This window comes from Sphingomonas sp. BLCC-B65, assembly GCF_028550675.1.
GTDB lineage: Bacteria > Actinomycetota > Actinomycetes > Actinomycetales > Microbacteriaceae > Microbacterium.
The window spans coordinates 339848-397008 of the sequence record NZ_JAQQGL010000001.1 but is presented as its reverse complement, the minus strand read 5'-3'; the positions used below and the strand labels follow the sequence as shown (position 1 = coordinate 397008).

Below are 57161 nucleotides of genomic sequence, written 5' to 3'. Positions count from 1 at the left end.
CCTTGGTCAGCTGCGGGAACCGGTCGAAGATGCGCTCGGCGGTCACGCCCATGTTCAGCGCACCCGGATCGACCATCTTCTCGGCCACGAACCGGGGATTCGGGTCGGCGTTCCCGCCGATGGGGTAGTGGCCCATGTGCTCGACGCCGCCGGCGAGGGCGACGTCGTACATGCCGGCGCTGATCGAGGCTCCCATCATGGCGACACTCGTCATGGCACCGGCGCACATCCGATCGATCGCGAACCCGGGCACGGTCTGCGGCAGGCCGGCGAGGATGGCCACCGAGCGCCCGAGCGTCAGGCCCTGCTCTCCGGTCTGGCTGGTCGCGGCGATGGCGACGTCGTCGACGCGAGCGGCGGGAACAGCGGTGTTCCGGGCCATGAGTCCGATCGTCGCCTTGACCGCGAGGTCATCCGCGCGGGTGTTCCAGTACATGCCCTTCTCGCCGGCGCGACCGAACGGGGTGCGCATTCCATCGACGAAGTAGACGTCCGAGAGCTCGGCCACACTGCCTCCAAGGGTTGAGATTGAGTCCAGCGTACGATGAAACTCAGTCTCACAGAAACGCTTGGATCGATTCTACGACGCGAGGTCGGACGCAGCCTCGGCTGTCTGCACGGATTCGACAAAGGCGCCGGCGATCACCGCCGCCGTGGCCTCGATCTGCCAGGGCCGGGCGCCGTGGGCCGCGAGCGCGTCACCGATGGATGCCGGGTCGATCTCGGCCGGGGGAGCCCATGCGACACGACGCAACGTGTCGGGGGTCAGGAGATTCTCGGTCGGCATCCGCAGCTCGACAGCGAGCTGTTCGACGAGCGGGCGCGCCGCCTTCAGTCGGAGGTCGGCTGCCGGGTTGCGCTCCGCCCACGCGCGCGGGGGCGGCATCCCGTCGCCGGACGCGCGCTCGGCGGGCAGTGCGGGATCGGCACGGCCCGCCTCGATCGCGGCCCACCAACGATCGAGCTGACTGCGGCTCGCACGGCCGGTGAAGTCCTTGACGCGAGCGAGGTCCTGCTTGGTCTTGGGATCGGCGATGACGACCGCCACCAGCGCCCGATCGGGGACGAGCCGACCGGGCGAGGTGTCCTGCTCGCGTGCGTACTCCTCGCGCGCGATCCACAGGGCCCGGGCGACGGCGAGGGCGCGACGACCGCGCACGGTGTGCAGACCGCTGAGGCGCCGCCAGGGCTCCTCGCGAGCGGGCTTGACGGGCCGCGTGCGCACCGTCTCGAACTCCTGAGCCGCGATATCGGTCTTTCCCTGCTCCTCGAGCTCGTCGCGCAGCACGTCGAAGACGTCGACCAGATGCAGCACGTCCAGCGCGGCGTACTCGAGCCAGGGCTGCGGAAGCGGACGGGTCGACCAGTCCGCCGCCGAATGCGCCTTCGCGAGGGTGATCCCCAGGGTGTCCTCGACGACGGCGCCCAGGCCGACCCGCTCATGCCCGAGCAGACGTGCAGCGAGTTCGGTGTCGAAGATCTGCGGCGGCTCGAGGTGCTCTTCGCGCAGCGACGGGAGGTCTTGGCTCGCGGCGTGGAGGATCCAGGTGATGCCACCGATCGCATCCTGCAACGGCGACAGATCGCCCACCGCCGGCGGGTCGATGAGGAAGACGCCGGCATCGCGCCGGTACACCTGGATGAGGTACGCCCGCTGGGAGTATCGGAAGCCGGATGCACGCTCCACGTCGACGGCGACGGGGCCGGTGCCCGCGGCGAGCGCGGTGGCGGCGGCGGCGAGCCCGGCGGCATCCGTGATGACGTCGTACTCAGCCACGCGTTCCCCTTCCTGATGCACCCCGCTGCGAACCGAACACGGCGATGCCCTCTGATCCCGGCGGCAGACCCGCCAGCATGCACACGAGCTCCGCCCACGCCTCCACGTGGGCGCTCAGGTCGCCCGCGGGCGTCCAGGACGACCGCAACTCGATCTGCGCCCCGTCACCCTCCTCGGCGAGCGAGCCGAACCCCTTCGACAGGGTCTTGGTCGCCGTTCCGGACTCTGCATGGAAGGCCGCCCCGCGCGTCTGAAGCGCATCGACGAGCCATGACCAGGCGACGTCCGCGAGCAACGGGTCGACGCCGATCTCGGGTTCGAGCGGAGCTTGCGCAAAACACACGATACGCCACGGACCACCCCAGGAGTCCGGTTCGGCCGGGTCGTGCATGAGCACGAAACGCCCGGTTCCATACGGCGAGTCCAGCCCGTCCGCATCCGGACGGACGTCTCCCGCGAAGGCGATCGCCTCCGGGGCGAGGCTCGTCGGGGCGGCGATCTCACGCACGGAGAAGTCGGACCGGAAGGTCAGGGACCGCAGCTGTTCTGCGGCGCGCGCGAAGGCCGGTGTCTCAGCGGCGGGACGGGTGTCATCCACGGTCACAGACTAGGATGGGCCCACGATGAAGGCACCCAGGCGCGCCGCCCTCGGCGCCTCACGAATCGGCGCTCCGGCCACCCTGCGGATGCTTGCCCTCTCCCTTGCGGCGGCGTTGTTGGCAACGGCCGCGATGGCATTCGCCGTCGCCCTTCGCATGGCCCGACGCGTGGTCACGCCGTCACGGCGCGTGCCCGACACGCGCATCGTCGACATCGACGTGCCCGCCCAGACCATCACGCTGGCGCGCACGCCCGACACGGTACTGCCGGGGCGCTACGGCCTGTTCACGACCGGCTCGGCCGACTATCTCAAAGTGGGCTCTGTGCTGGCGAGCGACGGCGAGACCGTCAAGCGGAAGCTCCTCACGCAGGTCGGCGGCGAATCGAGCCTCGCCGCCGATGCGGCGTTCAGCGGCTGGTATTACGAGCGGCCGGAAGAGCTCCATCTGTCTTTCACGCACGAGCACGTGCCTGCCGCGATCGGCGCCTGTCCGGCCTGGCTGTTCCCGGCCGAGCCGCGGAGCGACGCGGACCACGAGACCTGGGTCATCCAGATTCACGGTCGTGGCACGACGCGAGCCGAATGCCTGCGCGCAGTGCCGGTGTTCCACGCCCTGGGCATCACGTCGCTCGTCGTGTCGTACCGCAACGACGGTGAGGCTCCGCGCAGCCGTGCCGGAGCCTACGCGCTCGGCGCCACCGAGTGGCGCGACGTCGATGCCGCCGTCAGCTGGGCCCTGCGCCATGGTGCCCGCCGCATCGTGCTGATGGGCTGGTCGATGGGGGGTGCGATCGCCCTGCAGACGTCGCTCGGCTCCGCGCATCGCGAGCAGATCGAAGGGGTCATCCTCGATTCACCCGTCGTCGACTGGCGCACCGTCCTCACCTACCAGGCCCGGGCGCTGCACGTGCCCACGCCGGTGACCGATCTGGCGATGGGGGCCCTCCGCACCGGATGGGCGGCTCCCGCCATCGGCGCCGACGGACCCATTCCGCTCGACCGGCTCGACATCGTGGCGCGCGCCGCCGAACTGCGCCATCCCGTCCTGATCCTGCACAGCGACGATGACGGATTCGTTCCGTCGAGCGCATCGCATCGTCTGGCCGATGCGCGACCCGATCTCGTCGAGTTGCAGGTGTTCCGCACCGCCAGACACACCAAGCTCTGGAACTACGACCAGCAGCGCTGGACCGACGCGATCGGCGATTGGCTGCGCGCACACGACCTGGTGAGCGCACCGGCGGTCGATGAGGGAGAACGATGACATCCACCGACTCCGGCACGATTCGCCTCGTCGATCGTCAGCCGGCGGTGTCCGGCGCAGAAATGGTCGCCGCACTCGTGCCGCCGCCGCAGTTCGACGGTGCGACCTTCGACACGTATCGCGCCGATCCGTCTTTTCCTTCGCAGCAGGAGGCCAAGGAACGGCTCATCGCGTTCAGCCTCGGCGGGGGCCCGGCTGAGCGCGGCGGACTGTTCCGCCGCGCGAAGAAGGTGCCGGAGATGAAGCCGGGAGTGTATCTCGACGGCGGGTTCGGCGTCGGCAAGACCCATCTGCTCGCGGCCATCTATCACGCGATGCCGGCGCGACGGAAGTACTTCGGATCGTTCATCGAGTACACCGCGTTGGTCGGAGCACTCGGGTATCAGAAGACGGTCGAGCTCTTCCGCGGAGCGGACCTGCTGTGCATCGACGAGTTCGAGCTCGACGACCCGGGTGACACCATGGTGATGACCCGGCTGCTGGGGGAGCTGGTCCCCACCGGCACGCGGCTGGCGGCGACATCGAACACCCCGCCCAATGCGCTCGGCGAAGGGAGATTCGCCGCGCAGGACTTCCTCCGCGAGATCCACGCCATGGCATCGAGCTTCGAGACCATTCGCATCGACGGCACCGACTACCGTCAGCGCGCCCTCGATGGGCACGCCGAGGTGTGCGACGACGACGCCTACCGCGCGGCGATCGATGGCGCCGCGGCATCCGGTGTCGTCTCGGACGACGCGTTCGCCGAACTGATCCGCCATCTCGCGACCGTGCACCCTTCGCGCTACGTGCGCCTGATCGAGAACCTGTCGATGATCGGCCTGCGTGACGTGATCACTCTTCAGGACCAGTCCGCCGCGCTGCGCTTCGTCGCCTTCGTGGACCGGGCATACGACGCGCAGATCCCGGTGCGCGCGACCGGTCGCCCCCTCGACGAGGTCTTCGGCGAAGAGATGCTCGCGGGCGGCTATCGCAAGAAATACCTGCGCGCGATCTCGCGCCTCAACGCGCTCACGCATTCCTGATCGCCCTCAGCGGCGATGCCCGCCACCCCGAAACGTGATGTTTACCTGGACGCGGCGCGCGTAACCAACGCGAAACACGACGCGGATACCGGCGGTAACCGCGTACCGCAACACTGAGTGCGCTGGGACGTCCCGACCCCGAAACCGCGGCGACCCGGTCCGAGTTACACAACACATCAGTGAGGACCTTCATGGACAGCGGAAATCTCGCTTGGTATATCGCCGCTACGGCTCTCGTGCTCTTTATGACGCCGGGCGTGGCTTTCTTCTACGGCGGCCTCGTCAAGGCGAAGAGCGTCATCAGCATGATGATGATGAGCTTCGGCGCGATGGGTCTCGTCGCGGTGCTCTGGATCCTCTACGGATACAACATGCAGACCGCCGACTGGTGGGGCGGCATCCTGGGCAACCCCTTCTCCGACTTCGGCCTCGGCGCGATGGCAACCGGTGAGAACGCGACCGTGAACCTCACGGCCGTCGCCTACGGCGCCACCTTCGCGATCATCACCGTGGCCCTCATCTCCGGCGCCATCGCCGACCGCGCCCGCTTCGGCTCGTGGATGATCTTCGCGTTCTTCTTCGCGACGATCGACTACTTCGCCGTCGCCGGCTGGGTGTGGAACACCAACGGCTGGATCTTCAACCTCGGAACCACCCTGGGCTTCTCGACCGAGGTGATCGACTACGCCGGCGGAACCGCTGTCCACATCAACGCCGGTGCAGCCGCCCTCGCTCTCGCCCTGGTGCTCGGCAAGCGCGTCGGCTTCCAGAAGGGCATCCACAAGCCGCACAACGTGCCGCTCGTGATGCTGGGAGCAGCGATCCTGTGGTTCGGCTGGTTCGGCTTCAACGCCGGCGCCGCGGCCTTCTACGCCGCCCCCGAGGGCACGAGCGGTGACATCCTCTCCGGCATCGCCGGCGTCGGCTCGCCCGCCGGCCTCATCGTGCTGAACACGCTGGGCGCCACCGCGGCGGCCATCCTCGGTTGGGCGATCGTCGAGAAGCTCAAGGACGGCAAGCCGACCGCCGTCGGCGCCGCCTCGGGTGCCGTCGCCGGCCTCGTCGCCATCACGCCCTCCTGCGCCAACCTGGCGCCGGGCTGGTCGCTGCTGCTCGGCATCATCGCCGGTGCGGTCTGCGCCCTCGCGGTCGAGCTCAAGTGGCGTCTCGGCTTCGACGACTCGCTCGACGTCGTGGGTGTCCACCTCGTCGGCGGTCTGATCGGAACGCTCTACCTCGGCTTCTTCGCCACGGGCACGGGCCTGTTCCTCGGCGGCAACGCCGAGCAGCTGATCCTCCAGGCGATCGCCGCCGTCACGGTGCTGGTGTTCTCCTTCGTGGTCGCCTACGTGCTGGGCTTCATCATCGAGAAGACGATCGGCTTCCGCGTGAAGAACGAGGACGAGATCGCCGGCATCGACACCGTCGTGCACGGTGAAGAGGGCTACGCGCTCGTCGACTGACTCGCACCCATCGAAGGGGCGTCGGATCTCACGGTCCGGCGCCCCTTCGCCGTGCGCAGACGCGCGACAGCGGTTGGTAGCGTGAAGCCATGGCATCTCGCGACGGCCGCGGCCCCCTGACGTCCCTCGTTCGGGGGATCCTCGGCCTCCTCGGTGGCCGCTCACGCCCCTCGGCGCCGGCGAAGAGTCCCCGGTCGCGCCCCACCACCACACCCACGCTCAGTCCCGGTCAGGGCGGGCAGACGGCGACCCGCGAGGTCCGCCCACCGGCGCGGGGCAGGCTGACGATCACATACGCCCCGCAGCGCGACGGCGCTCCCGATGCCGGCGAGATCGTGTGGACCTGGGTGCCATACGAGGAGAACGACGGGCGCGGCAAGGACCGCCCCGTACTGGTGATCGGCCACGACGGGGCCGACCGTGTGTTCGCGGTTCGTTTGACCAGCAAGGCGCACGACGGCGACCGCGACTATCTCTCCATCGGCACCGGGCCGTGGGACTCGCAGGGGCGCACCTCGTGGGTCGACATCGAGCAGCTGTACAGCGTGCACGTGCGAGGAATGCGGCGCGAGGCCGCAGCACTGGATCGCCGACGGTTCGCCGCCGTCGCTGCGGCTCTGCAAGGGCGCTACGGCTGGCTGAACGAGGTCTGAGGCGGCGGGGGCTTCGGAGCCTACTCCGAAGCACGCTGGAGCGCAGGGGCGAAGATGATGATCGCGGCGCCGAGCAGGGCCACAGCCGAGCCCACATAGTCCCACAGCGTGGGTTTGAAGCCGTCGATCACGATTCCCCATGCGAGCGAGCCCGCGACGAAGACTCCGCCGTACGCGGCCAGCACGCGCCCGAAGTGCGCGTCGGGCTGGAAGGCCGCGACGAACCCGTAGCAGCCGAGGGCGATCACGCCGAGGACGGCGAAGAGCCAGCCCCGATTCTCGCGCACCGATTGCCAGATGAGCCAGGCGCCGCCGATCTCGGCGATCGCCGCGAGGACGAACAGAACGATGATCCGGGCGGTGTTCATCAGGCCAGTGTGTCAGGACGGCGTGTCGGTCGTGTTTCCCACTCCCGTGCGCGATCGCCTCGGCATCCGCGCGAAGAAGGGCTACGGCCACGCACCGAGCGCCAGCACGGCGAGCACCGTCTGCACCAGCCCGGTGAGGAAGTACACGCCGTGCAGCGGCGACCACACCAGCAGCAGGGCGATCTCGACGAAGATCCAGATCATCATCACGAGACCGGATGCCGCGTGCAGCCCCCACGCGAGCACGTACCGTCCTCGCTGCGCGATGAGCGCCACCAGCTGAGTGCCGCCGACGACGACGCCCAGGATGAGTCCCGGCCACGCCCAGGAGGGAAAAGGCGTGCGCGCGAGCCATTCGTTTGGCATTCCGACACTGTCGCCGCCCGCGACCACGAGGAGCACACAACCGGCGAGAGCCGAGACCAGGTTGAAGAGGGCGACGACCACCAGCGTCACGCGGATGCCGGGGGAGACGCTCATGACCGCGACGCTACGCGGCGTGCGGTGCCGGGCGTCCGGCGGTACGCCGTGAAGAGAAAACCCCCGGCTGAGCCGGGGGTTTGATGGTGGGCGATACCAGACTCGAACTGATGACCTCTTCCGTGTGAAGGAAGCGCGCTACCAACTGCGCCAATCGCCCAAGACCCGTGCGGGCCGAGACTCGATGTTACCGGATGCCGGGCTCCGGCACGAATCGTCCGGCATCCGACACACCGGGACACGCGCGGGGCGCGCTCAGTTTTGCGATGGCGAAATAGTCGGCTAAAGTCGATCAAGTTCCCGGGGCAACCAGGGAGCACGCGGATGTAGCGCAGTTGGTAGCGCATCACCTTGCCAAGGTGAGGGTCGCGAGTTCGAGTCTCGTCATCCGCTCAAGTGCAGGGATCGTTTTTCGAAGCGATCACGGCACGTGGGGTCAAACCACACGGTTAATCCACACGGTGGCGTGGCCGAGCGGCTAGGCACCGGCCTGCAAAGCCGTTTACACGGGTTCGAATCCCGTCGCCACCTCGCCTCATAACTGAATAAGCCTGTATAGGCGCGATTGGCGCAGCGGTAGCGCGCTTCCCTGACACGGAAGAGGTCACTGGTTCGATCCCAGTATCGCGCACAAGAACAACCCCGGTCAGCCGGGGTTTTTTTGTGCCCGAATGCGGGCCGTGCAACATGCGGGTTCGACGCTGGAAACGCAGAGAGGCGGGACGCGGCACTGCGACCCGCCTCTCCATAGCTCGCATCAGCTATCGAAAGTGGAACTCGATGACCCCCAGGCCATCACGATCACCATAGAGCTTGCCGAGGCCGGGAGGCAACGAAAAAGGCGGGACGTTTGCATCTGACGTCCCGCCTTGCGCAGGTCGTCTCGGGAGACGGCTCTGCGATGTGATGGTCCCCAGACCGTTCACCTTCTCACCGTAGCCACCTGCCATCGCCCGGCGCCGCAGGTCGCTCGGCGTGCCGTTCCCCGTCTCGGTGCGCTTTCTTGGCGCCGTCTTGGAGCGATGCCGACATCATCGGAGAGTGCCTGACCTGCGCGACCTGCCCGATCAGCTTCCCCCGCCGGCTGCACAGTCGCGCGTACCCGAGCCGACCCTGATCTTCTGGGTCACGAAGGCCACGTCGACCGCTCTGGGTGAAGCCGTCTCCGACTACTCCATTCGCATCATGGCTCCCGAGCTCGCGGTTCTTCTCGGCTTCGCCTTCTTCGTCGGCGCCGTCGGCTTCCAGCTCACGCGCCGGCGATACGGCCCAACCGCGTACTGGATGGCCGTCGCCGCCGTCGGTGTGTTCGGCACGATGGCCGCGGATGTGATGCATGTCGCCCTGGGCGTGCCGTACATCCTCACCGCGGCAATCGGCGCCGCCGGCCTGGCGGTCGTCTTCGCGGCGTGGCGCCGCTCGGAGGGGACCCTGTCCGTGCACGCGATCACGACGACACGCCGTGAGCTCTTCTACTGGGCGGCCGTCGTCGGAACCTTTGCGCTCGGCACCGCCGTCGGAGACCTGACGGCGGTGGGCCTCGGCATCGGGTACGTCGGCTCCATCGCCCTGTTCACGCTGGCGATCGCAGCGATCGCCGCGGGTTTCCGGTGGGCCCGCTGGCCCTCGGTGCCGGCGTTCTGGGCCGCGTACGTCCTCACACGACCGTGGGGCGCCTCCGTCGCCGACGCCCTCGCGAAGCCGGCCGCCGACGGCGGCGCGGGCATCGGATCCGGCTGGGTGGCGCTTGCTCTGGCCCTTCTGATGGTCGTTCTCGTGGCGATGATGGGGCGGCGTGCGGCGAGCCTCGCACCCGCCGCAGCCTGAGCGTTAGGCTCGCCGCATGGCCCACCTCGTGCTCACCGTCGTCGGCGACGATCGTGCCGGACTCGTCAGCGCTCTCGCCCGCACCATCGCCGATCACGGCGGCAACTGGGAGCAGAGCGAACTCGCCGAGCTGGCTGGCGCCTTCGCGGGCATCGTGCTCGTCGCGGTGCCCGACGACCAGCAGCGGGCCCTCACGAGCGCCCTCAGCGGCCTCGACGGATTGCTGCGTGTGACGACGCACGACGCGCCGGCCGCGGCATCCGCCGACGCGCCTCACACCGTCTCGTTCACGGTCCTGGGCAACGACCGCCCGGGCATCGTCCGCGACGTCACCGCCGCCATCGCCGCGCACGCGCTCAGCATCGACACGTTCCGCAGCCGCACCCTCGACGCGCCGATGTCCGGGGGCACACTGTTCGAGGCGACCGTCACCGTCAGCCTGCCGGCCGCAGCGGATGCCGAGACGCTCACCTCGGCACTCGAAGCCCTCGCGGGGGAGATCCAGGTCGATCTCACCGTCGCCTGAGCCGAGAGGGTATCTCCGTGAGCGGTCGTCAGTGCAACGCGAGTGGGATGACGGCGAGCGCGACGGTGACCGGCGCGACGACGAGGCCCCACAGGATGTAGCGCTTCCACGGGACGTCCACGCCGACGGCATGCAGACGCTCGTGCCACAGGAGTGTGGCCAGCGAGGCCCACGGGGTGATCAAAGGTCCCGCGTTGACGCCGATGAGCAGAGCGGCGAGGCGCACGGGGGAGCCGGCCGCCGACTCCAGGGCGAGATAGGCCGGCAGGTTGTTGACGACGTTCGCCCCCAGCATGCCGACGCCCGCGACTTGCCAGAGCGAGAGGAGATCTTCGCCCGAACCGGTCGCGGCGGCCAGGAGCGCGCCCGAGCCGAGCGCCTCGGCCGCACCGACCGCGAGGAAAAGGCCGGACGCGAAGACGACGAGCTGCCACGGCACGAGCTCCCAGCGCAGGGCGGTCGGCGAGCGCCACGCGAAGACGATCCTGAGCACGACGGCGGCGCCCAATGCCGGCATCCACGGTGCAATGCCGATGACCAGCAGCGGCATCATGACGACGAGGACGACGGCCGAGATCCGCAGGAGCACGGGGTCGGACACCCGGGGCGGACGGGCGGGTGTGAAACGACCCCGCAGATCGCGCCGGTTCGTAAGCCACAGCAGGATCACCGTGACGACGGTTGCGATGATCGCCGACGGTCCCAGCAGACCGAGGAAGCCGAGCGCGTCGAGGTCGCCGAGACGATGGGCGGCGAGCAGGTTGGTGAGGTTGGACACCGGCAGGAACAGCGACGCGGTGTTGGCCAGCCACACCGTCGCGAACGCGAAGGGCATCGGCGACAGGCCGTTGGCGCGCGCGACGGCGACGACCACCGGTGTCAGCAGGACGGCGGTGGTGTCCAGCGACAGGAAGGCGGTCACGACGGCGGCGAACGCGACCACCATGAGCCACAGCACGATCACCCGGCCGCGCGAGAGGCGCGCCAGGCGCGCTGCGGCGGCGTCGAACACACCGGCGCGCGCCGCGAGCTCCGCGACGATCGTCACGGCGACGACGAACAGAAGGATCGGCCACACGCGGTCGCCGATCTCCAGCGCCGCGTCCACCGGCAGAACTCCGAACACGACGGCTGCGCCGCCCAGGAGCAGCAGCACCGCTCCGATCACGGCAAGCATCACGGCATCCATCATGGACCCTCATCGACCAGTCCCGGGCGGCGATAGACTGCACACATGGAACTGAGCCGGATCACCGCCTTCGCGACCGGCGCGCGCACGCCCGGCGTACGAACGATCTGGGCCTGAGCGGGCGGGGCGCACGGCGCCCGAAGCTGAGCATCCCATCCGATCCCTCTTCTGGAGACCTTCCCTTGACCGATGTCTCACCCGCGGCGGACGTGACCTATCCCGCCGACGGCTTCGCCCTGTTCCCCGACCGTTCCGTCGTCGCTCTGCGCGTCAACGGCGACCTGAAGGACCTCTCCACCGTCGTCACGGCCGATGACGCGGTCGAGCCCGTGCTGGTCGACAGCGCCGACGGTCTGTCGATCCTGCGCCACTCGACCGCGCACGTCATGGCCCAGGCCGTGCAGCGCATCAAGCCGCAGTCGAACCTCGGCATCGGCCCGCCGATCACCGACGGCTTCTACTTCGACTTCGGCAACGTCGACCCGTTCACGCCCGAAGACCTGAAGGCCATCAAGAAGGAGATGGAGCGCATCGTCCGCGAGAACCAGCGCTTCGTCCGCCGCGTCGTCGACGAGACCGAGGCACGCGAGCTCATGGCCGGCGAGCCGTTCAAGCTCGAGCTCATCTCGCTCGCCGGTGGTCCGGGCTCGGGGGCCAACGCCGCCGAGGGCGCGTCCGCCGAGATCGGCGCCGGCGAGCTCACGGTCTACGAGAACGTGAACCGCGAGGGCGAGGTGGTCTGGCGCGACCTCTGCCGCGGGCCCCACGTTCCCGGCACCCGCTACGTCGCGAACGGATGGGACCTCACCCGAGTGGCCGGCGCGTACTGGCGCGGCAGCGAGAAGAACCCGCAGCTGCAGCGCATCTACGGCACCGCGTGGCCCACCAAGGACGAGCTGCGCGCCTACCAGCAGCGCCTCGAGGAGGCCGCCAAGCGCGACCACCGCAAGCTGGGCAAGGAACTCGATCTCTTCTCGTTCCCCGACGAGATCGGCCCCGGCCTCAGCGTGTTCCACCCCAAGGGCGGCATCATCCGCTACGAGATCGAGCGCTACATGCGCGAGCGCCTGCTCGCCAGCGGCTACGAGGTCGTGAACACCCCGCACATCACCAAGGGCGACCTGTTCATGACCAGCGGTCACCTGCAGTGGTACGCCGACGGCATGTACCCGCCCATGGTGCTCGACGAGGTCGTGGATGCCGACGGTCACGTCAGCCGCGAGGGCCAGGAGTACTACCTGAAGCCCATGAACTGCCCGTTCCACAACCTCATCTTCCGTTCGCGCGGACGCTCCTACCGTGAGCTGCCGCTGCGCCTGAGCGAGTTCGGATCCGTCTACCGCTACGAGAAGAGCGGCACCCTCTCCGGCCTCACGCGCGTGCGCGGGATGACCCAGGACGACACCCACATCTACGTCACGGCCGACCAGGTCAAGGGCGAGCTCACCCACAGCCTCGACTTCGTGCTGCAGACGCTGCGCGACTACGGCCTCAACGACTTCTACCTCGAGCTCTCGACGAAGGAAGACGGCAACCCGAAGTTCATCGGGGCCGACGAGCTCTGGACCGAGGCGACCGAGACGCTGCGCGAGGTGGCCGAGGCCTCCGGTCTCGAACTCGTGCCCGACCCGGGCGGCGCGGCCTTCTACGGACCGAAGATCTCGGTGCAGGCGCGCGACGCGATCGGGCGCACCTGGCAGATGTCGACCATCCAGCTCGACTTCAACCAGCCCGAGCGCTTCGAGCTCGAGTACACCGGCCCCGACGGCGAGAAGCACCGCCCGGTGATGATCCACCGCGCACTGTTCGGCTCGGTCGAGCGGTTCTTCGCGATCCTGCTGGAGCACTACGCCGGGGCCTTCCCCGTGTGGCTCGCACCCGTGCAGGTCGTCGGCATACCCGTCGCGGACGACTTCGCGCCCTACCTCGACGAGATCGTCGCGCGGCTGCGCGCCGCCGGCGTGCGGGCCGAGGTGGACCACTCCGACGATCGGATGCCGAAGAAGATCCGCACCCACACCACGCAGAAGGTGCCGCTGCAGCTCATCGCGGGGGAGCAGGACCGCTCCGGTGGCACCGTCTCGTTCCGTTTCCGCGACGGGTCGCAGACCAACGGCATTCCGGTGGATGAGGCGATCGACAAGATCGTCGCCGCGATCTCGGGCAAGCTGCTCGTCAACACTGCGGAGGACCTGGCGTGAGCGCGGAGGACGCCGACGGTGATGCCCGCCTCGAGCAGGCGAGCGCTTTCGCCGGCGTCCCCGACGGCTTCCAGCGGCTCTGGACGCCGCATCGCATGGCCTACATCAACACCGGCGCCGAGGCGCTGCGCGGATCGGGGTGCCCGTTCTGCGCCGCCCCGCAGAAGTCGGATGCCGACGGCCTCATCGTCCACCGCGGCGTCACCTCGTACGTCCTGCTCAACCTGTTCCCGTACAACTCGGGACACATGCTCGTATGCCCCTACCGCCACATCGCGACGTACGACCAGGCGACCCCCGAAGAGGTTGCCGAGATCGGTGAGCTGACCCAGGTCGGCATGCGGGTGCTGCGCGCCGTGTCGCGCTGCGACGGCTTCAACATCGGGATGAACCAGGGGGCGGTCGCGGGCGCGGGCGTCGACGAGCACCTGCATCAGCACATCGTTCCGCGGTGGAGCTCCGACGCGAACTTCTTCCCGATCATCGCCCGCACCAAGGCCCTGCCCCAGCTTCTCGGCGAGGTGCGCGAGGCCGTCGCGGCGGCCTGGCCGGCGTGAGCGCGGGCGGTCCCGACGACGGCGCGGAGCCGTTCGCGGTCGACGCCGGCAGATTGAGCGCGCTCCCGGCATCCACTGCCGAGCTGTGCGGCGACATCACCGCCTTCGACTCCCGCCGAGCCGAGGCAGAGACGAGCGAGCGTCAGGACCCGCTGTACTGGGTGGATCTTGAGGTGGCCCGAGGGTGGGTGCTCATCGGCGACAATGGGCAGGGCGATGAGTGGTGGCTCGGGCCGCACAGCGACGTGTGGTTCTTCGATCACACCGACGGCGAGCGTGCCGTGTCGCGCTTCACGCCGATGCATCTCTCGATCACGGAGTGGCTGATGGTGGGGCACGTGCTGCACGCGCTCGAGCGGAGCGACGAGCCGGCCGCTCGTGACCACGACCGCATCCGTGCCGCGCTCGACGCGATCTCGCCCGAGCTCAGTGTGCGCTGGCCGTACGAGCTGTTCTGACCGCGCGCGGCGTTTCGACTCGCTGCGAACCTCAGCGCACCCGCGTGACGGGGAACTGCAGCCGCGGGTGGGCGTAGAACTCCTGCGCCTCGACAAGCTGCAGCTCGCGCTGCCCGGAATCGAACGTCGTCTGCAGCAGGTCGTAGACGCTCGAGACGGTCTTCGCCAGCGCGTCGGCGGCGTCACCGCTCGCACGATAGTGGGCCGTGAACAACGCCGCCGTGACATCGCCCGACCCGTTCGCCTTCATCGGGATGCGGGGCGTCTGCACGATCCATGCGCCATCGTCGGTGACGGCCAGCATCTCGATGGTGCCCTCGGGTGCGTCCGGGCGCTCGACCGAGGTGACGAGCACGGTGCGCGGTCCCATCGCACGCGCGGCATCCGCCGACGAGAGCGTGGAGTCGAGATCACCGGGATCCGTCTCGGTGAGAAAACCCAGTTCGAACTGGTTCGGCGTGATGATGTCGGCCGCGGGGACCACGCGATCGCGCAGCAGGATCGGGATGGCCGGCGCCACGAAGCAACCGCTCTTAGCATTGCCCATCACCGGGTCACAGGCATAGATCGCCGCGGGGTTGGCCGCTTTGACGCGGGCGACGGCGTCGAGGATCACATCGGCGATCCCTTCCCCGCCCTGGTAGCCGCTGAGGACGACGTCGATCTCACCGAAGACACCGCGCTCCTCGATACCCGTGATGACGTCGCGCACGTCGTCGGGCGCGATGAGCGGACCGCGCCACGCGCCGTAGCCGGTGTGATTGGAGAAGTTGACCGTGTAGACGGGCAGCACCTCGACACCGATGCGCTGCAGCGGAAACACCGCGGCGGAGTTGCCGACGTGACCGTACGCGACGGCGGACTGGATGGAGAGGATCTTCATCGGGTGATCATCCTGCTTTCGAGGTCGCGGCCGCCGCGGGGATCGCCGCGGCCAGGTCGGAGGCCAGACGCTCGAGCTCGGCGTCGGACAGGTCGTGGACGGTGACTCGCAGGTGGCGCGCAGCGCGATCGCTGTCGAGCACGAACTCGTCGCCGGGACGTGCGAGCCAGCCGCGACGCATGAGCTGCTCGGATGCCGCGCGCGCCGGCACCGGCAGCGGAACCCACAGGCTCAGGCCGTCGCCGGCGACCACCGGAACGCCTGCCGCGGTGAACGCCGCGGCGGCCGCCCGGTTGCGCGCGGCGTAGTGCGCGGCCGCCGCAGCCACCGCCGCGACGGCGTCCGGATCGGTGAGCTGTTCGAGCGCGACGCGCTGGAGCAGGTGGCTCACCCACGTCGCCCCGGGGTTGAGGCGCTCCGCCAGCCGCTCGGCCGTGTCGGGATCGGAGGCGACCACAGCGAGACACATGTCGGGCCCCAGGAACTTCGACACCGACCGGATGAGCGCCCAGCGCCGATGCGATGCGGGGATCACGGAGTGGAAGGGCTGCGCCGACAAGAGCGAGAAGTGATCGTCTTCGACGACGAGGACGTACGGATGATCGGCCAGAAGTGCTCGCAGGGCCGCGGCCCGTTCGGCGCTCAGACTCGCCCCCGTGGGATTCTGGGCGCGAGGGGTGAGCAGCACGGCGCGCACTCCGGCATCCAGCGCCGCCTGGAGCCCGGCGACGGTCATGCCCTCATCGTCGACGGGCACGGCGATGGGCCGGTACCCGCCGAGGCGGACCGTGTTCAGGCTCGCGAGGAAGCACGGATCTTCGAGGGCCACGGCGTCGTCGCGCGTGAGCGTCAGCGCGAGCAGGCGCTCGATCGCGTCGGACGCACCTCCGGTGATCGTCAGACGCAGCGCACGGTCGTCTCCGACGGCGGTGCGCATCCACTCCTCGGCCCAGGCGGCCAGGTCGCGGTCGATGACGGGCTCCCCGTACAGCACCGGGCGACCCGCGATGCGGCTGAGCGCCGGCCGCAGATCGGGGATGAGTGCCGGGTCGGGGTTTCCTGCCGCGAGGTCGCGCAGCACCGTGCCGTGAGCGAAACCCTCCTGGGCCAGGGGAGCGCGTTCGACGACACGCGTACCGGCGCGACCGCGCGCTTCCACGAGCCCGGCCTGCGTCAGCAGCCGGTAGGCGGACACGACGGTGTTGCGATTCACGCCCAGATCGTCGGCAAGGTTTCGCACCGGGGGCAGTGCGGCGCCCGGCGCCAACTCGCCACGCTCGATTCTCTGTCGCACGCTGTCCGCGATGTGGGTCGCGGTGGACCCGACGATGCGCGGCACCGCGGAGGCATCAGGGGCGGCGTTCACGTCGATCAGTCTATGTGACAGAACATGCTACGTTTTGGCCTAGGCCAATGTCCGCACCGCCCTCCGCGGCGATGACCGACATCCACACCCGAAGGAGAACGCCCGTGTCCACTCCCCTCACCGGATCATCGCGCGTCAAGCGCGGCCTCGCCGAGATGCTCAAGGGCGGCGTCATCATGGACGTCGTCACGCCCGACCAGGCGAAGATCGCCGAGGATGCCGGGGCCGTCGCCGTCATGGCCCTCGAGCGCGTGCCCGCCGATATCCGCGCCCAGGGGGGAGTGTCGCGGATGAGCGATCCGGACATGATCGACGGCATCATCGAGGCCGTGTCGATCCCCGTCATGGCGAAGGCCCGCATCGGGCACTTCGTCGAGGCGCAGGTGCTCCAGGAGCTCGGCGTCGACTACATCGACGAGTCCGAGGTGCTCTCACCCGCCGACTACGTGAACCACATCGACAAGTGGAACTTCACGATCCCGTTCGTCTGCGGGGCGACCAACCTCGGCGAGGCGCTGCGGCGCATCACCGAGGGCGCGGCGATGATCCGCTCCAAGGGCGAGGCGGGCACCGGCGATGTGTCGGAGGCCATGAAGCACATCCGCAAGATCCGCGGCGAGATCGCCGCGCTCGGTGCGCTGTCCCGCGATGAGCTGTATGTCGCCGCCAAGGAGCTCCAGGCCCCCTACGAGCTGGTCGCCGAGATCGCCGAGACCGGAACGCTCCCGGTCGTCCTGTTCGTCGCCGGCGGGGTCGCCACACCCGCCGACGCCGCGATGATGATGCAGCTGGGCGCCGACGGCGTGTTCGTCGGCTCCGGCATCTTCAAGAGCGGCGACCCGGCGGCCCGTGCCGCCGCGATCGTGAAGGCGACCACGTTCTTCGACGACCCGAAGGTCATCGCCGACGTCTCGCGCGGCCTCGGCGAGGCCATGGTCGGCATCAACGTCGCCGACCTGCCGGCCCCGCACCGGCTCGCCGAGCGCGGATGGTGACGTCCGGGATGCCGCGCGTCGGGGTCCTCGCCCTCCAGGGAGACGTTCGCGAGCACGTCCGGAGCCTGGAGGCGCTGGGCGCGGAGGCCGTCGCGGTGCGCCGGCCCGCCGAGCTGGCCACCGTCTCCGGCCTGGTCATCCCGGGGGGCGAGTCCAGCGTGATCGACAAGCTGGCGCGCACGTTCGGCCTGCAGCAGCCGATCCGCGCTGCGATCGCCGATGGGATGCCGGTGTACGGCACGTGTGCAGGGCTCATCCTGCTGGCGGACCGCATCGCCGATGGTATCCGTGGACAGGAGAGCGTCGGCGGGCTCGACATCACCGTGCAGCGAAACGCCTTCGGCTCACAGATCGACTCGTTCGAAACGCAGCTCGAGGTCGCCGGATTCGACACCCCCGTGTCGGCGACGTTCATCCGAGCGCCGCGGGTGGTGCAGACCGGACCGGAGGTCGACGTGCTGGCCTCGCTGCCGGACGGCGCGATCGTCGCCGTGCGCCAGGGTGCACTGCTCGGCACCGCCTTTCATCCCGAGATGGCGGGGGAGACGCGGTTCCACCAGCTGTTACTCGACCTCATCGCCGCGCGCGCGAGCTGAGCGGGTGCCGCGATGTCGGTGCGGCGGGCTAGCGTGGCGACATGACCACCTGGGTGGCGCTCCTTCGCGGAGTCAACGTCAACGGCATCACCATCCGCGGCGCCGATCTCGCCGACCTGATGCGCGCGCTCGGCTTCGGCGAGGTGAAGACGATACTGGCCAGCGGCAACGTGCGCTTCACCGCCGACGTCGACGTGTCGGACCGCGCGAAGCTGAAGAAGCGGATCGAAGACGCCCTGCGCGAACGATTCGACTATGACGCCTGGATCGTTCTCGTCACCCTGGCCGAGCTGGACGCGACCGTCTCGACGTTCCCCTTCGACGCCGACGACGACGCCCGCCAGCCCTACGTCGTCTTCTGCAGCGAGATGGCGGTGCGCGACGCGCTGGCGGACGCCGCAGCCTCCTTCGACCCGCGGGAGGATCCGACGCAACCGGGGTTCGGCGTCGTCTACTGGAGCCCGCCGAAGGGGCGCACCCTCGACACCGCATTCGGAAAGCTGCTCGGACGCGCCGAGTACAAGCCGACGACCACGACACGAAACCTCCGCACGCTCGTCAAGATCCTCCGCTGAGAAGCAGCGGTGTCGCCTGAGTAAACTGGAGATCATGTCCGGACACTCCAAATGGGCCACGACCAAGCACAAGAAGGCGGTCATCGACTCCCGCCGCGCGAAGTCGTGGGCGAAGCTCATCAAGAACATCGAAGTCGCCGCCAAGCTCGGCGGCCCGGACCTGCAGGGAAACCCGACCCTGTTCGACGCGGTCCTCAAGGCCAAGAAGACTTCGGTCCCGAAGGACAACATCGACCGCGCCATCAAGCGCGGTGCCGGTATCGGCGGCGAGTCGGTCGAGTACTCGTCCATCATGTACGAGGGATACGGCCCCAACGGCGTCGCCCTCATGATCGAGTGTCTGACCGACAACAAGAACCGCGCCGCCGCCGAGGTGCGCACCGCCCTCAGCCGCAACGGCGGAACCCTCGCCGACCCGGGATCGGTCGCCTACAACTTCTCCCGCAAGGGCGTCATCGTCGTCTCCGAAGACAACGCGAGCGAGGACGACATCATGCTCGCTGCCCTTGAGGCCGGCGCCGAGGAGATCGAGCCGCACGCGCAGGGCTTCGAAGTCATCACCGAGGCATCCGACCTCGTCGCCGTGCGCTCCGCGCTGACCGAGGCCGGCATCGAGTACGAGTCGGCCGACGTCGAGTTCGTGCCGAACCTCAAGGTCGAGATCGACGCCGAAACGGCCCGCAAGATCTTCCGCCTGATCGACGCGCTCGAAGACAGCGACGACGTGCAGAACGTCTTCAGCAACTTCGACTTGAGCGCCGAGGTGCAGGCCGAACTCGAAGACGACGAGTAAGCCGCGCGTCGAATCGCCGCGTCCGGGCCGCGGCGCTTAGCGTGGGGGAGTGGCATCCGCTCTGCGCGTCCTCGGCATCGACCCGGGCCTGACCCGGTGCGGCGTCGGCGTCGTCGACGTGCGCCCCGACCGGTCGGCGGCACTCGTCCACGTGGGCGTGGTCCGCTCGGGCGCCGAGCTTCCCGTCGCCGAACGTCTCGCCCTCATCGCGCGGGGGCTGCGGGAGGTGCTCGCGACACACCGCCCGGACGTGGTCGCCGTCGAGCGGGTGTTCGCCCAGCAGAACCGCAGCACGGTGATGGGCACCGCGCAGGCCAGCGGCATCGCGCTGCTCCTCGCCGCCGAACACGGCCTGCCCGCCGCCACGCACACCCCCTCCGAGGTCAAGGCGGCGATCACCGGCTACGGCTCCGCCGACAAGCGGCAGGTGCAGACGATGGTCGCGCGCGTGCTGCGCCTGGATGCCCTGCCGCAGCCGGCCGACGCCGCCGATGCCCTCGCCATCGCCCTCTGCCACGGGTGGCGCCGCGACGCCTCCGCGGGCAGCGCCGTCTCGGGCACCCTCACCCCGGCCCAACGGGCGTGGGCGGATGCCGAGAAGAAGGCGGCGCGACGCTGACGGCTCCTCGGGCGGCACGCGTGTCGATCGAACAAAAATGCGAACGCATGTCTAGGGTGGTGCCATGATCTCCTCGCTGCGCGGCCGTGTGCTGCATCTGGACGCCGAGTCGGCGATCGTCGAGGTCGGAGGCGTGGGCTTCAGCGTGTCGGTGCCCGCCGCCCTGGCCCGCTCGCTCCACGTCGGCGACGAGACGACGCTGCACACCGCACTCATCGTGCGGGAGGACGCCCTGTCGCTGTTCGGCTTCGCCGACCGCGAAGAACTCACCGTCTTCCATCACTTGCTCAGCGTGTCGGGCGTGGGCCCGAAGTCCGCCCTCGGCGTGCTGTCATCGCTCAGCGTCGATCAGATCGCGCACGCCGTCGCCGACGAGGACGACGCCCCCTTCCGGCGCGTTTCCGGGATCGGCCCCAAGACCGCCAAGCTCATCGTGGTGCAGCTCGCGGGCAAGCTCCACGTGACCGGAGCAGCGAGTCGAGCGGCCGCCGGGCCCGCCTCCGGCGACATCGCCGGTCAGGTCGTCGCTGCGCTCACCGCCCTCGGGTGGAACGAGCGCACCAGCGTCGAGGCGGTGACGCTGGTGCTGGATGCCGCGACCGACGCCGATAGCCGGTCGGTGCCGGTGCTGTTGAAGCTCGCCCTCGCCCAGCTGGGGCCCGCCCGTCCGGAGCGCGCCGGTGTCTGAGCCGCACGATCCCGCCCTGGCGCAAGACGAGACCGAGCTCGCTGTCGAGGGCGCGCTGCGACCGGCATCCCTCGCCGAGTTCGTCGGCCAGCAGAAGGTGCGCGGACAGCTCCAGCTGCTGCTCGATGCGGCGCGCATCCAACAGCGTCCGCCGGATCACATCCTGCTGTCCGGGCCGCCCGGGCTCGGAAAGACGACTCTCGCGATGATCGTGGCGCACGAGAGCGAGCGCCCCCTGCGTCTGTCGAGCGGACCGGCCATCCAGCATGCGGGCGATCTCGCCGCGCTGCTGTCGAGCCTGGTGCCCGGTGAGGTGCTCTTCATCGACGAGATCCACCGGATGGCGCGTTCCGCAGAGGAGATGCTGTATCTCGCCATGGAGGATTTCCGCATCGACATCATGGTGGGAAAGGGAGCCGGAGCCACCAGCATCCCGCTCGATCTGGCGCCGTTCACCCTCGTGGGCGCGACCACCAGGTCGGGTCTGCTGCCCAACCCGCTGCGCGATCGCTTCGGATTCACCGCTCACCTGGAGTATTACGAACCCGACGAGCTGGAACAGGTGATCTCGCGCTCGGCAACCGTGCTCGGCGTCGATCTGCCCCGCACGGCCCGCGCCGAGATCGCCCGACGCTCCCGCGGCACACCCCGCATCGCGAACCGCCTCCTGCGGCGGGTGCGCGACTACGTCATCGTGCACGGATCCCGTGCATCGTCGGCGACGGATGCGCACGTCGCGGCTGCGTTGGAGCTCTACGACGTCGACGCGATCGGACTTGATCGCCTCGACCGCGCGGTGCTGGACGCCGTCGTCCGTCGTTTCCGCGGGGGACCGGTCGGTCTCAGCACGCTCGCGGTGACGGTCGGCGAGGAAGCTGAGACGATCGAATCGGTCGTCGAGCCCTATCTCGTGCGCATCGGCTTTCTCGGGCGCACGCCGCGGGGACGGGTGGCCACGCCCGAGGCCTACGCGCACCTGCGCGTGCCCAGGCCGGACGGGGCGCTCAGATTCGATGACCTATAATCACTGAAGGCTTCCTGCCGCCCTCTTCAGCGTCGATCCGGCGCACTCCCGAAAGGTGTATCCGCATGGATTGGATTCTGCTCGTCGCGATGGTGGCGCTGCTCGGCTTCATGTTCTGGAGCTCCCGCAAGCGCGCCGCCAAGATGAAGGCGGAGCAGGAAGCCAAGGCGCGAGCGATGCTCCCCGGCGTCAAGGTCCTGCTGCAGGGCGGCCTGTACGGCGTGCTCGTCTCCTACGACGGTGAGGACCTGTCGAAGGCGGCGACCGTCGAGCTCGCGCCGGGCGTCGCGGTCGAGGTCCACAGCCAGGCCATCCTGCGCGTCGTCGACGAGGAAGACGGCACCGTCACCGAGGACGAGTTCATCGAAGCCGAGGCCGACCAGGCCGAGTACGAGGGCGACGTCGCGAACGGCATCATCTCGTCGGTGAGCGACGACCGCGCCGCCGCGGCCGGCGAGCAGAAGGCCGAGCCCGGCGACGCCAAGCCGCACGCCTGACCTCGCTCCACGTTTTCGAAGAAAGCTGACCCTCCGTGGCCACACCCACCCCGGTGCGCCGTGCCTGGCGCGCACTGACCGGACTCCTCGTCATCACGGCACTGCTGTTCGGAGTGAATGCCCTCGGCGTCTACGTCTTCGGCAAGAGCTCCTGGACGCCTGGGCTCGCGCTCGACCTGCAGGGCGGCACCCAGATCATCCTCGAGGCGAAGACGCCCGACGGCGCCGCACCGACGACCGACCAGATGAACCAGGCCGCGGCCATCATCCGTCAGCGCGTCGATGCGTCGGGTGTCGGCGAAGCCGACATCACGACCCAGGCCGGCAACCAGATCGTGGTTCAGATCCCGGGGCAGGCCGATGAGGAGACGCGCAAGCGCATCGAGTCATCCGCACAGATGCAGCTGCGAGCCGTGCTCGCCACGACAGCGGCGAGCACGTCGTTCGTCGGCCAGGACGGCAACTCCACGCCGTACCCGACGCCCGACCCGTCTCTGGCCGCCACACCCACGGCGTCGCCCACCAACGGCAGCGACCTCAGCTGGATCACCCCCGCGCTGCAAGCGAAGTTCCTCGCCTACGACTGCACCAACAAGGACAACGACCCGGCGAACAGCCCCGCAGATCAGCCGCTGATCGCGTGCGACCCGACGGGCACGGCAAAGTACCTTCTCGGTCCCGTCGAGCTCGACGGCTCGTCCATCAGCGATGCCACGAGCGGCATGAACACTCAGAACGGTCAGTGGGTCGTCAACATCGTGTTCGACGATCAGGGCACAAAGATCTTCGGCGAGGTCAGCCAGCGGCTCTACGCGTTCACCCAGGCGGGCAAGACCCCGCAGAACCAGTTCGCCTTCGTTCTGGACGGAGCGGTCATCTCGGCGCCGTCCATGAACGGTGTGATCCTCGACGGCAAGCCGCAGATCAGCGGCTCCTTCAACCAGGAGAGCGCCAAGACGCTGGCCGACCAGCTCAAGTACGGCGCCCTGCCGCTCAGCTTCGGCATCGTGAGCGACAACGCCATCTCGGCGACGCTGGGCTCACAGCAGCTGCAGATCGGCCTGATCGCCGGCCTGATCGGTCTGGCGCTCGTGGCGCTGTACTCGCTGATCGTGTACCGCGCGCTCGGTTTCGTCATCATCGCCTCTCTCGGCGTGATGGGTGTGCTCACCTACATCACACTGTGCATCCTGGCCTGGCGCATGGGCTTCCGCCTGTCGCTGGCCGGCGTCGCAGGTCTGATCGTCACGATCGGTTTCACCGCCGACTCGTTCATCGTGTACTTCGAGCGCATCCGCGATGAGCTGCGTGACGGCAAGTCGATCACGGGCGCCGTCGAAGACGGCTGGGGCCGAGCGAAGCGCACGATCTACATCTCGAAGTCGATCAACATCCTCGCGGCCGTCGTGCTGTACATCCTGGCGGACGCGACCGTGAAGGGATTCGCCTTCACCCTGGGTCTTACGACCTTGATCGACATCCTGATCTTCATCCTGTTCACCCATCCGGTTCTCCAACTGCTGGCGCGTACCCGCTTCTTCGGCGGAGGACACCCGCTCTCCGGGCTCGATCCCGATGCGCTCGGTGCCGTCTATCGAGGGCGCGCGCAATTCCGCACCCCAGTCCTGGACGGAGCGAAGGGCTCCGCTGCTCGACGTACGGGCCGTTCACGCGGTGAGGCGGAGCGCCGCCAGACGATCGCGGAGCGCAAGCAAGCGGAACTGGCCGCCAAGAACACCGGCAGACCGAACTCGGCGACGGAGGGAGACGACTGATGCGCTCTATGAACGAGTTCGGAAACGACCTCTACACGGGCAAGACCTCCTTCCCCTTCGTCGGACGTCGCCGACTGTGGTTCATCATCGCCGCAGCCCTGGTCATCGCGGCCGCCCTCGTGCCGCTGTTTCGGCCGATCCAGTTCTCGATCGAGTTCACCGGCGGGTCGCAGTTCACCGTGAACCAGGTCGCGAATCCCGATCAGACCGCCGCCACGGCGGCCGTGCAGTCCGTGGTTCCCGGTGCGACGACGAAGGTCACGACCATCGGTTCGGACGCGCTTCGCATCCAGACCGACCAGATGACCAACACGGAGACCCAGGCCGTCACCACCGCCTTGGCGCAGAAGTTCGCCGTGCAGGAGTCCGACGTCAGCTCGTCCTTCATCGGACCGAGCTGGGGTCAGGATGTCACCCGCCAGTCGCTGTGGGGGCTCGCGATCTTCCTCGCGCTCACGTTCGTGATCCTCGCCATCTACTTCCGCACCTGGAAGATGTCGGTCGCGGCGATCATCGGACTGATCGATGTTCTGGTCGTCACGGTCGGCGTCTACGCCCTCTTCGGCTTCGAGATCTCGCCCGCAGCCGTCATCGGCTTCCTCACGATCCTGTCGTACTCGCTGTACGACACGACGGTCGTCTTCGACAAGATCCGCGAGAATACCCGCGAAGACGGCGAGAAGTCGGGGCGCACTTTCGGCGAGTCGGTCAACCTCGCGGTGAACCAGACGCTGATCCGATCGATCAACACGACGGTGGTCGCCGCGCTTCCGACGGGAGCGATCCTGTTCATCGGAGCGCTGTGGCTCGGCGCGCAGACGCTGACCGACATCTCCCTGTCGATCTTCGTCGGAACGATCGTCGCCGCATACTCGACGCTGTTCGTCGCGGCGCCGCTGTACTCGCTGCTGCGTGAGAACGAGTCGGACCTCAAGGCGCGCGATGCGCGCGTTCTCGCTGCACGCGAGCGCGCCCGCGTCGACGCATGAGCAGGGCACGGTCCGGCCGGGCGTAGGATTGACGGATCATTCAAGGCGGAGGTGAGCGGATGGCCGAGACGGTTCCCACGTCTGCCGGAAACGTCGCGCCCCCGCCCAGTTCCACTCTGCGCCGCCTGGTGCCTCGCATCTTCTCGCGTGCGCCGTCACGCAACGGCGTCGAACAGCTGATCCGCACGGTCCGCACGCACCACCCGAAGGGTGACGTCGCGATCATCGAGCGCGCCTATCAGGTGGCGGCTCGGGCGCATGCCAGCCAGAAGCGGCAGAGCGGCGAGCCCTACATCACCCACCCGCTGGCCGTCGCGCAGATCCTCGCCGATCTCGGCCTCGGTCCGCGCGCCATCGCCGCCGCCCTCCTGCATGACACCGTCGAAGACACCGACTACCGTCTCGACGAGCTGACGGCGGATTTCGGCGACGAGGTCGCCATGCTCGTCGACGGCGTCACCAAGCTCGACAAGGTCAAGTACGGAGACGCCGCGCAGGCGGAGACCGTCCGCAAGATGATCGTCGCGATGTCCAAGGACATCCGGGTGCTGATCATCAAGCTGGCCGACCGGCTGCACAATGCACGCACCTGGGGCTTCGTGCCGCCGGAGAAGGCGGCGAAGAAGGCGACCGAGACGCTCGAGATCTACGCGCCGCTGGCTCACCGGCTCGGCATCCAGGCGGTCAAGAGCGAGCTAGAGGATCTGTCCTTCGCCGTCCTGCACCCGAAGCTGTACGCCGAGATCGACAGCCTCGTGAAGCAGCGCACGCCTCAGCGCGAAGAGTACGTCCACAAGGTGATCGAGGCCGTCGAGGCCGACCTGCGTGACCTCCGCATCCGGGGGCGCGTCATGGGCCGGCCCAAGCAGCTGTACTCGGTCTACCAGAAGATGGTCGTGCGCGGCCGCGAGTTCGACGACATCTACGACCTCATCGGCATCCGCGTGCTCGTCGGGACCGTGCGCGACTGCTATGCCGTGCTGGGCTCGATCCATGCGCGGTGGACGCCGATTCCGGGTCGCTTCAAGGATTACATCGCCACCCCGAAGTTCAACCTCTACCAATCGCTGCACACGACCGTGATCGGCCCCGGCGGACGCACTGTCGAGATCCAGATCCGCACCAACGAGATGCACCAGCAGGCGGAGTACGGCGTCGCCGCGCACTGGAAGTACAAGGAGCGGATGGCGGGCGGGAAGTCCGACACGAAGGCCGTCGACACCGACATGGCCTGGATCGCGCACATCTCCGACTGGCAGGCGGAGACGGCCGATCCGGGGGAGTTCCTCGACTCGCTGCGCTTCGAGATCGGCGCGAAGGAGGTCTACGTCTTCACCCCGAAGGGGAGGGTCATCGGTCTTCCCGCGGGGGGCACACCGGTGGACTTCGCGTATGCGGTGCACACCGAAGTCGGTCACCGCACGATGGGCGCGAAGGTCAACGGTCGACTCGTGCCGCTGGAGTCGGAGCTGCATTCCGGCGATGTCGTCGAGGTCTTCACGTCGAAGAACCCGGATGCCGGGCCGAGCCAGGACTGGCTGAGCTTCGTCAAGAGCACGCGGGCGCGCAACAAGATCCGCGGATGGTTCACGAAGGAGCGCCGCGAAGAAGCGGTGGAGCAGGGTAAGGACGCCATCGCGCGGGCCATGCGCCGGCAGAACCTGCCGCTGCAGCGACTGATGAACCAGGACTCGTTCACCGAGGTCGCCCATCAGCTGCGCTACGAGGACGTCACGGCTCTGTACGCCGCCGTCGGCGAGGGGCACGTATCGACGCAGTCGGTGATCGAGAAGGTCACAGCGCTGGTCAGCTCTGAGGAGGACACCTCCACGGGCCCGATCGAGATCCCGCACATCGGACGCTCGAAGGCGCCCCGCGGCGGCGACTCTGGTGTCCTGGTGCGCGGCGCCCCCGACATCCTGGTCAAGCTCGCCAAGTGCTGCACGCCGGTGCCGGGCGACGACATCGTCGGGTTCGTCACGCGGGGCAGCGGCGTGTCGGTGCACCGCGCGGACTGTACGAACGTCCGGTCGCTGCAGGATGATCCGGACCGCATGATCGACGTGGCCTGGGCGCCGACGACCAAGAGCGTGTTCCTGGTTCACATCCAGGTCGAGGCACTCGATCGCTCCGGGCTGCTGAGCGACATCACGCGAGTGCTGAGCGAGCACCACGTCAACATCCTCTCGGCGTCGGTGCAGACCACCAACGACCGCCTCGCGCTCAGCCGCTACGTGTTCGAGATGGGCGACATCGTGCATCTCGACCGGGTACTCAACGCCGTCCGCCGCATCGACGCCGTGTACGACGTCTACCGGGTGACCTCTTCCTGAGCGCACGTGCGCAGCACGGCGATGGCCGCGCGCTTGTGGTGCAGCGGTGGGCCGTCGGCCAGGACCTGCGCGGCCGTCGAGGCAAGACCCGGAGACCAGCGGAGAACAGCGGCGATCTCCGCCGCCGTGTCGACGCCGCCGCACTGATCCCGCACGAGATCAGCGAGCGTCCGGGCCGGTGTGGTCACGGCGACACCCGAGATCGCCATCACGTCCTCGCCGCGCAGCGCGACGTCGCGATAGACCAGTCGGTTGTCGACCACGGAATGGATCCGCCGCGCTGAGAACCGCTGGACGTCATGGCGCACCGGCGGCTCCGCCAGCGCACCGTGCACCCAGGCCGCCGATCGTCGCGTCAGCGCGAGCGCTGCCGACATCAGCGGACGCAGCGATCCCGCGCGCAGTTCCCGTGTCTCCACGGCATCCGTCGGCATGTAGGCCTCGCCGACCTCGACGAGGTCGCCGTCCAATCGAGCCGCGCTCAGCTCAGCCGTCGACAGCCGATCTCCGGCGAAGTAGAGGAAGGGCCAGCCCATGAGGGCAGTCTCCCCGTCGCGCGCGGTGCGCGGACGGGGAGACGGCGATCTGTGGACAGATTCGGACGGGGCCCGGCCGGGGAGGACGTGTCCTCAGCCGCCGAGGGCCTTCAGCCAGCCCTTGCGTGCCTCGAGCGCCTCGGTGGCCTTCGCGATGGCTCCCGCATTCTTCGACGCCTTGGCCTTCTCCAGGTCGGCTTCCAGGCCGGCGATGGCATCACGCAGCTGCTGCGTCATGTCGTTCTGACGGGCCTTGGTCTCGGGGTTGTTGCTCTTCCAGTCGGCATCCTCACGCGCCTTGACGCCCTGCTCGATCTTGCGCAGCTCGTCGTCGAGCCCACGCTCGGCTTCGCGCGGGAAGATACGACCGATCTCGTCCCAGCGACGCTGAATGCCGGTCAGCAGCGTCCGGGCCTTCACCAGGTCCTTCTCCTGCGGCACGGCTGCAGCCTCAGCGAGCAGCGCGCGCTTTGCCTCGATCTTCTCTCGCGACGCCTCGGCATCCGCCTGCTCACGGTCGCTACGTGCGGCGTACAGCGCATCGCCGGCCGCCTTGAAGCGTGCCCACAGCGCGTCGTCGGCCTTCTTACCGGCGCGACCCGCGCTCTTCCACTCGTCCAGCAGCGTGCGGTAGGCGCCGATGCCGTCCTCGCCCTTGCTGGCGAGCGCCTCGGCGCGCTCGACGAGGCGTGCCTTCGCGTCGCGAGCGGCGCGGTGCTGTTCGTCCATGCCCGAGTAGAACTCGCGGCGGTGCTTGTCGAGTGTGGCGCGCGCATCGCGGAAACGCTTCCACAGCTGCTGACCCGTGCTCTTAGGCAGACGCGGCCCGGTGGCCTGGTGGGCCTGCCACTGTGCGAACAGCTCGCCGATCTCGGCGGTCGTCTGCTTCCACTGGATCGACTTGGGGTCGCGGGCGGCCAGGGCTTCGATCCGCTCGACGAGCGCCGTCCGCTCTGCGATGGCGGCGTCGATCGCCTCGCGCTGGGCCTGGGCTTCTTCCGCCGACGCCTCGCTGAGGGCGGCATCCAGCGCGCTCAGCCGCGCCTCCAGTGCGGCGAGGTCGCCCACGGCGGCGGCACCGACGACGCGCTCACGCACGGTCGCCAGCGTCGTGCGCAGGTCCGATGCCGATGCCCCACCGTTGCGGTGACGAACCTCGAGCAAAGTGACCTCACCGGCGAGATCGACGTACTTGCGCTCGAAATACGCGAGAGCCTCGGCGGGCGTGCCATCGGGGTACTGACCCACGACACGCCAGTCGTCGCCCTCGCGGACCGAGACGGTACCGTCGTCGTCCACGCGACCGAACGAATCGGGCGCAGACGCCGGAAGCGGGGCGACCGCGGCGCGTCGCGCGGGCGGGCGGGGAACCGGCATCGCCCGAGGCGCCGGAGTCGGAGCCGGCGCGGCCGGAGCCGGCGCGGCGTCCGCAGCCGTCGCCTCGTCGACGAGGGGCGCGGCCTCTTCGGCGGCAACGGTGGCGGTGTCCTCGACAGGGACCTGTTCGGCAGGCTCGTGGTCGGGCTGGGAAGGGGAGACGTCAGTCACGGATAGCACCTCGTCGCGGCGCACGCCGCATGGGGGTTCGGTCGGCATAAGCCTATACGGGCACGCCCGTCATCCGCGGAGCGCCCACCCCGGACGCTCGCCGAGGGCCAGGACGGTCAGGGAGCGGTCGTCGGCGTCGGGGTCGGGGCGGGGATCTCGGATGAGCCGGGCAGCTCGACCGGAGTGGGAGCGGGTGTGCCGGCGTCTGTCGGTGCGGGTGTGGGAGCGCCCGGACCCGCCGTGTAGTACGCGACCTGCCCGCCGACCACCGCGAGGATGAGGAGTCCTCCGGCGACGCCGGCGATGACGTTGTCGCGGCGCCGGCGCGCGATGAGGCTCGCGTGGAACTCCTGGCGTGCCCGATAGACGCGTGCGCGTTCTTTCTCGTCGCGCGATTGCTTCTTGCCCGCCGCAGCCACCCGGACCTCCTTCGTCGTCGCGCACCACGACCGCGGTCATCCGGGCCGCGCGGCGCTCTGGGAAGACTACGTCCCGGCGAGCGCTGTCGACAAACGCGGTCGACCCCGACGTCGGCGGGCACGGATAGCCTGGTTCGGTGGCATCGGCATCCGCTCTCTTCCAGGGTCAGACCCCGCTGGCCGTGCGGATGCGACCGACCTCGCTGGAGGAGGTGGCCGGTCAGGGGCATCTGCTGCGACCCGGATCTCCCTTGGTCGCCCTCGCCGACCCTGCGGGCGCCGCGAAGACGGCCGTCTCGGTGATCCTGTGGGGGCCGCCCGGCACCGGCAAGACGACGCTCGCGCAGGCGATCGCGCGCACGTCCGGACGTCGGTTCGTGGAGCTCTCGGCGGTCACCGCCGGGGTGAAGGACGTGCGCGAGGTGATGCAGGAGGCGATGACCCAGCGCGACCTGTACGGCATCTCGACGATCCTCTTCCTCGACGAGATTCACCGCTTCACCAAGGCGCAGCAGGACGCGCTGCTGCCGGGTGTGGAGAACGGCTGGGTGATCCTGATCGCGGCGACCACCGAGAATCCGTCCTTCTCGGTCATCTCTCCCTTGCTCTCGCGCTCGCTGCTGCTGACGCTCAAGCCGCTCACCGACGACGACCTCGGCCTGCTGCTCGATCGCGCGGTGTCCGACGCGCGCGGCTTGGACGGCGCCGTGGTGCTGGATGCCGAGGCGCGCACGGCGCTCGTTCAGCTGGCCTCCGGCGACGCACGCCGCGCGCTCACCTCGCTCGAAGCGGCGGCAGCGATGGTCGCCGACGCCGATCCAGACGGCGACGAACGCCCGGCCGTGACAGCGGCCCACGTGGCCCAGGCCGTCGATCGTGCACTGCTGCGCTACGACCGCCAAGGGGACGAACACTACGACGTCATCAGCGCGTTCATCAAGTCGATCCGCGGCTCCGACGTCGATGCTGCCATGCACTATCTGGCGCGGATGATCGAGGCGGGGGAGGATCCGCGCTTCATCGCCCGGCGTCTGGTGATCTCGGCATCCGAAGACGTCGGCCTCGCCGATCCGCAGGCGCTCGTCATCGCGGTCGCCGCCGCCGATGCGGTCGCCTTCATCGGCATGCCGGAGGGCCGGATCCCGCTGGCGGAGGCGACCGCCTACCTCGCGACGACCGCCAAGTCGAACGCGGCCTACCTCGCGATCGACAAGGCGATCGCCGACGTACGCGCCGGCGGCTTCGGACGTGTGCCCACTCACCTCCGCGACGCGCACTACCCGGGCGCGAAGCGGCTCGGTCACGGCAAGGGCTACGTCTACCCCCACGATCTCGAGGTGGGCGTCGCCACGCAGCAGTACCTGCCGGACGAGCTGCGGGGCCGCCACTACTACGAGCCGACCGGACGCGGACTCGAACGCGACATCGCGGCGCGCGTCGAAAAGATCCGCAAGATCCTGGGCGACTGAGCGCGTCCGAGGGCGCCGATGAGGGCGCGCCGCCGGCCGGTGCGAGGATCGACGTATGGACGCCGAGAGCGCGCAGCCCTGGGAGCTGCTCACCGAGACCGAGGCCTACGACGGTTACACGCGTGTACGCAGGGACACCTACCGTCTCCCGGACGGCTCGGTCTCCGAATGGGACGTGCTCGAGCAGGGCGACACCGTCGCGGTCGTGGCTCTCACCGACGCGGGTGATGTGCTCCTGTTCGAGCAGTACCGCGTCGGTCCGCGCGCGCTGGTGCGTGAGCTCCCCGGCGGCCTGATCGACGCGGGGGAGGACGCCCTGACGGCGGCGGCGCGCGAGCTGCTCGAGGAGACGGGTCATCGCGCCGCGGCGCTGTTCCACGCCGGGAGCGAGTGGTCGGGTGCCAACTCCACCCGACGCAAGAACGTCGTCGTTGCCGCAGGATGCCGTCGCGTGGCCGACCCGCGATGGGAAGAAGGCGAGACAGGCGTCGTCCGCACGATCGGAATCGGAGAGCTGATCCCGCACCTGCTGGCGGGCGACGTGAGCGACGCGGGTGAAGCCTCGCGCGGGCTGCTCGTGTTCGCGAGGTCGTCCCTCACCGACCCGGTGCTGCGACGTGCGCAGCAATGGATACGCGCGGCCCTGGGCAGCATGCTGCGACCGGAACCGGTGGCAGCGCCCGTCGACGAGTTCACACTGTTCTGGGATCGCCTCGATGCGGACGACCCCGCGGCGGCGCGCGCAGAGCTGGGTCGACTGCTCGACGCGCGCGGACTGGACGACGCCCGCGCCGCATTCGAGCGGGCGTCACTGCACGACGCACTCGGGGAGGAAGATGCGGCGATCCCGCTGTATCGGCAGGCCCTGGAGCGGGGGCTGGGCGCGCCCCAGCGCAGCGAGGCGATCATCCAGCTGGCGAGCTCGCTGCGCAACGTCGGCGACACCTCTTCCGCAATGGCGCTGCTGCGCACCATCGGCGACGACGACCCGCTGGTCAGCTCTGCGCGCGCCTTCCTCGCCCTCGCATTGCATGACGACGAGAAGCCGACCGCAGCGGTGCGCACGGCTCTGCAGACGCTCGCGCCGACGCTGCCGCAGTATCGCCGAGCCGTCGACGCGTACGCCGGCGAGCTGGCGAGCCTCGCCCGCATCCGCGCGATCGCCGTCGGCCTGCTGGTCACGGACGGGCACGTGCTGCTCGAGTCCTACCCGCAGACCGACGAGCACGGAGAGTTCCTCCGCGCCCCCGGTGGGGGCATCGAGTTCGGCGAGACAGCGGAGCGCGCCGTCGTCCGGGAGTTCGCCGAGGAGCTGGCGGCCGAGCTCGACGATGTCGTGCTCGAAGCGGTGACCGAGAACATCTTCGACGGCGCCAGCGGTCGAGGTCACGAGATCGTCTACGTCTTCCGCGTGCAGTCGCCGCAGTTGGCCGCGCTGCCCCGGGACCAACGGCTGGCGGTGCGCGACAGCCACACGACGGTCGGCTGGTACGAGATCGCGGCACTGTCGGCGGCTGACGCACCCGCCGTGTATCCGGCGGGCGTGCTCGACCTGCTGCGCTGAGAGTCGAGTGTGAGAGGCTGACACGATGCCAGCTCTGCTCATCGGCGTCATCGCCGTCACGCTGCTCAACCTGTACGCGGGCGTCCTGATCGTGCTGCGTGCGCGGGTCTACGGCGTGAAGCTGTACCGGCCGATGCTGCTGAACATCGGGCTCTCCTTCCTTCCGGTTCTGCTCGCCGTGGTCCTCGGAGCGGGACTTCTGCTGCTGACCCCGGTGATCGGCCTGGCGACCGAGGAGATCGCCGGCGCGGGAGCGGTCGCCGTATGGGCCTACCTGATCGTCGCCACGATGCTGTGGCTCGTGTTCTTCCCCAACTCGGTGTACCTGATCACCGAACTCAACTTCAGCCATCGGGCAGAAACCACGCCGGTACCGCTGTGGTACGACATCGTCCAGACGCTGGCGCTCACTCTCTCCGGCATCGCGAACGCCGTCCTCAGTCTGGCGGTCGTGCAGACCATGGGCCTCGCTCTCATCGATCGCCCCGATGGACGCATCCCCGCCGTCAGTTGGGTCTTCGCGGCGAGCGTGATCGTGCTCGGCGCGGTCGGCGTGTACCTCGGGCGCTACCTGCGATTCAACAGCTGGGACATCCGTCATCCGGGCTCGATGATCCGAAAGCTGGGCACCCACCTGCGTCAGCGCGGAAAGGCCCTGGAAGCGTTCGGTTTCGTCCTCACTCACTCACTGCTGATCGGCATCCTCTACGTCCCGCTGTTCGCGCTCGGCTGGTCCGCGTTGCGTGCGGGGGCCCTCTGATACAGTGGAGTGGCTCGAAACCGGTTTTCGGGCATCCCCTCTCTTCTTCACCGACCTTCCGGCATGCCCCGGCGTGCAGTCCGGACAGGGCGAGGAGAGGCGATACGTCCGCGAGGCGCGACAGTCGCGTCCGCGTAACGAAAGGAACACTTCGTGGCTACGAAGTCCCAGGACCGCCGCAAGGTGCGTCTGTCGCGCGCCCTCGGCGTCGCGCTGACCCCGAAGGCAGCCAAGTACCTCGAGAAGCGCCCGTACGCCCCCGGCGAGCACGGTCGCACCAAGCGCAAGCAGGACAGCGACTTCGCCGTCCGTCTGCGCGAGAAGCAGCGTCTGCGCGAGCAGTACGGCATCCGCGAGAAGCAGATGCGCAACACCTTCAACGAGGCCCGTCGCCAGGACGGCCTGACCGGTGAGAACCTCGTCGAGCTGCTCGAGATGCGCCTCGACGCCCTCGTGCTGCGTGCCGGCTTCGCCCGCACCACGGCGCAGGCGCGCCAGCTCGTCGTGCACCGCCACATCCTCGTGGACGGCCAGCTCGTCGACCGCCCGTCGTTCCGCGTCAAGCCCGGTCAGCTCATCCACGTCAAGCCCAAGAGCGAGTCGCTGGAGCCCTTCCAGGTCGCCGCTCTCGGTGGCCACGCCGAGGTTCTGCCCCCGGTTCCGGGCTACCTCGAGGTCGAGCTCGACAAGCTGCAGGCCAAGCTCGTGCGTCGTCCGAAGCGTGCGGAGGTCCCCGTCACGGGTGACGTCCAGCTCGTCGTCGAGTACTACGCCGCGCGCTGACGTGCGCTGACACGTTTCGACTCGCTGCGCCTGCTCAACGACCGGGTGTGGTGGATCGACCGTGTGTCGTCCGAAGGGCGTCGGGGTTCTCCCCGGCGCCCTTCGGCGTTCCCGCAGACCCATCGAGACGGGCCGTGCACCTAACATGGAACGCATGAAGAAGGTGCTGTGGTTCGTCGTGGGTCTCGCGGGAGGCTTCGTCGCCGCCCACTTCGTGAACAAGGACCCGCGCGGCCACGAGGTTCTCGCCGAGGTCGATGCGCGCATCACCGAGTTCACCGAGCGCATCGGCGAGGCGTACCGCGCCCAGGAGGCGAAGATCGACGGCATCGCCGAGAACGTCAAGGATGCCGCCGCCCACGCCGTCGACGCGGCCACGGACACGGTCTCCCGCGCCGCGGATGCCGTGTCCGACGCCGCCACGAACGCCGACTGACCACACACCCGCACCGTCCCGTACGGGACCGTCCGTCCCGCACGCCCGTGCTCTGCCGAGGAACCCACAGATGAAGACCGCCGAGATCGCCCAGCGCTACCTGGACTACTTCGAGAAGAACGGGCACACGATCGTGCCCTCGGCATCCCTGGTCACCGACGACCCGGCACTGCTGTTCACCGTCGCCGGAATGGTGCCGTTCATCCCCTACCTGTCCGGTGACGTGCCGGCCCCCTACGCTCGCGCGGCCGACAATCAGAAGTGCATCCGCACCAACGACATCGAAGAGGTCGGCAAGACCCCGCGGCACGGCACCTTCTTCCAGATGCTCGGCAACTGGTCGTTCGGCGACTACTTCAAGGAAGGCGCCATCCGCTACGCCTGGGAGCTGCTGACCACATCCGAGGACGACGGTGGACTGGGCTTCGACCCGAAGGACCTGTGGGTCACGGTCTACGAGGAGGACGACGAAGCGCACGATCTGTGGTTGCGTCTCACCGATCTTCCCGAGGAGCGCATCCAGCGTCTGGGTAAGGACACGAACTACTGGTCCACGGGACTGCCCGGCCCGGCCGGCCCGTGCTCGGAGATCTTCTTCGACCGCGGTCCCGCGTACGGCATCGACGGGGGACCGGCGACCGACGACGACCGCTACGTCGAGATCTGGAACCTCGTGTTCATGCAGTACGAGATCACGGACGTGCGCAGCAAGTACGACTTCACGATCGTCGGCGAACTGCCGAACAAGAACATCGACACCGGCATGGGCCTGGAGCGCATCGCGTTCCTCAAGCAGGGCGTCGACAACATGTACGAGACCGACCAGGTGCGCCCCGTGCTCGACGCCGCCGTGGCGCTGTCGGGAAAGTCGTACGGCGCCGACCACGACGACGACGTGCGCTTCCGCGTCGTCGCCGACCACGTGCGTTCCTCGCTCATGCTGCTGAGCGACGGCGTGACGCCGGCGAACGAGGGCCGCGGCTACATCCTCCGCCGCCTCATGCGCCGCGTGATTCGCTCCATGCGTCTTCTGGGCGTGGACGGACCGACCTTCGCGACCTTGTTCGCGGCGTCACGCGACGCGATGAAGGACGCCTACCCGATCGTCGGCGCCGACTACGACCGTCTCGTGACCTACGCCCTCGCGGAAGAGGCCACGTTCCTGCGCACTCTCGCCGCCGGCTCGGAGAACCTCGACGCCTCGATCGCGGCGGCCAAGGACGCAGGCGGCACCACGATCGGCGGCGCAGAGGCGTTCCTGCTCCATGACACCTACGGCTTCCCCATCGACCTCACGATGGAGATCGTCGAGGAGGCGGGGCTCACCGTCGACCGCGATGCGTTCGACACCCTGATGCATGAGCAACGCGCTCGTGCGAAGGCCGACGCGCGCTCGCGCAAGCGCCAACTGGCCGATACCAGCGTCTACCGCGACTTCCGCGCGAAGGGCGAGACCGTCTTCACCGGCTACACCGATTGGGAGACCGAGTCGACCGTCCTCGGACTCCTCGTCGACGGTGCCCCCGCACAGCGGGCGGTGCAGGGGCAGATCGCGGAGGTGATCCTCGCCGAGACCTCGCTGTACGCCGAGAGCGGCGGACAGGTCGCCGACAAGGGTGTGATCGTGGGTCCCGGCTACGAACTCGAGGTCCTGGACGTGCAGCGCCCGGTGCCGGGGCTGGTCAGCCACACGGTCGAGGTGACCTCGGGCGAGGTCGGCGTGGGCCAGCCCGCGACGAGCGTCGTGGATGCCGTCAACCGCCGCGCGGCACAGCAGGCGCACTCGGCGACCCACCTCGTGCACGCGGCCCTGCGCGACACGCTCGGAAAGTCGGCCACGCAGGCCGGATCGCTCAACCGCGCCGGCTACATGCGGTTCGACTTCTCCTGGGGTCAGACACTGTCGGAGGCGACCAAGACGGAGATCGAGGAGATCGCGAACAACGCCGTGCGCGACAATCTGCAGGTGAGCACGCGCGTCCTCCCTCTCGACGAGGCCAAGGCCGCCGGCGCGATGGCGCTGTTCGGCGAGAAGTACGGCGACACGGTGCGCATGGTCGACATCGGCGGCCCCTGGTCGCGCGAGCTGTGCGGCGGCACACATGTGAGCTCCAGTGCGGAGATCGGCCTCATCAACCTCGTCGGGGAGTCGTCCGTGGGCGCGTCCACGCGACGCGTGGAAGCTCTCGTCGGTCTGGACGCCTTCCGGGAGCTCGCTGCCGAGCGTGCCATCGTCTCGCAGTTGTCGACCTCGCTGAAGACACCCAAAGACCAGCTCGCGAGCCGCGTCGCCGATCTCGCCGCGAGCCTGAAGGCCGCTGAGAAGCGCATCGCCCAGTTCGAGGCCAAAGCTCTGGAGAGCCGGCTGCCGGAACTGGCCGGGTCGGCGCAGGCGACCGGCGCGTTCCGCCTCGTCGCCCAGTCGCTGGGTGTCGCGGCGTCGGCGGACGATGTGCGCACGTTGGCCCTGCAGGTGCGCGAGCGCGTGGGCGCCGGTGCCGTCATCGCGCTCGGCGCCGTCGTCGGCGGCCGGCCCATCGTCATCGTCGCCACCGACGACGCAGCCCGCGCGGCGGGTGCCAAGGCAGGCGTGCTCGCCAAGAGCGCCGCCGCAGCGCTCGGCGGCGGCGGCGGCGGGCGTGACGATGTCGCGCAGGGCGGCGGCACCGACGCGGATGCCCTCCCGCGGGCGCTCGCAGCAGTGACGCGTGCGCTGGAGACCCCCGGAGCGTGAGCGGCTTCCGGCCGGGAGTTCGCCTCGGGATCGACGTCGGCAAGGCGCGCATCGGGGTGGCACGGTGCGATCGCGACGGCCTGCTTGCCGTCCCCGTGGAGACGGTGCCCCGAACCGATGCCGCAGCGGCGCACATCGCGCGCCTCGCCGACGAGTACTCCGCCATGGAGCTGCTCGTCGGCCTGCCGATCAGCCTGTCGGGCGGCGAGACCGCCTCCACCGATGATGCACGTGCGTTCGCGAGCGAGGTGCGCGCGGCATCCGGGGTGGAGGTGCGCCTCGTCGATGAACGCCTCAGCACGGTGAGCGCGCACGCGGCGCTGCGTGATGCCGGACGCTCCCAGCGTTCGTCTCGTAGGATTGTCGACCAAGTCGCCGCCGTCGTCCTGCTGCAGCAGGCGATCGACGTCGAGAAGAGCACCGGCGCCCCCGCCGGTGTCGCCGTGCCCGACCCGCAGGAGCCCGCCTGATGCCTGACACCCCGCCGAACGACGACGAGTTCGCGGACCTGTTCAGCAAGCTGCCGACCCCGCGCGAGCAGGCGCCGGCATCGGGCGAAGGGGCCCCCGTCCCGCCGTCGCGCCGCGCCGCGAGGGAGGCTGCGGCTGCCGCGAACGCCGCCCCCGAGACGACCCCGTCGGACACGAGCACACCGACCGCGGCGCCGGTTTCCGCGCGCGCGGGCGACGAAGCTGCCGAACCGCGCCCCGCGGCCGCGGCACCGGAGTCACCGGTCGCCCACGCTGCACCCGCGCATCAGCAGCTCGATGCGCTCTTCAGCGCAGAAGCGCACTCCGACCGCGGGCACGGCAACCGGCACGATCGCGATCGCCGGAAGAGTCGCATCGCGGGCTGGGTGATCTTCGGCGTGATCCTGGCGATCCTGGGTGGCTTCGTGGGTGGCGGCTTCTATGTCTGGAACACCTACGAAGACAAGATTCGAGCCTTCATGGGCTGGGAAGAGCCCAAGGACTACGAGGACGGCATCGCCGAGGGTGACGCCACCGTGACGATCGTCACCGGAGACACCGGATCGACGATCTCGACCTCACTCTTCCAGGCCGGAGTCACAAAGACCGACACCGCCTTCTACGACTATCTGATCAAGACCGGACAGAACCCGGACTTCCAACCGGGCGTGTATGCGCTGAAGCAGAAGATGTCGTCCGAAGCGGCTCTCAAGGCTCTCGAAGACCCCACCAGTCGACGCGAGAACACGGCGCAGCTGCCCGAGGGTCTGACGATGAATTCGACCCTGACGCGACTCGCCGACGGCACCGGCATCCCGCTCGCCGACCTGCAGGCGGCCGTCGCCGATCCCTCGCAGTACGGTGTCAGCGCCACCACGCTCGAGGGCTGGCTGTTCCCGGCGACGTACACGTTCGATCCGGGAACGACGGCGCAGCAGGTGATCAAGACCCTGGTCGATCGCACGGTGACCTCTCTCGACAAGGCCGGCGTGCCGAGCGACCAGCGCGAGCGCATCCTGACCGTCGCGTCGATCATCCAGCGCGAGGCACGGTTCACGGCCGACTTCTACAAGGTGTCCCGTGTGATCGAGAATCGCCTCGACCCCAACAACGAGGAGACCCACGGTCTGCTGCAGATGGACTCGACGGCGCAGTACGGCTACAACGAGATCAACAAGGGCACGGCCAGCTCCTCGGCGGAGGCCCTCGCCAACGACAACCCGTGGAACACATACCTGCACCCGGGTCTGCCGATCGGGCCCATCGCCAACCCCGGCGACCTGGCCATCGATGCGGCGATGCACCCGGCCGACGGTCCGTGGCTGTACTTCGTGACGGTCAACCTGGACACCGGGGAGACGATCTTCAGCACCACGTATGCCGAGCACGAGAAGGCCGTCGCGCAGTGGCAGCAGTGGTGTGCCGCCAATGACAGTGCCGACTGCTGAGGTCCCGGTCGGGTCGCTGCTGGAGGTGTGGGGCGACCCGATCGCTCACAGCCTCTCGCCGCAGATCCACGCCGCTGCATACGCCGCGCTGGGCTGGGACTGGACCTACGGACGGCGGCGCGTCGCCGCGGCCGACTTCGCGGGGGAGGTGGGCCGGCTCGCCCCGGCATTTCGAGGGCTCTCGCTCACCTTTCCGCTGAAAGCCGAGGCCTTCGCGGCCGCCGCGGCCCGTGATCGCACGGCCGAGCTCACCGGCGCCGTCAATACGCTCATCCGCGTGGGCGGGCAGTGGCGCGGCTTCAACACGGATGTCGGCGGAATCGTCGGCGACGTGCGAGCCCACGGACTCGACACGATCGAGACCGCACGCATCATCGGCGCGGGGGCGACCGCGACGTCTGCGCTCGTCGCTCTCGCGCAGCTCGGCGCCCACACGGTCGATGTGGTCGCGCGACGGCCCGACGCCGCGCACGCCCTCGCCCAGCTGGGGGAGCGCCTGTCGGTGGCCGTCTCGATCGCGCCGCTCGAAACGGTCCGGCCGGCGCCCGTGGCGCTCACGGTCTCCACCCTGCCCGGCGGGGCCGACCTGCCGGAGGACACCGCACGACGTGTCGCCTCCGGCGGAGGGCTGCTCTACGACGTCGTCTACGGCCACTGGCCGACCCCGCTGGCCACGGCCTGGCAGACGACCGGCGCACCCGCCGTCAACGGACTCGGCATGCTGGTGCGACAGGCCGTCCTGCAGATCCGCGCGTTCCGGACGGGCGACGTCGAGCAGCCGCTGCCCGGCGAGGATGCTGTCGTGGACATCATGGCCCGCGCGCTCGTGGGAGACTAGGCGAATGCTCCGCGTGCTCACGGCCGGCGAATCGCACGGCCCCGAACTCGTCGCCTTCATGGAGGGTCTGCCCGCCGGCGTCCCCGTCTCCCGCGCCGCGATCCAAGCCGATCTCGCGCGTCGCAAGCTCGGCTACGGCCGCGGCTCGCGGATGAAGTTCGAAGAGGACGAACTGACTATCTCCGCCGGCGTCCGGCATGGGCTCAGCATGGGAAGCCCGATCGCGCTGCGCATCGGCAACACCGAGTGGCCCAAGTGGACCGAGGTCATGAGCGCCGAACCGGTCGAGATGACCGAGATGTCGCGCGGGCGCGGTGCTGCCCTCACCCGACCCCGCCCGGGCCACGCCGACCTGGTGGGTATGCAGAAGTACGGCTTCGACGAGGCCCGTCCGATTCTCGAGCGTGCGAGTGCCCGCGAGACGGCGGCGCGTGTGGCTCTGGGTGCGATCGCCCGCTCGTTCCTCGGTGAGCTCGGCATCCGCCTCGTCAGCCACACGCTGTCGATCGGCCCCGTTCACGTGCCCGCAGGCGCTGCCCTTCCGACTCCGGACGACGTCGCCGCGCTCGACGCCGATCCGCTGCGGTGCTTCGATCCCGCGACGTCTGCGGCCATGGTCGCCGAGGTGGATGCCGCGAAGAAGGACGGCGACACCCTGGGCGGCATCGTCGAGGTGCTCGCCTACGGCCTTCCGCCCGGTCTGGGCTCCCATGTGCAGTGGGACCGCCGCCTCGACGGCAAGCTGGCACAGGCACTGATGAGCATCCAGGCCATCAAGGGCGTGGAGGTCGGCGACGGCTTCGAGACCACACGCCGACGGGGTTCGGCGGCTCACGACGAGCTGTTCGCGGCATCCGAGGGCATCACGCGCTCCTCCGACAAGGCCGGCGGCACCGAAGGTGGAATGTCCACCGGGACGGTGCTGCGCGTGCGCGCCGGCATGAAGCCGATCGCGACCGTGCCGCACGCGCTTCGGACCATCGACGTCACGACGGGCGAGGCCGCCACCGCGCACCATCAGCGCTCCGACGTCTGCGCCGTGCCCGCCGCGGGCGTGGTGGCCGAGGCCATGGTCGCGATCGTGCTCGCCGAAGCGGTGCTGGAGAAGTTCGGCGGCGACAGCGTCGCCGAGACGGCTCGTAATCTCCGCAGCTACCTCTCCGCGATCCCCGAGACCCTGCAGACGGCCTCGGACAGCGACGACGCCCTCGGATGACGAGCCCTGCGATCGTCCTCATCGGCCCGATGGGGGCGGGGAAGACGAGCGTCGGCAAGCGCGTGGCCAAACGCCTCGGCCTGCCGTTCACCGACAGCGACGCCGTGATCGTTCGTGAGCACGGCCCGATCGAGACCATCTTCGCCACCCACGGCGAGGAGCACTTCCGCGAGCTGGAGCGCCGGGCCGTGGGCGATGCTCTGCAGGCGGGCGGCATCGTCGCACTCGGCGGGGGAGCCGTGCTGCACCCCGGCACTCAAACCGCGCTCGCCGGTCACCGCGTCGTGCTGCTGACCGTCGCGCCGCACAATGTCGCGGCTCGCATCCGCGGCGGCGCGCGCCCCCTGCTGCAGGAGGGCGACGCCGTGGAGCGCTGGCACGAGATCTACGCTGCGCGCCGCCCCCTCTACGAACGGCTCGCACACGTGAGCTTCGACACGTCCGCCGGTCCTCTGCAAGACACGGTCGACGCCCTCGCGGCGTGGATCGAGGCGGAGCTGCCCGGTGACGATCACGCGCGAGGAGCACAGGAATGACCGACACCACCGTCATCGGCGTCGCCGGCGACCAGCCCTACGACATCACGATCGGACGAGGCATCCTCGGCATGGTCGGCGACGCTCTGCCTCCCGCCGCACAGAAGGTTCTCATCGTGCACCCGCCGACACTGTCCGCGCAGGCGACCGAGCTGCGCGAGCTGCTGCTCGGGTCGGGGGATCGCCAGGTGCTGCTCGCCGAGGTTCCGGATGCCGAGCAGGGCAAGCGCGTCGAGGTGGCGGCCTTCTGCTGGCAGGTCATGGGCCAGGCCGACTTCACGCGCACCGACGCCGTCGTCGGGTTCGGCGGGGGAGCCGTGACCGACCTGGCGGGCTTCGTCGCGGCGACCTGGCTGCGCGGCGTCGCGGTGGTGCAGGTGCCCACGACGGTGCTCGGCATGGTCGATGCCGCCGTCGGCGGCAAGACCGGCATCAACACGGCGGAGGGCAAGAATCTCGTCGGCGCGTTCTGGCCGCCTCGCGCGGTGATCTGCGACCTGGCTCTGCTCGACACGCTCAGCCGCAACGAGCGGGTGGCCGGGTTCGCCGAAGTCGTCAAGGCCGGCTTCATCTGGTACCCGGAGATCCTCGATCTCATCGAGGCGGATCCCGACGCCGCCGTCGATCCGCAGTCCCCGGCGTTCCGACGCTGTATCGAGCTGGCGATCGAGATGAAAGCGCGCGTCGTCGGCGAGGACCTCCGCGAAGCCGGGCTGCGCGAAGTGCTGAACTACGGGCACACGCTCGGCCACGCGATCGAGCACGCCGAGCGGTATCAGTGGCGCCACGGCGCAGCGATCTCGATCGGCATGCTCTTCGCCGCGGAGCTGTCGCGGCTCGCCGGCCGCCTCTCCGACGACGCGGCCGTGCGGCACCGCCGCATCCTCGAACTGCTCGGACTGCCGACCTCGTACCGCGCGGGCGCGTGGAAGCAGCTGCTGGCCACCATGCAGCGCGACAAGAAGACGCGCGGTGCGATGCTGCGCTTCATCGTCCTCGACGACATCGCGAAGCCGACCGTTCTGCAGGCCCCGGACGAGTCCCTCCTGTTCGCGGCCTATCAAGAAGTCGCCGAGTGAGCGAGCCCGTCGTCCGGCGCGTCCGCGCGGCGGAGTGGCGGGAGATCCGCGACCTCCGCATCGAGGCCGTCGGCGATCCGGCGGCATCCATCGCTTTCCTGTCCACCGTCGAACAGGAGCGTGCGCACGACGAGGTGTTCTGGCGCGAGCGCGCCGCGGGCGCGTCGCTGTCCGACGAGGCCGCTCAGTTCATCGCCGACGACGACGGGCGGTGGGTCGGCACGGTGACCGTCCTCCTCCGGGCGGCGGGCACCGCCGATCATCTGGGTCGACCCGTGACCGAGGCGCGCGCAGACATCGTGGGCGTCTACGTGGCGCCGTCGCACCGGGGTACGGGACTGCTCGGGCGCCTCGTCGATGTGGCCGGGGCATGGGCCCGGGATCGTGGGGCCGACGAGCTGACGCTCGATGTGCACGCCGAGAACCATCGCGCGCAGGGTGCCTATCGCAAAGTCGGCTTCGTCGCGACGGGGGAGAGGCTCACGAGCGTCATCGGTCCCGAGCTCGTGATGGTGCGCGCCGGTAGGGTGAGCGCGTGACGACCCCTCGACGCCTCCTGCTGGTGAACGGCCCCAACCTCAACCTGCTCGGCATCCGCGAGCCCGACGTCTACGGGCACGACACCCTCGCCGACGTGGAGCGGATCGTCCAGGATGCCGCCGCTGCGCGCGGCTTCGACGTCGAGGCGGTCCAGAGCAATCACGAGGGTGTGCTGATCGACGCGATCCACGAGGCGCGCACCACCTGCGCCGGGATCGTGATCAACCCGGGAGGTCTCACCCACACCTCCGTCGTGCTCCGCGATGCGCTGTCGGGGGTGTCGCTGCCGGTGGCTGAAGTGCACATCTCCAACGTGTACGAGCGTGAGAGCTTCCGCCACCACTCGTACGTGGCGGACGTCGCCGTCGTGCACGTGATCGGCGAGGGCGTCGCCGGCTACGCACGTGCCACGGCGCTGCTGATCGATGTCATCGTCGGCGCCGCCGAAGGCTGAGCCCCGGACGCCCGCGCGGCCGTGGGCTAAGATCGACTGTCGGCCGCGCGCCACCGCGTGCGCCCCCTCGAACTCACGAACGGAAACTCCACACTCATGGCATCGACCGCAGACATCAAGAACGGCGTCGTCCTCAGCATCGACGGACAGCTCTGGAGCGTCGTGGAGTTCCAGCACGTCAAGCCCGGCAAGGGCGGTGCGTTCGTGCGCACCAAGCTGAAGAACGTCATGACCGGCAAGGTTGTCGACAAGACGTTCAACGCGGGCGCCAAGGTCGAGATCGAGAACGTCGACCGCCGTGACTTCACCTACCTCTACAACGACGGCGAGGGCTTCGTCTTCATGGACGTGGCCGACTACGACCAGATCACGGTCGGCGCCGCAACGGTCGGCGATGCCGCGAACTTCCTGCTGGAGAACCAGCAGGTGCAGATCGCCCTCAACAACGGCAACCCGCTCTACATCGAGCTGCCGGCCTCCGTCGTGCTGGAGATCACCTACACCGAGCCGGGTCTGCAGGGCGACCGCTCGTCGGCGGGAACCAAGCCCGCCACCGTGGAGACCGGCTACGAGATCCAGGTTCCGCTGTTCCTGGAGACCGGCACGAAGGTCAAGGTCGACACCCGCACGGGCGACTACCTCGGCCGCGTCAACTGACGACCGGTCTTCGAAGCGATGAGCGCACGGTCCAAGGCGCGCAAGCGCGCCCTCGACATCCTCTTCCAATCCGACGTCCGTGGCGATGAGCTCGCGGTGACCCTCGCCGCGGAAGCGAAGCGGGCGGCGAACGAGCCCGCTCGCGAAGCCTCGTGGCTGTACGCGCGCGAGATCGTCGACGGTGTCATCGACAACCGCGACGACATCGACGAGCAGATCGTAACCCACGCGCGCGACTGGAAGATCGAGCGGATGCCGGCGGTCGACCGGGCGATCCTGCGCCTGGCGGTGTGGGAGCTGATGTTCAACGACGAGGTGCCGGCCGCGGTGGTGATCGACGAGGCGGTGGAACTCGCGAAGGAGTTCTCGACCGACGACTCGGGTTCGTTCGTGCACGGCGTGCTGGGCCGGATCGCGCGCACCGCCTGAGCGGGGCGCCAAGACCATCGCACCCCGAGAGACACCACGAGTGGCCTCCTTCCTCGAACTCCGTATCGATGAGCCCTGGCTCATCGGGGTCGTCGGCGCGCTCAGCGTCGGATTGATCGTCTTCCTCCTCATCCGCCGACGCGTCGAGCGCTGGCCGTTGTGGGCCGCGCTGTCGATGACGGTCGGCGCGAGCGCGGCCATCGCTTTCGCGCTGTACGCACGCAAGACGAACCTGTTCGGCATGCCACTGCCCTGGCAGGCGGTCGTCTGGGGTGCGGGCGGTTTGGCAGCCGTCGGGCTGGCCGTCGCGAACCTCGTGGGGGCTCCGTGGCGGCGGCGAGTGGTCGCTGTCCTCGCCATCCCGATCTTCTTGATCGAGGCGACGCTGGGGATCAATGCGTACTACGGGCTCACACCCACCGTTGCAAGCTTCTTCCACATTCAGATCAACCGACCGATCACGCTGCAGACGGGAACGAGCGGCCCCGACGGCGACGTGAACCTCTACCGCACGTGGCAGCCTCCGGCGGATATGCCCGCCACGGGTGAGCAGGGAACGATCGAGATCCCCGCGACGCAGTCAGGCTTCGCTGCCCGCACCGCCGGCATTTACAAACCTCCAGCCGCCCGCACGGCCCATCCGCCGCGCCTGCCGCTGGTCATCCTGATGATGGGCCAGCCGGGAGACCCGGATCCGCAGTACATCGCAAAGGTCCTCGACGCCCAAGCCCAGAAGAACAAGGGTCTCGCACCATACGTGCTCGTCGTCGATCAGCTCGGAGACCCGAGCCGCGATCCCGCCTGCGCAGACTCGGCGATGTACGGCAACGTCGAAACGTACGTGACGCGCGACGTGGTCGCTTTCGCTCGTACACTCCCCGTACAGCAGAGCCCCGGCCAGTGGACCATCGCCGGCTATTCGAATGGGGGCGGGTGCGCCTTCAAGTACGCCGCCGAGCACCCCGACGTCTGGGGAAATCTGCTGTCCGTCAGTGGCGAGATCGATCCCGGATCGGAGCACCCCGATGAAACCGTCGCAGACGTCTTCGGCGGCTCGATCGCGGCGTACGACGCCGCCAAGCCGACGAGCATCCTCAGCTCTCACGCGGGGGGCTATCCCAACGAGTGGGCATTGTTCACTGCTGGTCAGAACGACCCCGCTTACATCGATCAGGCCCGCCGCGGGGCCGCAGCGGCTGCGAAGGCAGGGTGGAACGTCGACAGCTACGTCGTCCCGGGTGCCGGTCACGTCGTCGACGCGCTCGAGGGTGGACTCGCCGAGGGCTTCGCCCGTCTCTACCCCCGTCTGGGGCTGTCCGCGCCGTAGAGCGGCATCGCCTGAGCGGCGCTGACGACTCCCGCGCGTAGACTCGGGAGCTGTTCGACCAGGAGGACGCATGCGCATCACAGGCCTCGGCCACGCCGGAATGTTCATCGAGACGACGGGCGGCAGCATCCTGTGCGACCCGGTGATGGGGCCGAGCTTCTTCGGATCGTGGTTCCCGTTCCCCGACAACCGGGGCCTGGATTGGGAGCGTTTCGGCAAGGCGGACTTCCTCTACATCTCGCACCGTCACCGCGATCACTTCGATCCGACACTGCTGAAACGGTACGTGCCGAATGACATCCGGGTCCTGCTACCCGAGTACCCGACCGACGACCTCGAAGTGGACCTGCGCCGCCTCGGCTACGACAACATCGTCTTCACGCAGGCGGGCCAGACGCTCGAGTACCCCGGCGGGCTGAAGATCATGGTGACGCCGCTGCGTGCGCCGAGCGACGGCCCGATCGGCGACTCGTCGCTGAGCGTCGACGACGGCACCGCGAGCATCCTCAACCAGAACGACTCGCACCCGCTCGACCTCGAGCGCCTGCTCTCGTTCTCCAAGCCCGACGCGTACTTCACGCAGGTCTCCGGCGCGATCTGGTGGCCCATGGTCTACGACCTGCCGCAGGACTCGAAGCAGCACTTCGCGAAGCTGAAGCGCGACGCTCAGAACAAGCGCGCGATGTACTACATCGAGAAGGTGGATGCCGAGCACGTCTTCCCCATGGCAGGCCCGCCCATGTTCCTGCGCGACGATCTGTTCCGCTTCAACGGCTGGGGCGTGGAAGACGACTCGATCTTCACCGATCAGCGCCAGTTCCTCACCCACATGCGCGCCGAGCGTCCGGATCAGAAGGGCTACGAGTTCGTCCCCGGCACGCAGGTCGACCTCAACGGCGGCACGATCGAGATCACGCAGACTCTCTACACGCCCGAAGAGATCGACCGCGTCTTCGACGACAAGTGGGCGTACCTCGCCGAGCAGCGCGACAGCCGTCAGGCGGAGGTCCTCGCCGAGATCGAGACGCGGGCCGAGCCGATGGCACCTGCGGAGATGCTCGCTGCGCTGCAGGAGTGGTGGGAGCCGCTGCTGCGTCGCGCCCGCACGATCCGCACCGGCGTCGGCGGCAACGTCCGCTTCCGCATCGGCGAGCTCGACATGGTCGTCGATTTCCCGAAAGCGAAAGTGCGCGAGTACGCGGGGGAGGAGTGCATCTACTGGTACACGATCCCCGCCGATCTCGTCTCGACGAACATCCGTGATCATGAGATCGACTGGTCGAACTCGATCTTCCTGTCGATGCAGTTCGCCGTCGGCCGCAGCGGCAAGTTCAACGAGTTCCTCACCACGTTCCTGAAGTGCCTGTCCCGCGACCGCATCGAGTACGTCGAGAACTGGTACGCGGAGCAGTCGGATCAGACCGAGGACGCCGAGATCGGCGAGTGGACGGTGCAGCGGCGCTGCCCCCACCTGCGCGCCGACCTCACCAAGACCGGCAAGATCGAGGACGGCGTACTCACCTGCGCGCTCCACGACTGGAAGTGGGACCTCGCCAGCGGGCAGTGCCTCACCGCACCCGGGCACCCCATCCGTGCATCTCGGGTGGTCGAGACGGCATCCGCGCAGACGACGTAGTCCGTCGCCGACACGCGCATCACGTCTCCAGCGACACCGCACGCCGCGCGCGCGTGCTCTCATCCACTTCGCACGCCTGTCCTAGAGTGAGCGTGAACAGCACACCCGCGGTGCGCGAGGGGAACCGTGACATGAGAATCGACCCGCTGCACCTCGTCGACGTGTTCGTCTACCTGGTGATCCTCAACCTCACCGCGCAGTTCGTCCCGAGCGTCATCTCGGAGAGCTTTGCCGTCTCGCTGGCGACGGCGATCATGCTGAAGCTCGTCCTCGAGGTCGTGCTGCGCGTCAAGAAGGCGGTCGTGGCGCGCCTGCGTGCAGCCTCGACGACCGCGCGGCGTCTGACCTCGGTCGTGATGCTCGTGCTGATCCTGCCCGGCAGCAAGTTCGTCGTGCTGTGGCTGGAGGACGTGCTGTTCGGCGACGCCGTGTCACTCGGCGGGTTCTGGCCGGTGACGCTGCTCGTGCTCACTCTCACCGCCGCCCGCGCCGGTGTGCGACGGGCGGTCGCACCGGGGCGATCCACAACCTGAGGTGCCGCACGGGTCGGGTAGAGTGGAGTCGAACCACAGCAACCTTTAACACCGTCCAGAGAGGCGGAGAAGGGAGCGGCGGATGAGCACCGGTAACACGCGTACCGTGATGCAGACAGCCGACATCGCCCGCGCACTGACTCGGATCTCCCACGAGATCCTGGAGTCCAACAAGGGGGCCGATGATCTCGTCCTCCTCGGCATCCCGACTCGGGGGGTGACCCTCGCCGGACGAATCGGTGCCCTCCTCGGCGACATCTCGGGTATCTCCGTGCCGGTCGGCGCCCTGGACGTGACGATGTACCGGGACGACTTGCACCGCAATCCCACGCGGACTCCGCGTCCGACGCAGATCCCGGCCGGGGGCGTGGACGGCAAGACCGTCGTCCTGGTCGACGATGTGCTCTTCTCGGGGCGCAGCATCAGGGCCGCCCTCGACGCACTCGGCGACATCGGACGCCCGGCCGCCGTGCGGCTCGCGATCCTCGTCGACCGCGGGCACCGCGAACTGCCGATCCGGCCCGACTTCGTCGGCAAGAACCTCCCGAGCGCCCGCAGCGAGCGCGTCAACGTGCACCTGGCCGACGTCGACGGCATCGAAGAGGTGACGATCGCGTCATGAGGCACCTGCTCGACACCCGCACCCTCGCTCGCGAGGACGCCCTGCGCATCCTGGACGTCGCCGAAGACATGCGCGACACCCAGTCGCGCGAGATCAAGAAGCTGCCCACGCTGCGCGGCAAGACGATCGTCAACCTCTTCTTCGAAGACTCCACTCGCACCCGCATATCCTTCGAGGCAGCGGCCAAGCGCCTGTCGGCCGACGTGATCAACTTCTCCGCCAAGGGCTCCAGCGTGAGCAAGGGCGAGTCGCTGCAGGACACCGCCCAGACGCTGCAGGCGATGGGCGCGGATGCCGTGGTCATCCGTCACGGCGCCTCCGGTGCTCCGCAGACGCTCGCGACCAGCGGCTGGATCACCGCCGGCGTCGTCAACGCCGGAGACGGCACCCACGAGCACCCGACACAGGCGCTCCTGGACGCGTTCACCATCCGCAAGCGCCGCTTCGGCGACGACAGCCGAGGCCGCGACCTTGCCGGTGTGCACGTGGCCATCGTGGGGGACATCCTGCACTCGCGCGTCGCCCGCTCCAACGTGTGGCTGCTGCACACGCTCGGGGCCCAGGTCACCCTCGTGGCGCCCCCGACGCTGGTTCCACAGGACGTGTCGCGATGGCCGGCTCGCGTCGTCTACGACCTCGACGAGGCACTGGCGGCACGCCCCGACGCGGTCATGATGCTGCGAATCCAGCTGGAACGCATGAGCGCGGCGTATTTCCCGACTGAACGGGAGTATTCCCGTCGATGGGGACTGGACGCGAGGCGTCTGGCCACTCTGGCGGACGGTAGCATTGTGATGCACCCGGGCCCCATGAACCGGGGCTTGGAGATCTCCGCCGACGCCGCCGATTCCCCACGATCGACCGTGCTCGAGCAGGTCGCGAACGGCGTGTCGGTGCGGATGGCGGTGCTGTACCTGGTGCTGGCCGGAGAACGTTCCGGCGAGCGCGACACGAACGCAGAGGAGCACACCCCGTGACGGTTCGACACCCCTCGGCGCGCCCGACGATCATCCGCGGGGCCCGTGTGGGCGACGGGGCGGCGACGGATCTCCTTCTCGAAGACGGCCTGATCAGTGAGGTCGGCAGCGGCTTGAGCCGCGCCGGCGCCGACATCGTGGATGCCGACGGCCTGATCGCCCTGCCGGGCCTGGTCGATCTGCACGTGCATCTGCGCGAGCCCGGCTACGAGGCGTCGGAGACGGTGCTCACCGGCTCGCGCGCCGCGGCCGCCGGTGGCTTCACGACCGTCTTCGCCATGCCGAACACCTCGCCCGTCGCCGACACCGCGGGCGTCGTCGAGCAGGAGCTCGCCCTCGGCGAAGCGGCCGGCTACGTGCACGTGCAGCCGATCGGCGCCGTGACCGTCGGCCAGAAGGGCGAGCGGCTTGCGGAGCTCGGTGCGATGGCGTCCTCGCGGGCCCGCGTGCGCGTCTTCAGCGACGACGGCTTCTGCGTCTTCGACCCGCTCATCATGCGTCGCGCACTCGAATACGTGAAGGCATTCGACGGCGTCGTCGCCCAGCACGCGCAGGACCCCCGCTTGACCGAGGGCGCCCAGATGAACGAGGGCGCCGTGTCGGCCGAGCTCGGCCTGACCGGATGGCCGGCGGTCGCCGAGGAGTCGATCATCGCCCGTGACGTCCTTCTCGCCGAGCACGTCGGCTCGCGTCTGCACGTGTGCCACCTCTCGACGGCCGGTTCGGTCGACATCATCCGCTGGGCCAAGAAGCGCGGGGTGAACGTGACCGCCGAAGTCACCCCCCACCACCTGCTGCTGACCGAGGAGCTCGTGCGCGGCTATGACGCCCGCTACAAGGTCAATCCGCCGCTGCGCCGCGACGAGGACGTGCAAGCGGTGCGCGAAGGCCTCGCGGACGGCACGATCGACATCGTCGCGACCGACCACGCGCCGCATCCGGCGGAGGCGAAGTCGTGCGAGTGGCAGGCGGCGGCCAACGGCATGGTCGGGCTGGAATCCGCCCTGCGCGTCATGCACCAGGCGATGGTGCAGACGGGGATGCTGTCCTGGGACGACGTGGCCCGCGTGATGTCGGCCGCCCCAGCGCGCATCGGACGGCTCGAGGATGCCGGCACGCCGCTGGCCGTCGGCGCCCCGGCATCCCTCACGCTGTACGACCCCGCCCCGGTGCGAACGTTCGGCCGCGACGACCTGAGGGGACGGAGCATCAACTCGCCCTACCTCGGACGGGAGCTTCCCGGCGAGGTGCGGTGGACGTTCTTCCGCGGAGCCGCGACGGTCACCGACGGCGTCGTGGCCCCGACCATGGGGGAGGAGCGCGCATGAACCGCGAAGGTGCCCTTCTCGTCATGATCGCCGTCGCGGTCGCCCTCCTGGCGCTCGGGGCATTCGCGTGGCGACGACGATCGCGGCGGGATGCCGGGATCGTCGCGCCCTTCGGCGAGGCGCCGGAAGCCGCCGCCGTCCAGACAGCGACGAGCGGGTTCTACGTCGCCACCACGCGGCACGGCGAGGCGCTGGAGCGCCTCGCGATCCGCGGACTGGGCTTCCGCTCGCGCGTCGACGTCACGGTCACCGACCGCGGCGTGGCGCTCGACCTCGTCGGTCAGCCGCGGATGTTCGTCGCCACCGCGAGCATCGACTCGGTCGGCCTGGCCACCACGGCCATCGACCGCGTCGTCGAGCCGGGCGGCCTCGTCCGCCTCTCGTGGCGCGCCGAGCGCACCGACGGAACGTCCGAAACGGTCGACAGCTACCTCCGCCCGCAGGACCAGTCCGCTCAGGCACTGGCCGCTGCGATCACCGCCATCCTGCCGCCCTCCACCGCGACAGATCAGATCTCCACACCTTCGACGGGAAACGCCGCATGACCTTCTTGCTCGACCCCGCCGTCCTCGTCCTCGAAGACGGTTCACGCCACCCCGGACGCGCGTACGGCGCGCGGGGCACCACTCTCGGCGAGGTGGTCTTCTCCACCGGGATGACCGGATACCAGGAGACCCTCACCGACCCCTCCTACGCGGGACAGATCGTCCTGCAGACCGCGCCGCACATCGGCAACACCGGCATGAACGGCGAAGACCCCGAGTCGCGCCGCATCTGGGTCGCCGGCTACATCGTGCGCGACCCCTCGCGTGTCGTGTCCAACTGGCGCGCCGACGAGTCGCTCGACGACGCGCTCGTGCGCGACGGCATCGTCGGCATCGCCGGCGTCGACACCCGCGCGGTCACGCGCGTACTGCGGTCGTCGGGTTCCATGCGCGGCGGCGTGTTCTCCGGAGAGGCCGCGACGCTCGACCCCGAGGAGCAGCTGCGCATCGTGCGGGAGGCACCGCAGATGGCGGGACAGAACCTGTCGGCTGAGGTGTCGGTCCGCGAGGTCGAGGTCACGCCCGCAGCAGAGAGCGTCGAACGCCTCGGCGCGCTCGCGGTCCTCGATCTCGGTGTCAAGCGCGCGACCGTGCTGAACCTCGCGGCCCGCGGGTTCGATGTGCACGTGCTGCCGCAGTCGGTCACGATCGACGAGATCCGCGCGATCGATCCGGTGGCGGTGTTCTACTCGAACGGTCCGGGTGACCCGGCGGCATCCGACGACCACGTCGCGCTGCTGCGCAACGTGCTCGACGACGGCCTGCCCTTCTTCGGCATCTGCTTCGGCAACCAGCTGCTCGGGCGCGCGCTCGGCTTCGGCACCTACAAGCTGCCGTTCGGACACCGCGGCATCAACCAACCGGTGCTCGACAAGCAGACCGGCCGGGTGGAGATCACCGCCCACAACCACGGCTTCGCCGTCGATGCGCCGCTGGAGGGCGAGACCCTCAGCCCGAACGGCTACGGCCGCGTCGAGGTGAGCCACGTCGGGCTCAACGACAACGTCGTGGAGGGGCTGCGCGCACTGGACATCCCGGCGTTCAGCGTGCAGTACCACCCCGAGGCCGCCGGCGGCCCGCACGACGCCAACTACCTCTTCGACCGCTTCGCCGACATGGTGCGGTCGCACCGCGCCGCGGCGTCCAGCCATGTCCCACTTTCTGCTGCCTCCGCAGGCTCCGGAGAGCACCAATCGGGACATCAAGGGACAGAAGTGGGACACGCACAGCAAGAAGTGGGACACGAAGGAGAGGGCAAGAACTGATGCCCAAGCGCGACGACATCAAGAGCGTCCTCGTCATCGGCTCCGGCCCGATCGTGATCGGCCAAGCCTGTGAATTCGACTACTCGGGAACCCAGGCCTGCCGCGTGCTGCGCGAGGAGGGCGTGCGCGTCATCCTCGTGAACTCGAACCCGGCCACGATCATGACCGATCCCGACTTCGCGGACGCGACCTACATCGAACCCATCACGCCCGCCGTGATCGAAACGATCATCCAGAAGGAGAAGCCGGACGCGATCCTGCCGACCCTCGGCGGACAGACGGCCCTCAACGCGGCGATGGCCCTTCACGAGCAGGGGATCCTCGAAAAGTACGACGTCGAGCTCATCGGCGCCAAAGTCGACGCCATCCGCAAGGGTGAGGACCGTCAGATCTTCAAGCAGCTCGTGCTGGATGCCGGTGCCGATGTCGCCCGCAGCGTCATCTGTCACACGATGGACGACCTGCTCGCCGGCGCCGCGGAGCTCGGCTACCCCCTCGTCGTGCGGCCCTCGTTCACGATGGGCGGCCTCGGCTCGGGCTTCGCCTACGACGAGCAGGACCTCCGCCGCATCGGCGGTGCGGGCCTGCGCGACTCGCCGACCACCGAGGTGCTGCTGGAGGAGTCGATCCTCGGGTGGAAGGAGTACGAGCTCGAACTCATGCGCGACATGGCCGACAACACGGTCGTCGTGTGCTCCATCGAGAACGTCGACCCCGTCGGCGTGCACACCGGCGACTCCATCACGGTGGCGCCCGCACTGACCCTCACCGACCGCGAGTACCAGAAGCTGCGCGACATCGGCATCGACATCATCCGCGCCGTGGGCGTGGACACCGGTGGCTGCAACATCCAGTTCGCCGTCGACCCGGCATCCGGTCGCATCATCGTCATCGAGATGAACCCGCGCGTCTCGCGCTCGTCGGCCCTCGCCTCCAAGGCGACCGGTTTCCCGATCGCCAAGCTCGCGGCCAAGCTCGCCATCGGCTACCGCCTCGACGAGGTGCCCAACGACATCACGAGGGCGACGCCGGCCAGCTTCGAGCCGACGCTCGACTACGTCGTCGTCAAGGTGCCGCGCTTCAACTTCGAGAAGTTCCCCAACGCCGACGCGACCCTCACGACCACCATGAAGTCGGTCGGCGAGGCCATGGCGATCGGGCGCAACTACACGACCGCGCTGCAGAAGGCGCTGCGCTCGCTCGAGAAGCGCGGATCGAGCTTCCACTGGGGCGAGGAGGCGCGATCGGTGGAGGAGCTTCTCGAGATCGCGAAGACGCCCACCGACGGCCGCATCGTCACGCTGCAGCAGGCGATGCGCAAGGGCGCGAGCGTCGAGCAGGCGTTCGAGGCCACGAAGATCGACCCGTGGTTCCTCGACCAGATGGCGCTCATCAACGAGGTCGCCGCGTTCGTGCAGGCGGCGCCCGAGCTCGATGCCGCGACGCTTCGCCTCGCGAAGGAGCACGGCTTCAGTGATGCCCAGCTCGCGCAGCTGCGCGGTGTCAGTGAGGCCGAGATCCGCGGCGTGCGTTACGGCCTCGGCATCCGTCCGGTCTACAAGACGGTCGACACCTGCGCGGGGGAGTTCCCGGCGCTCACGCCGTACCACTACTCCAGCTACGACCACGAGACCGAGGTCACGCCCAGCGAGCGCACGAAGGTCGTCATCATCGGATCGGGCCCGAACCGCATCGGCCAGGGCGTCGAGTTCGACTACTCGTGCGTGCACGCCTCGTTCGCCCTGTCGGATGCCGGGTACGAGACGATCATGGTCAACTGCAATCCCGAGACCGTCTCGACCGACTACGACACGAGCGACCGGCTCTACTTCGAACCGCTGACGCTCGAGGACGTGCTCGAGGTGCTGCACGCCGAGGCCCAGTCCGGAACGATCCTGGGCGTCGTGTGCCAGCTCGGCGGCCAGACACCGCTGGGACTGGCGAAGGGCATCGAGGAGGCCGGGTACACGATCCTCGGCACCTCGCCGGCCGCGATCGACATCGCGGAGGAGCGGGAGCTGTTCTCCCAGCTGCTCGACCGCGCCGGTCTGGTCGCCCCGCGCCACGACACCGCGATCGACGAGGCCGGCGCCGTCGCGATCGCCGAGGAGATCGGCTACCCCGTGCTCGTGCGCCCCAGCTTCGTGCTCGGCGGTCGCGGCATGGAGATCGTCTACGACACCGAGAGCCTGCGCGACTACTTCGTCCGCACCGCCGGTGAGGTCGTCATCGAGGAGGGCAAACCGCTGCTGGTCGACCGCTTCCTCGACGACGCGATCGAGCTCGATGTCGATGCGCTCTACGACGGACACGAGCTCTACATCGGTGGCGTCATGGAGCATCTCGAGGAAGCCGGCATCCACTCCGGCGACTCGTCGTGCACCCTGCCGCCCATCTCGCTCGGCCGCACCGAGATCGACCGCGTCCGTGCGGCGACCCATGCGATCGCCGAAGGTGTCGGTGTCCGCGGACTGCTGAACGTGCAGTTCGCCGTCTCCGCCGGTGTCCTGTACGTCATCGAGGCGAACCCGCGGGCCTCGCGCACCGTGCCGTTCGTCTCCAAGGCGCTCGGCATTCCGCTCGCCAAGGCCGCCTCCCGCATCATGGCCGGCGCCACCGTGGCCGAGTTGAAGGCCGAAGGACTGCTTCCCCTCGAGGACGGCTCGCGGGTTCCGCTGGATGCGCCGGTCGCCGTCAAGGAGGCCGTGCTGCCGTTCAAGCGCTTCCGGACCGCCGACGGCCACACGGTCGACTCGGTCCTGGGCCCGGAGATGCGCTCCACCGGGGAGGTCATGGGCATCGACCGCGACTTCCCGACCGCGTTCGCGAAGAGTCAGGCCGCGGCCTACGGCGGCATGCCAACGGCGGGAACCGTCTTCCTCTCGGTCGCCGACGACGACAAGCGCGCCGTCATCCTGCCGGCGCACCGCCTGCAGGAGCTCGGCTTCCGCCTCATCGCGACCGAGGGCACCGCCGAGATCCTGGCTCGCAACGGCATCCGCGTCGGCGTGGTGGGCAAGTACTCCGAAACGCAGGAGTCGGGTGAACGCAACGTCGTCGATCTCATCAACGCCGGAGAGATCGACATCGTCGTGAACACGCCCTCCGGAGGCATCGCCCGCGCCGACGGATATGAGATCCGGGCAGCGGCGGTGGCGGCGGACAAAGCCCTGTTCACCACGATGGCCGTCCTCGGCGCCGCCGTCAGCGCGCTGCCGGTGCTGCGTGAGGGCTTCGCGGTGCGCAGCCTCCAGGAATACGCCCGCGACCGGTCCGACGCCCTGGCCGCCGCCGAGCAGCGGGCGGCCGTGTGAGCTCGTCCGGTTCGCGACGTCCGTTCGGTTCTCGACTTCGGGAAGCCGTCGCCGCGCGCGGACGCCTGTGTGTCGGCATCGACCCCCACGAAGCGCTCCTGCGCGAGTGGGGACTCGGTGTCGACGCCGCCGGCGTCCGCGAGTTCGGACTGCGGACGGTGGATGCCGCGGCATCC

General features: G+C 69.0%; 57 protein-coding genes and 4 tRNA genes (2 of these 61 running past the window's edge). 49 read left to right on the top strand and 12 right to left on the bottom strand.

Translation table 11 applies throughout. The annotated features are described in order from the left end of the window. The 3 genes from PP359_RS01985 to PP359_RS01975 form a co-directional block, all read right to left on the bottom strand. Positions 1 to 508, bottom strand: partial view of a thiolase family protein gene (locus tag PP359_RS01985; protein ID WP_061683123.1) — the 5' end (the start) only. The gene continues 695 nt to the left of window position 1, outside the view; 508 of the gene's 1203 nt are visible here — the first part of the coding sequence; the start codon lies at positions 506 to 508; the stop codon falls past the left edge of the window. Between the two features lie 72 nt (positions 509 to 580). Continuing rightward, positions 581 to 1777, bottom strand: coding sequence for a ribonuclease D (locus PP359_RS01980; protein WP_112931520.1), 1197 nt, complete (start codon positions 1775 to 1777; stop codon positions 581 to 583). Beyond that, entirely contained in the window at positions 1770 to 2375 is a 606-nt protein-coding gene (locus tag PP359_RS01975) for a DUF3000 domain-containing protein (protein ID WP_036315730.1), read from the bottom strand. The genes PP359_RS01980 and PP359_RS01975 overlap by 8 nt, the downstream gene beginning before the upstream one ends. 25 nt (positions 2376 to 2400) lie before the next feature. Between PP359_RS01975 and PP359_RS01970 the strand changes: the two genes are divergently transcribed. The 4 genes from PP359_RS01970 to PP359_RS01955 all read left to right on the top strand — a co-directional run bounded on the left by PP359_RS01970 (position 2401) and on the right by PP359_RS01955 (position 6783). Continuing rightward, positions 2401 to 3642, top strand: a complete 1242-nt coding sequence (locus PP359_RS01970) for an alpha/beta hydrolase family protein (protein WP_499249797.1) — start codon at positions 2401 to 2403, stop codon at positions 3640 to 3642. After that, entirely contained in the window at positions 3639 to 4667 is a 1029-nt protein-coding gene (gene zapE, locus PP359_RS01965) for a cell division protein ZapE (RefSeq protein ID WP_112931523.1), read from the top strand. Before PP359_RS01970 ends, zapE begins: the two co-directional genes overlap by 4 nt. Before the next feature lie 191 nt (positions 4668 to 4858). Beyond that, on the top strand, positions 4859 to 6130 hold the full coding sequence (locus PP359_RS01960) for an ammonium transporter (protein WP_036315736.1): 1272 nt from the start codon (positions 4859 to 4861) through the stop codon (positions 6128 to 6130). A gap of 89 nt (positions 6131 to 6219) precedes the next feature. Then, positions 6220 to 6783, top strand: a complete 564-nt coding sequence (locus PP359_RS01955) for a type II toxin-antitoxin system PemK/MazF family toxin (protein ID WP_499249796.1) — start codon at positions 6220 to 6222, stop codon at positions 6781 to 6783. Positions 6784 to 6803: 20 nt separating this feature from the next. Here PP359_RS01955 and PP359_RS01950 read toward each other — a convergent pair whose 3' ends face one another. The 3 genes from PP359_RS01950 to PP359_RS01940 form a co-directional block, all read right to left on the bottom strand. After that, complete coding sequence (locus tag PP359_RS01950; RefSeq protein WP_499249795.1) at positions 6804 to 7151, bottom strand: YnfA family protein; 348 nt, start codon at positions 7149 to 7151, stop codon at positions 6804 to 6806. A gap of 81 nt (positions 7152 to 7232) precedes the next feature. Beyond that, positions 7233 to 7631: a hypothetical protein gene (locus PP359_RS01945; protein WP_499249794.1), complete on the bottom strand. Its 399-nt coding sequence runs from the start codon at positions 7629 to 7631 to the stop codon at positions 7233 to 7235. 84 nt (positions 7632 to 7715) lie between these two features. After that, positions 7716 to 7791, bottom strand: a tRNA-Val gene (locus tag PP359_RS01940). A 160-nt stretch (positions 7792 to 7951) separates the two neighbouring features. Here PP359_RS01940 and PP359_RS01935 point away from each other — a divergent pair. The 5 genes from PP359_RS01935 to PP359_RS01915 all read left to right on the top strand — a co-directional run bounded on the left by PP359_RS01935 (position 7952) and on the right by PP359_RS01915 (position 9984). Beyond that, positions 7952 to 8024: transfer RNA gene (locus tag PP359_RS01935), tRNA-Gly, on the top strand. A 67-nt stretch (positions 8025 to 8091) separates the two neighbouring features. Continuing rightward, positions 8092 to 8162: transfer RNA gene (locus PP359_RS01930), tRNA-Cys, on the top strand. 28 nt (positions 8163 to 8190) lie between these two features. Beyond that, positions 8191 to 8262: transfer RNA gene (locus PP359_RS01925), tRNA-Val, on the top strand. Between the two features lie 410 nt (positions 8263 to 8672). Beyond that, positions 8673 to 9458, top strand: coding sequence for a COG4705 family protein (locus PP359_RS01920; protein WP_499249793.1), 786 nt, complete (start codon positions 8673 to 8675; stop codon positions 9456 to 9458). A gap of 16 nt (positions 9459 to 9474) precedes the next feature. Further along, positions 9475 to 9984 carry a glycine cleavage system transcriptional repressor gene (locus PP359_RS01915; protein ID WP_016465230.1) on the top strand — a complete coding sequence of 170 codons (510 nt, stop codon included), beginning with the start codon at positions 9475 to 9477 and terminating at the stop codon, positions 9982 to 9984. 28 nt (positions 9985 to 10012) lie between these two features. On the opposite strand, the gene PP359_RS01910 is transcribed toward PP359_RS01915, so the two are convergent. Continuing rightward, positions 10013 to 11176: an ArsB/NhaD family transporter gene (locus tag PP359_RS01910; RefSeq protein ID WP_499249792.1), complete on the bottom strand. Its 1164-nt coding sequence runs from the start codon at positions 11174 to 11176 to the stop codon at positions 10013 to 10015. A 179-nt stretch (positions 11177 to 11355) separates the two neighbouring features. Between PP359_RS01910 and thrS the strand changes: the two genes are divergently transcribed. The 3 genes from thrS to PP359_RS01895 are packed head-to-tail and all read left to right on the top strand — an operon-like array spanning position 11356 to position 14389. Beyond that, positions 11356 to 13374 carry a threonine--tRNA ligase gene (gene thrS / locus PP359_RS01905; RefSeq protein ID WP_135949211.1) on the top strand — a complete coding sequence of 673 codons (2019 nt, stop codon included), beginning with the start codon at positions 11356 to 11358 and terminating at the stop codon, positions 13372 to 13374. Next, positions 13371 to 13931: an HIT family protein gene (locus tag PP359_RS01900; protein WP_499249791.1), complete on the top strand. Its 561-nt coding sequence runs from the start codon at positions 13371 to 13373 to the stop codon at positions 13929 to 13931. Before thrS ends, PP359_RS01900 begins: the two co-directional genes overlap by 4 nt. Then, on the top strand, positions 13928 to 14389 hold the full coding sequence (locus PP359_RS01895; protein WP_499249790.1) for a hypothetical protein: 462 nt from the start codon (positions 13928 to 13930) through the stop codon (positions 14387 to 14389). Before PP359_RS01900 ends, PP359_RS01895 begins: the two co-directional genes overlap by 4 nt. Before the next feature lie 31 nt (positions 14390 to 14420). On the opposite strand, the gene pdxY is transcribed toward PP359_RS01895, so the two are convergent. Then, complete coding sequence (gene pdxY, locus PP359_RS01890; protein ID WP_039415977.1) at positions 14421 to 15272, bottom strand: pyridoxal kinase PdxY; 852 nt, start codon at positions 15270 to 15272, stop codon at positions 14421 to 14423. Between the two features lie 7 nt (positions 15273 to 15279). Further along, entirely contained in the window at positions 15280 to 16638 is a 1359-nt protein-coding gene (locus PP359_RS01885) for an aminotransferase class I/II-fold pyridoxal phosphate-dependent enzyme (RefSeq protein WP_499249789.1), read from the bottom strand. A gap of 104 nt (positions 16639 to 16742) precedes the next feature. Here PP359_RS01885 and pdxS point away from each other — a divergent pair, with 104 nt between their 5' ends. The 11 genes from pdxS (at position 16743) to PP359_RS01830 (ending at position 27522) form a co-directional block, all read left to right on the top strand. Then, the gene (gene pdxS / locus PP359_RS01880) at positions 16743 to 17633 is read left to right on the top strand and encodes a pyridoxal 5'-phosphate synthase lyase subunit PdxS (RefSeq protein ID WP_499249788.1); all 891 of its coding nucleotides are present in this window, start codon (positions 16743 to 16745) and stop codon (positions 17631 to 17633) included. A gap of 8 nt (positions 17634 to 17641) precedes the next feature. After that, positions 17642 to 18229 (top strand): pyridoxal 5'-phosphate synthase glutaminase subunit PdxT, encoded by a 588-nt coding sequence (gene pdxT, locus PP359_RS01875; protein ID WP_499249787.1) that lies wholly within the window; start codon positions 17642 to 17644, stop codon positions 18227 to 18229. Positions 18230 to 18270: 41 nt separating this feature from the next. Then, positions 18271 to 18804 (top strand): DUF1697 domain-containing protein, encoded by a 534-nt coding sequence (locus PP359_RS01870; protein ID WP_112931534.1) that lies wholly within the window; start codon positions 18271 to 18273, stop codon positions 18802 to 18804. Between the two features lie 34 nt (positions 18805 to 18838). Next, entirely contained in the window at positions 18839 to 19597 is a 759-nt protein-coding gene (locus PP359_RS01865) for a YebC/PmpR family DNA-binding transcriptional regulator (RefSeq protein ID WP_036315793.1), read from the top strand. A 49-nt stretch (positions 19598 to 19646) separates the two neighbouring features. Further along, on the top strand, positions 19647 to 20216 hold the full coding sequence (ruvC, locus tag PP359_RS01860) for a crossover junction endodeoxyribonuclease RuvC (RefSeq protein WP_112931535.1): 570 nt from the start codon (positions 19647 to 19649) through the stop codon (positions 20214 to 20216). A 64-nt stretch (positions 20217 to 20280) separates the two neighbouring features. Continuing rightward, positions 20281 to 20904 (top strand): Holliday junction branch migration protein RuvA, encoded by a 624-nt coding sequence (gene ruvA, locus PP359_RS01855; RefSeq protein ID WP_112931536.1) that lies wholly within the window; start codon positions 20281 to 20283, stop codon positions 20902 to 20904. Then, a complete protein-coding gene (ruvB, locus tag PP359_RS01850) occupies positions 20897 to 21928 on the top strand; it encodes a Holliday junction branch migration DNA helicase RuvB (RefSeq protein WP_039415983.1) in 1032 nt (343 codons plus the stop codon). The genes ruvA and ruvB overlap by 8 nt, the downstream gene beginning before the upstream one ends. A gap of 65 nt (positions 21929 to 21993) precedes the next feature. Beyond that, a complete protein-coding gene (locus PP359_RS01845) occupies positions 21994 to 22425 on the top strand; it encodes a preprotein translocase subunit YajC (RefSeq protein ID WP_036314691.1) in 432 nt (143 codons plus the stop codon). A gap of 35 nt (positions 22426 to 22460) precedes the next feature. Continuing rightward, positions 22461 to 24200, top strand: a complete 1740-nt coding sequence (gene secD / locus PP359_RS01840; protein WP_499249786.1) for a protein translocase subunit SecD — start codon at positions 22461 to 22463, stop codon at positions 24198 to 24200. 8 nt (positions 24201 to 24208) lie between these two features. After that, positions 24209 to 25189 (top strand): protein translocase subunit SecF, encoded by a 981-nt coding sequence (secF, locus tag PP359_RS01835; RefSeq protein ID WP_499249785.1) that lies wholly within the window; start codon positions 24209 to 24211, stop codon positions 25187 to 25189. 59 nt (positions 25190 to 25248) lie between these two features. After that, positions 25249 to 27522 carry a RelA/SpoT family protein gene (locus tag PP359_RS01830; RefSeq protein ID WP_036315117.1) on the top strand — a complete coding sequence of 758 codons (2274 nt, stop codon included), beginning with the start codon at positions 25249 to 25251 and terminating at the stop codon, positions 27520 to 27522. Here the strand turns inward: PP359_RS01830 and PP359_RS01825 are convergent. The 3 genes from PP359_RS01825 to PP359_RS01815 form a co-directional block, all read right to left on the bottom strand. Beyond that, positions 27501 to 28058, bottom strand: coding sequence for a type IV toxin-antitoxin system AbiEi family antitoxin (locus tag PP359_RS01825; RefSeq protein WP_036315114.1), 558 nt, complete (start codon positions 28056 to 28058; stop codon positions 27501 to 27503). The two genes, PP359_RS01830 and PP359_RS01825, sit on opposite strands and share 22 nt — an antisense overlap. 93 nt (positions 28059 to 28151) lie before the next feature. Continuing rightward, the gene (locus PP359_RS01820) at positions 28152 to 29606 is read right to left on the bottom strand and encodes a DUF349 domain-containing protein (protein ID WP_112932877.1); all 1455 of its coding nucleotides are present in this window, start codon (positions 29604 to 29606) and stop codon (positions 28152 to 28154) included. A gap of 116 nt (positions 29607 to 29722) precedes the next feature. After that, the gene (locus tag PP359_RS01815) at positions 29723 to 30025 is read right to left on the bottom strand and encodes a hypothetical protein (protein ID WP_036315111.1); all 303 of its coding nucleotides are present in this window, start codon (positions 30023 to 30025) and stop codon (positions 29723 to 29725) included. Between the two features lie 137 nt (positions 30026 to 30162). Between PP359_RS01815 and PP359_RS01810 the strand changes: the two genes are divergently transcribed. The 26 genes from PP359_RS01810 to pyrF form a co-directional block, all read left to right on the top strand. Beyond that, positions 30163 to 31494 carry a replication-associated recombination protein A gene (locus tag PP359_RS01810; RefSeq protein WP_239498592.1) on the top strand — a complete coding sequence of 444 codons (1332 nt, stop codon included), beginning with the start codon at positions 30163 to 30165 and terminating at the stop codon, positions 31492 to 31494. Between the two features lie 55 nt (positions 31495 to 31549). After that, positions 31550 to 33058, top strand: a complete 1509-nt coding sequence (locus PP359_RS01805; RefSeq protein WP_499249784.1) for a tetratricopeptide repeat protein — start codon at positions 31550 to 31552, stop codon at positions 33056 to 33058. Between the two features lie 25 nt (positions 33059 to 33083). Next, positions 33084 to 33818, top strand: a complete 735-nt coding sequence (locus PP359_RS01800; protein WP_112931546.1) for a DUF1361 domain-containing protein — start codon at positions 33084 to 33086, stop codon at positions 33816 to 33818. 153 nt (positions 33819 to 33971) lie between these two features. Then, complete coding sequence (gene rpsD, locus PP359_RS01795) at positions 33972 to 34601, top strand: 30S ribosomal protein S4 (protein WP_039415992.1); 630 nt, start codon at positions 33972 to 33974, stop codon at positions 34599 to 34601. A gap of 154 nt (positions 34602 to 34755) precedes the next feature. Continuing rightward, positions 34756 to 35037, top strand: coding sequence for a hypothetical protein (locus PP359_RS01790; RefSeq protein ID WP_039415993.1), 282 nt, complete (start codon positions 34756 to 34758; stop codon positions 35035 to 35037). A gap of 70 nt (positions 35038 to 35107) precedes the next feature. Next, the gene (gene alaS / locus PP359_RS01785; RefSeq protein WP_347417054.1) at positions 35108 to 37771 is read left to right on the top strand and encodes an alanine--tRNA ligase; all 2664 of its coding nucleotides are present in this window, start codon (positions 35108 to 35110) and stop codon (positions 37769 to 37771) included. Next, positions 37768 to 38241, top strand: coding sequence for a Holliday junction resolvase RuvX (gene ruvX / locus PP359_RS01780; RefSeq protein ID WP_112931551.1), 474 nt, complete (start codon positions 37768 to 37770; stop codon positions 38239 to 38241). Before alaS ends, ruvX begins: the two co-directional genes overlap by 4 nt. After that, on the top strand, positions 38241 to 39689 hold the full coding sequence (mltG, locus tag PP359_RS01775; protein WP_294943593.1) for an endolytic transglycosylase MltG: 1449 nt from the start codon (positions 38241 to 38243) through the stop codon (positions 39687 to 39689). Before ruvX ends, mltG begins: the two co-directional genes overlap by 1 nt. Further along, positions 39670 to 40527 (top strand): shikimate dehydrogenase family protein, encoded by an 858-nt coding sequence (locus PP359_RS01770; RefSeq protein ID WP_499249783.1) that lies wholly within the window; start codon positions 39670 to 39672, stop codon positions 40525 to 40527. Before mltG ends, PP359_RS01770 begins: the two co-directional genes overlap by 20 nt. A gap of 4 nt (positions 40528 to 40531) precedes the next feature. Then, complete coding sequence (aroC, locus tag PP359_RS01765) at positions 40532 to 41743, top strand: chorismate synthase (RefSeq protein ID WP_039415998.1); 1212 nt, start codon at positions 40532 to 40534, stop codon at positions 41741 to 41743. Continuing rightward, positions 41740 to 42279 (top strand): shikimate kinase, encoded by a 540-nt coding sequence (locus PP359_RS01760; RefSeq protein ID WP_499249782.1) that lies wholly within the window; start codon positions 41740 to 41742, stop codon positions 42277 to 42279. Before aroC ends, PP359_RS01760 begins: the two co-directional genes overlap by 4 nt. After that, positions 42276 to 43358 carry a 3-dehydroquinate synthase gene (gene aroB / locus PP359_RS01755; protein WP_039416000.1) on the top strand — a complete coding sequence of 361 codons (1083 nt, stop codon included), beginning with the start codon at positions 42276 to 42278 and terminating at the stop codon, positions 43356 to 43358. The genes PP359_RS01760 and aroB overlap by 4 nt, the downstream gene beginning before the upstream one ends. Continuing rightward, positions 43355 to 43897, top strand: a complete 543-nt coding sequence (locus PP359_RS01750; protein WP_112931557.1) for a GNAT family N-acetyltransferase — start codon at positions 43355 to 43357, stop codon at positions 43895 to 43897. The genes aroB and PP359_RS01750 overlap by 4 nt, the downstream gene beginning before the upstream one ends. Next, positions 43894 to 44352, top strand: coding sequence for a type II 3-dehydroquinate dehydratase (gene aroQ / locus PP359_RS01745; RefSeq protein WP_036318126.1), 459 nt, complete (start codon positions 43894 to 43896; stop codon positions 44350 to 44352). Before PP359_RS01750 ends, aroQ begins: the two co-directional genes overlap by 4 nt. A gap of 96 nt (positions 44353 to 44448) precedes the next feature. Next, positions 44449 to 45009 (top strand): elongation factor P, encoded by a 561-nt coding sequence (efp, locus tag PP359_RS01740; protein WP_036283795.1) that lies wholly within the window; start codon positions 44449 to 44451, stop codon positions 45007 to 45009. 18 nt (positions 45010 to 45027) lie between these two features. Next, on the top strand, positions 45028 to 45438 hold the full coding sequence (nusB, locus tag PP359_RS01735; RefSeq protein WP_036291068.1) for a transcription antitermination factor NusB: 411 nt from the start codon (positions 45028 to 45030) through the stop codon (positions 45436 to 45438). A 40-nt stretch (positions 45439 to 45478) separates the two neighbouring features. Then, positions 45479 to 46765 carry an alpha/beta hydrolase gene (locus tag PP359_RS01730; protein WP_112931559.1) on the top strand — a complete coding sequence of 429 codons (1287 nt, stop codon included), beginning with the start codon at positions 45479 to 45481 and terminating at the stop codon, positions 46763 to 46765. A gap of 70 nt (positions 46766 to 46835) precedes the next feature. Then, complete coding sequence (locus tag PP359_RS01725; RefSeq protein ID WP_499249781.1) at positions 46836 to 48401, top strand: Rieske 2Fe-2S domain-containing protein; 1566 nt, start codon at positions 46836 to 46838, stop codon at positions 48399 to 48401. Between the two features lie 92 nt (positions 48402 to 48493). Further along, positions 48494 to 48934 carry a hypothetical protein gene (locus PP359_RS01720; RefSeq protein ID WP_239498594.1) on the top strand — a complete coding sequence of 147 codons (441 nt, stop codon included), beginning with the start codon at positions 48494 to 48496 and terminating at the stop codon, positions 48932 to 48934. Between the two features lie 82 nt (positions 48935 to 49016). Next, positions 49017 to 49556: a bifunctional pyr operon transcriptional regulator/uracil phosphoribosyltransferase PyrR gene (gene pyrR, locus PP359_RS01715; protein ID WP_294943561.1), complete on the top strand. Its 540-nt coding sequence runs from the start codon at positions 49017 to 49019 to the stop codon at positions 49554 to 49556. Continuing rightward, on the top strand, positions 49553 to 50533 hold the full coding sequence (locus PP359_RS01710) for an aspartate carbamoyltransferase catalytic subunit (RefSeq protein ID WP_294943559.1): 981 nt from the start codon (positions 49553 to 49555) through the stop codon (positions 50531 to 50533). Before pyrR ends, PP359_RS01710 begins: the two co-directional genes overlap by 4 nt. Further along, positions 50530 to 51861, top strand: a complete 1332-nt coding sequence (locus tag PP359_RS01705) for a dihydroorotase (RefSeq protein WP_499249780.1) — start codon at positions 50530 to 50532, stop codon at positions 51859 to 51861. The genes PP359_RS01710 and PP359_RS01705 overlap by 4 nt, the downstream gene beginning before the upstream one ends. Then, a complete protein-coding gene (locus tag PP359_RS01700) occupies positions 51858 to 52406 on the top strand; it encodes a PH-like domain-containing protein (protein ID WP_112931563.1) in 549 nt (182 codons plus the stop codon). The genes PP359_RS01705 and PP359_RS01700 overlap by 4 nt, the downstream gene beginning before the upstream one ends. Further along, complete coding sequence (gene carA / locus PP359_RS01695) at positions 52403 to 53671, top strand: glutamine-hydrolyzing carbamoyl-phosphate synthase small subunit (RefSeq protein ID WP_499249779.1); 1269 nt, start codon at positions 52403 to 52405, stop codon at positions 53669 to 53671. Before PP359_RS01700 ends, carA begins: the two co-directional genes overlap by 4 nt. Next, complete coding sequence (gene carB, locus PP359_RS01690) at positions 53671 to 56985, top strand: carbamoyl-phosphate synthase large subunit (protein WP_499249778.1); 3315 nt, start codon at positions 53671 to 53673, stop codon at positions 56983 to 56985. The genes carA and carB overlap by 1 nt, the downstream gene beginning before the upstream one ends. Beyond that, on the top strand, positions 56982 to 57161 hold the start of the coding sequence (gene pyrF, locus PP359_RS01685) for an orotidine-5'-phosphate decarboxylase (protein WP_036317913.1). Its footprint extends 672 nt past the window's final position; only the first 180 of its 852 coding nucleotides appear in the window; its start codon is at positions 56982 to 56984; the stop codon falls past the right edge of the window. Before carB ends, pyrF begins: the two co-directional genes overlap by 4 nt.

Bases quoted from the DNA above. Each gene is read 5' to 3' on its own strand.
- secF (WP_499249785.1), top strand. From the start codon at position 24,209: ATGAACGAGTTCGGAAACGACCTCTACACGGGCAAGACCTCCTTCCCC.
- pyrR (WP_294943561.1), top strand. From the start codon at position 49,017: ATGAGCACCGGTAACACGCGTACCGTGATGCAGACAGCCGACATCGCC.
- PP359_RS01960 (WP_036315736.1), top strand. From the start codon at position 4,859: ATGGACAGCGGAAATCTCGCTTGGTATATCGCCGCTACGGCTCTCGTG.
- aroB (WP_039416000.1), top strand. From the start codon at position 42,276: ATGACCGACACCACCGTCATCGGCGTCGCCGGCGACCAGCCCTACGAC.
- zapE (WP_112931523.1), top strand. From the start codon at position 3,639: ATGACATCCACCGACTCCGGCACGATTCGCCTCGTCGATCGTCAGCCG.
- PP359_RS01700 (WP_112931563.1), top strand. From the start codon at position 51,858: ATGAACCGCGAAGGTGCCCTTCTCGTCATGATCGCCGTCGCGGTCGCC.
- PP359_RS01790 (WP_039415993.1), top strand. From the start codon at position 34,756: ATGAAGAAGGTGCTGTGGTTCGTCGTGGGTCTCGCGGGAGGCTTCGTC.
- PP359_RS01870 (WP_112931534.1), top strand. From the start codon at position 18,271: ATGACCACCTGGGTGGCGCTCCTTCGCGGAGTCAACGTCAACGGCATC.
- pdxT (WP_499249787.1), top strand. From the start codon at position 17,642: ATGCCGCGCGTCGGGGTCCTCGCCCTCCAGGGAGACGTTCGCGAGCAC.
- PP359_RS01865 (WP_036315793.1), top strand. From the start codon at position 18,839: ATGTCCGGACACTCCAAATGGGCCACGACCAAGCACAAGAAGGCGGTC.
- PP359_RS01910 (WP_499249792.1), bottom strand. From the start codon at position 11,176: ATGATGGATGCCGTGATGCTTGCCGTGATCGGAGCGGTGCTGCTGCTC.
- carA (WP_499249779.1), top strand. From the start codon at position 52,403: ATGACCTTCTTGCTCGACCCCGCCGTCCTCGTCCTCGAAGACGGTTCA.
- PP359_RS01955 (WP_499249796.1), top strand. From the start codon at position 6,220: ATGGCATCTCGCGACGGCCGCGGCCCCCTGACGTCCCTCGTTCGGGGG.
- carB (WP_499249778.1), top strand. From the start codon at position 53,671: ATGCCCAAGCGCGACGACATCAAGAGCGTCCTCGTCATCGGCTCCGGC.
- ruvA (WP_112931536.1), top strand. From the start codon at position 20,281: ATGATCTCCTCGCTGCGCGGCCGTGTGCTGCATCTGGACGCCGAGTCG.
- PP359_RS01950 (WP_499249795.1), bottom strand. From the start codon at position 7,151: ATGAACACCGCCCGGATCATCGTTCTGTTCGTCCTCGCGGCGATCGCC.
- efp (WP_036283795.1), top strand. From the start codon at position 44,449: ATGGCATCGACCGCAGACATCAAGAACGGCGTCGTCCTCAGCATCGAC.
- PP359_RS01760 (WP_499249782.1), top strand. From the start codon at position 41,740: ATGACGAGCCCTGCGATCGTCCTCATCGGCCCGATGGGGGCGGGGAAG.
- PP359_RS01805 (WP_499249784.1), top strand. From the start codon at position 31,550: ATGGACGCCGAGAGCGCGCAGCCCTGGGAGCTGCTCACCGAGACCGAG.
- PP359_RS01915 (WP_016465230.1), top strand. From the start codon at position 9,475: ATGGCCCACCTCGTGCTCACCGTCGTCGGCGACGATCGTGCCGGACTC.
- PP359_RS01825 (WP_036315114.1), bottom strand. From the start codon at position 28,058: ATGGGCTGGCCCTTCCTCTACTTCGCCGGAGATCGGCTGTCGACGGCT.
- PP359_RS01845 (WP_036314691.1), top strand. From the start codon at position 21,994: ATGGATTGGATTCTGCTCGTCGCGATGGTGGCGCTGCTCGGCTTCATG.
- PP359_RS01725 (WP_499249781.1), top strand. From the start codon at position 46,836: ATGCGCATCACAGGCCTCGGCCACGCCGGAATGTTCATCGAGACGACG.
- PP359_RS01770 (WP_499249783.1), top strand. From the start codon at position 39,670: ATGACAGTGCCGACTGCTGAGGTCCCGGTCGGGTCGCTGCTGGAGGTG.
- mltG (WP_294943593.1), top strand. From the start codon at position 38,241: ATGCCTGACACCCCGCCGAACGACGACGAGTTCGCGGACCTGTTCAGC.
- nusB (WP_036291068.1), top strand. From the start codon at position 45,028: ATGAGCGCACGGTCCAAGGCGCGCAAGCGCGCCCTCGACATCCTCTTC.
- alaS (WP_347417054.1), top strand. From the start codon at position 35,108: ATGAAGACCGCCGAGATCGCCCAGCGCTACCTGGACTACTTCGAGAAG.
- PP359_RS01970 (WP_499249797.1), top strand. From the start codon at position 2,401: ATGAAGGCACCCAGGCGCGCCGCCCTCGGCGCCTCACGAATCGGCGCT.
- PP359_RS01945 (WP_499249794.1), bottom strand. From the start codon at position 7,631: ATGAGCGTCTCCCCCGGCATCCGCGTGACGCTGGTGGTCGTCGCCCTC.
- pdxY (WP_039415977.1), bottom strand. From the start codon at position 15,272: ATGAAGATCCTCTCCATCCAGTCCGCCGTCGCGTACGGTCACGTCGGC.
- PP359_RS01800 (WP_112931546.1), top strand. From the start codon at position 33,084: ATGCCAGCTCTGCTCATCGGCGTCATCGCCGTCACGCTGCTCAACCTG.
- aroC (WP_039415998.1), top strand. From the start codon at position 40,532: ATGCTCCGCGTGCTCACGGCCGGCGAATCGCACGGCCCCGAACTCGTC.
- PP359_RS01830 (WP_036315117.1), top strand. From the start codon at position 25,249: ATGGCCGAGACGGTTCCCACGTCTGCCGGAAACGTCGCGCCCCCGCCC.
- PP359_RS01710 (WP_294943559.1), top strand. From the start codon at position 49,553: ATGAGGCACCTGCTCGACACCCGCACCCTCGCTCGCGAGGACGCCCTG.